We start from the raw sequence: 57553 nt of genomic DNA on the forward strand, positions 1-57553 counted from the left end.
GAACCCTCAGCCAAACCACTCAAAACCCGTAGGCTTCCTCGTGGAGAGCGGCGCTTATAACCGCTCAGTTTTTCGTGTCAACTAGTTATTTTTAAAAAGTTTTTAGAAATTCCAAAAACTCAAAAACTAACCAATCAACCCCACCAATCAGACCAAAACCTTCTCAGCGGAGCGGCGTAAGTAGTGACTACCCGGCGCCTTGTCAATCAACTTTTTAAAAGAATTTCAGAAACCGAAGTTCTTCAGAATTTTGATCGACACCCTCAGACTTTCACACTGCTTTAGGCCTTAGTTATCAGTGAGTTACCTCACCGAAGAACGTCGTCGCAAAAGCGTTTGTGTGTGTTCCCGTCGTCGGGAGGTCGGCTTCTATAGGCCCCATCCGGGGGAGTCAACGCCGGTTATGACGTTTTTATGTTTTACCCACAGACAGGGGCTAATCGCCGCCTTTTTCCTGAGTTTCAGCGCGCCTGGCCAGCACTTTGCCTCTGCCTTTGGTCAAGGCCGTCACGACACCGCGGAAAGTACGCACTTCCTGTTCAGTAAATCGCGCCCGGCCCAACGCTACGCGCAGGTTACGCACCATCGAGTCTTTCTTTTCCGGCGGAAAGAAGAAGCCGGCCTTTTCCAGCTCGTCCTCAAGCTGACCATATAAGCCGTGCACGATGCTGAGGTCGGCCGGCGCGTGCATGTTTTGCGTAAACTCCGGCCTGGGTGCATCCAGCACCTGCAAGCGCCACTCATAAAGGACGATGTTGACCGCCTGAGCCAGATTGAGCGACTGAAAATGTGGATCGACCGGAATGGTAATAATGCCCTGACAGAGTGCAATATCCGAGGTCTCAAGCCCTGCCCGCTCCGCCCCGAACAACAGGCCGGTTTTGGTATGACTTTGGGCATCCCTATATAGAGTATCGGCACAGCCGCGTGGCGTCATGATGGGAAGCTGGGTTTCACGTGGGCGGGCCGTCGTCGCATAGACGTGTTTCAGATCAGCAATCGCGTCCGCCACCGTCGCAAACACCTTCGCCTCATCCAGTGGCCAGTTGGCGCCTGACGACATCGACCAGGCCCGCTCCTGCGGCCAGCCATCGCGCGGCGCCACCAGACGCAGCTCATGCAAACCGAAATTGGCCATGACGCGCGCGACCGCCCCGATATTGTCAGCCAGTTGCGGCCGGTCAAGGATCACACACGGTGGGGTCAGGTTAGGATCGCGCTCTGGCGCAGGGCGTTTGTCTTTCATAGGCCGGCTTATACGGGACGCGGTGGAGGTCGCAAACCGGCTTTTTAATAGAGGAGCGAAAACGGGCACCGTTATTTCTTCCGAAAGCCTGTTTCTGGATAAGGACGATGTGAAATAGACCGGCATTACCGCTCCCCAACCGCTTAATTCCACAACTTATAAATTATGGCTTGGCATGGCCGGTCAAATCCCCTCTGATAAAGTCGGCTGAAAAGGGAGTTTGAGTATGGCTGAGGCCGCACACGCCGTTGACCTGTTACCTGTCGTCGCTCTGTTGGGCGCGGGCGTCATTGCCGTGCCGCTGTTTAAACGGCTGGGGCTGGGCTCGGTGCTGGGTTATCTGGCGGCGGGGATTCTGATCGGCCCGTTCGGCCTTAAAATCATTTCAGAACCGGCGACCGCCCTGCATGTCGCGGAACTGGGCGTGGTGATGTTCCTGTTTATCATCGGGCTTGAGATGCGGCCCGCGCGGTTATGGGCGCTAAGGGGGGATATCTTTGGTCTTGGCGTGGCTCAGGTCGGCCTGTGCGCCCTTTTGCTGACGGGCGTGGGCATGGCCACCGGCTTTCCGATCGCCGCGTCTTTTGTCGCCGGGGCGGGTTTTGTGCTGACCTCCACCGCTATCGTCATGCAGTTGTTGCAGGAACGCAAGACCATCAATGAACCGGCGGGCCAAAAGATGGTGTCGATCCTGTTGCTCGAAGACCTCGCCATCGTGCCGTTATTGATCCTCGTGACCTTTCTGGCGCCGGTCGTGCCGGGTAATGAGGGTGGCATAGACTGGGCGGCGATCGGGATTGGTTTAGGCTGCCTGATCGGTTTGTTTGTGGCGGGACGCTATCTGCTCAATCCGATGTTTGCCCTGCTGGCCAATGCGCAGGCCCGTGAGGTGATGACGGCCGCCGCCCTGCTGGTGGTGCTGGGATCGGCCTATGTGATGCAACTGGGCGGGCTGTCGATGGCTATGGGCGCGTTTCTGGCCGGTGTGCTGTTGTCGGAATCGCATTTCCGCCATCAGCTAGAGGCCGATATCGAACCGTTCAGGGGTATTTTGCTGGGGCTGTTTTTTCTGGCGGTCGGTATGTCGCTCGATCTCAATATCGTCGCCGCCAACTGGCAGATGATCGCGTTCTATGTCTGCGCCTACATGATCGTCAAAGGCGTGGCCATCTATGCGGTGGCGCGCCTCATGAAATCCAACCATGGTCAGGCGCTGGAGCGGGCGGTGTTTATGGCGCAGGGCGGGGAATTTGCCTTTGTGCTCTATGCCGCGGCCACCACCGCTGGAATTATTTCGGGTGAGCAGAACGCCATACTGACCGCCATCGTCATCCTGTCGATGGTGCTGACGCCGCTGACCATCATCGGCCTGAGATATATCATGCCCAAGACGTCCGAAGACACCGATGGTCTTGATGCCCCGCATGACGACGAAGGCCATGTGCTGATTATCGGCTTTGGCAGGGTCGGTCAGGTGGCCAGCCAGATGGTCATGGCCGCCGGATATAAGGTCTCGACCATCGATAACGATGTCGAAATGATCCGCAGGGCCGGTGAATACGGCTTTAAGGTCTATTATGGCGACGGGGCCCGTCTCGATATTCTGCATGCCGCGGGCGCCCATCACGCCCAGGCTATTCTGATCTGCACCGATAAGCCCGAAGATACCCTGAAGATTGTCGAACTGATCAAGGCAGAGTATCCTCTGGTGCCCGTCCTGACCCGCGCGTTTGACCGCTATCAGGCGCTGAAGCTGGTCGCCGCCGGTGTCGATCACCATGTCCGCGATACGTTTGAATCGGCGCTGGTTCTGGGCGCAAAGGCGCTGGAAACCCTGGGTGAAGATGGTGACGCCATATCCGAGATGGAGCGCACGGTGCGCGAACGCGACGAAGTCCGCTTTGAGATTGAACTGACCGGCGGGCTCGATGCCGGTAAGCGCATCTTCTACGGCGGGGCGGACTACCTTACCCGCAGCCGCAAGGCCGAGGCGGATGCGGGAATAGTATAAGGCTTGCTGGCATGGATAAATATTGGACGGCAATCAGCGATTATTACCAGCAAAATGAGCCCGTTATAAATGTGCTCATATTTATCTGCTCACTCATTTTGGCTGTAAGGTATTTCTTTTACCTAAAAGGAAAAGAAAAGATCGGGTCAAGGATCTGGGCTTTCTTTGACGTTCTGACGACATGGCTTCCGGCCAGTGATCCCGTCGAAGAGGATAAACAAGCCCGCAAAGACTCAGAAGAGGAAAGGCGTGAGTTCTTGAATAAACGAAAGGCGCGCAAGCCCGGCAATCTGACTGATGAAATGTAGGGCGGTCTGCTCAAACCATCAGTTGTCGAATCCCCCTTTCATCCCAACCCTCTTTTCGTCTATAGGGAAACCTCTACCCGCTGCGGGAATGGCCCTGTGCGCCCTCCTGCGAAGCGCCGGTCTATTTTAAGGAAACCCCTTTTAAGGAAAACTCATGGCTAAGATCAAAGTTGCAAATCCGGTCGTCGATATCGACGGCGACGAAATGACCCGCATCATCTGGCAGTGGATCAAGGACAAGCTGATCCACCCCTACCTCGACATCGACCTGCAATATTATGATCTGGGCATGGAAAACCGTGATGCCACCGACGATCAGGTCACCATCGACGCAGCCAATGCCATTGCCGCCTGCGGCGTCGGCGTCAAATGCGCCACCATCACCCCTGATGAAGCGCGCGTGAAGGAATTCAGCCTGAAGAAAATGTGGAAGTCGCCGAACGGCACCATCCGCAACATCTTAGGCGGCGTTGTGTTCCGTGAGCCGATCATCTGCAAGAACGTGCCGCGCCTCGTCCCCGGCTGGACCCAGCCGATCGTGGTTGGCCGTCACGCCTTTGGCGACCAGTATAAAGCGACTGACTTCCTCGTTCCCGGTAAGGGCACGCTGACCATGAAGTTCGTCGGCGAAGACGGTCAGGTCATTGAGCACGAAGTGTTCAAGTTCCCCGGCGCCGGCGTCGCTATGGGCATGTATAACCTCGACGAGTCGATCCGTGACTTTGCCCGTGCGTCGTTTGAATACGGCATTTCGCGCAACTATCCGGTTTACCTGTCGACCAAGAACACGATCCTCAAGGCCTATGACGGTCGCTTCAAGGACATTTTCCAGGAGATCTTCGACGCTGAATATGCGGCGAAGTTCAAGGAACTGGGCTTAACTTACGAGCACCGTCTGATCGACGACATGGTGGCATCAGCCTTGAAGTGGTCCGGCGGCTTCGTTTGGGCCTGTAAGAACTATGACGGCGACGTTCAATCCGACACGGTTGCCCAAGGTTATGGTTCGCTGGGCCTGATGACCTCGGCTCTGGTCACGCCTGACGGCAAGATCATGGAAGCCGAAGCCGCCCACGGCACCGTCACCCGTCACTACCGTCAGCACCAGAAGGGCGAAGCCACCTCGACCAACTCGATGGCCTCGATCTTTGCCTGGACCCAAGGCCTGTCGCACCGCGCCAAGCTGGACGGTAACGAGGAACTGGCCAACTTTGCCAAGACCTTGGAAAAGGTCTGCGTCGATACGGTTGAAGCCGGCTTCATGACCAAGGATCTGGCCCTGCTGGTTGGTGACAAGCAAGGCTGGCTGACAACTGAGGGTTTCCTCGACAAGATCTCCGAGAACCTGTCGAAAGCACTGGCAGCTTAATTCATGGGGGAAATGACTTTCCCCCATGCGCCCCCTTTGAAGATGAGAAGGCCGTCCGTTCTGCGGGCGGCCTTTTTACTTGGCCCGCTTGACAAGGCTGTCATGGCCGGATTGAGTGCAGCATAATTATAAGACGGGGGACGTGATGAAAAGATTTGCTGCGGTTTTCATCGGCTCAGTATTATTTTGCGCCCCCGCTCAATCCGAAAGCCTTAAAGAAGTCGACTTCGCCAAGTGGCCGGAATTAGCCTTGGATGTGAATGCAGGCGGCAGGGTTGAACTCCAGACGATTCACTATCCGATAAAAGGCGATCGCTTAATGGCAACGCCGGAATTTCATCATCAATGGCCCGCAACCTATTTTGAATCGTCTTTTAATAAGGGACGGGAAATTTACATATCTTTCTATGACCCGCCGATGAACCGATATCGCGTCATAATCGACGGCAAAACCATTGCCTTGCTGGATAAGCCCGGCACACCAACATACAAATTAACCGGTCTGTCGAATAAGGCGCATACAATTCGCGTCGAAAAAATTAACGAAAGCCAAAATAATCGGGGAACGTTCCGAGGCTTCTTCTTAAAGACCGGCGCCACGGCCTTACCCCTGACCAAGCGCGCGCGGCAGATCGAGTTTATCGGCGATTCCGATATGGTCGGTTATGCCAATACCTCAACCAAGCGCGAGTGCACCAAGGCCGAAGTGTTTGAAACCACCGACAGCCACAAGGCCTATCCGGCGCAGGTGGCGCGTACATATAATGCCGATTTCCAACTGAACGCCTATTCCGGCATCGGCATTGTCCGCAATTATGATGGTAATGAGCCTGATCGGCCCATGCCGGTGCTCTATCCGCGCGTGCTGTTCGACGATCCGACACCCTATGACCGCAAAGGCTGGGCACCGCAGGTTATCGTCATCGCCATCGGCGGCAATGATTTTTCAACGCCGCTAAAACCCGGCGAAAAATGGAAAGACCTGGCCGCCCTACGCGCCGACTGGGAAACGGTTTATGTCAATTTCCTAAGCGATATCCGCGCCCAAAACCCCCACACCTTTATTCTCATGGGGATTCAGGACGGTTTTAATGACGATTATTTCAAGGCCTCCCAATCCGTCCTCGCCACCTATAAAGCGACTGGCGATACGCGGATCGGCGCCGTCGTTTACCCTAAACTCGAATCTACTGCCTGCGACTGGCACCCGTCATTGAACGACCACAAAACCATGAAGACTATCGTCGAGACCTTTATCGATACCCACCCCGACATCTGGCAGGGAAAATGATGAAACCGATTACAACTGCATTATTGGCATCCCTGACTTTGGCGGCATCTGCACAGGCTCAGGTTTCACCGACCCCGCTTAGCGAGCACGTTGGAGGCCGCACCGTAACCGGCATCACTATGCGCCCGATCCCCGGTGCGAAACCTCAGCCGATGCGGCTGTATCCGGGGCGTTCAATTACCCCAACTCAGATGGTGGTCAGTCATACCCATCAGTGGCCAGGTATCTATACTGAGGCCACTTTTGATGGCACCGGCCTGATTGTCAGGCTGAACGATTCCGTCAACATCCTGCGCCTATACATAGATGATCAACCGCCCGTTACGCTGACCAAACCCGGCCAGATTGATTATGAGGTCAAAGAGTTGCACCCCGGCGCTCATAGGATAAGGTTGGAGAAGATTACCGAATCCCAAAGCGATACCGCAAAGTTCGAGGGCTTCTACATCGTCGGGCAAGGCCACGAACTGGATACGCCCACCCGCGCCCGTCAGATAGAGTTTATCGGCGACAGCTTTACGGTCGGATATGGCAATACCTCGCCCAAGCGAGAATGCACGACCGATGAAGTGTGGGCGACCACCGACACGTCACAAGCCTTCGGGCCGATGACCGCCAAATTCTATAATGCCGATTACCAGATCAATGCCTTTTCCGGCCGCGGCGTCGTGCGCAACTATGATGGCTTTGCAGGCGACAAGCTGCCGACCTTGCACAACTACACTCTGTTTGACGGCAAGACCGAGTATAAGGCCGAAGGTTGGCAGCCGCAGATCATCGTCATCGGCTTAGGTACCAATGATTTTTCAACTGCGCTTAAACCTGATGAAAAATGGAAAAACCGCGAAGACCTGCGCGCCGATTACCGCAAAACCTATGTGACATTCGTCAAAACCTTACGCACCAAAAACCCGACCGCGCAGTTCATCCTGATGGCGTCGGATCAATCGGACGGTGAAATCCGCGATCAGGTTTTGCAGGTCGAGAAAACGCTTGAGGCTCAGGGCGAAACGAAAGTCGATACGATCATCTTCACCGGCCTAGACTACGCAGGCTGCCACGCCCATCCGTCCGTGGCCGATGACCTGAAACTCAAAGGTCTGCTGATGGACTATATCAATGCCCGCCCGGAATTATGGCAGGGCAAATAATCAGACGGTCTTTCGGCTACACAAACTGAGCACAATATAGCCGATCACGCCCGACAGGATAGAGCCTAACAGCACGCCTATCTTGACGGCATCCTGTGCTTCCGGATGGGTTGGGAAGGCCAGCAGTCCGATAAACAGGCTCATGGTAAAGCCGATCCCACACAGCAGCGACAGGCCGTAAATCTGCGGCCAGCCTGTGTCCTTGGGCATGGGCGCCAAGCCGGTTTTGATGGCCAAAAACGCCGCCGCAAACACGCCGATTTGCTTACCCACAAACAAACCTGCGGCCACACCGAGCGGAATGGGTTGCAACAGGGATTCAAAACTGAACCCTTTCAGCGACACACCGGCATTGGCAAAACCAAAAATCGGCACGATCAGAAACGCCACCGGCTTATGCAGGGCATGCTCAAGGCGCACCAGCGGCGAATGGTGGTCATCGTGTTCGCCACGGTGCGTCGTCAGCGGGATAAACAGCGCCGTCGCCACCCCGGCCAGCGTCGCATGAACCCCCGACTTATAGACCAACCACCACAGCACCGCTCCCACCGCCAGAAACAGCCACAGAGACTTGACTTTAAACCGGTTCATCAGGAACAGCAGGGCCAGCATCGCGCCCGCCGCCCCCAGCATCTGCAGGTTCAGATCCGCTGTATAAAAAATAGCGATGATGATCACGGCCGCCAGATCATCTATGATGGCCAGCGCCGTCAGAAAGACCTTCATCGCCACCGGCACCCGCGATCCCAAGAGCGCCAGAACGCCGAGCGCAAAGGCGATATCGGTCGCGGTCGGTATAGCCCAGCCGCGTAAACTGTCAGGCGATCCGGCATTAATCCCGACATAGATCAGGGCCGGTACTATCACCCCGCCTAAAGCCGCGATACCGGGCAAGGCCCGCCGTGACCAGGTCGATAACTGCCCCGTCAGAACTTCACGCTTGATCTCAAGCCCGACCATCAGGAAAAACACGGCCATTAAGGCGTCATTGATCCAGTGCTGAAGGCTCAAACCCGCCACATAGACATGCAGAAAATGGAAATAATCCTCCGCCAGCGGGGAGTTGGCCACGATCATCGCCGCCACCGCTGCGGCCATCAGGATCATCCCCCCGGCCGCTTCACTTTGCAGGAATGCAGTCGTCATGTTTAAGGTTTTACGGATCATGGCATGCTTTTTTTGTGGTATACTCCCTGCCATCATAGGGGCATTTGCCTCTGGGTCACCTGTTTTCGGGTGCCTCTGGCTGAAAATCGGACTGCAAATCCCGCGGATCGTCTTTGAGCCGCCCATGCCAAAATTTTATATGCGGCAGGGTTTCGCCGACTGACAGCTTATGAACCGGAGATTATTCTTCAGCGCCACCCTTAAGGGAGAGTGCATCATGGCTACACACCACCACGCCCCCCATGACGTCGATACCGACGAACCCGGAAAGCCGCCGGTTACTGGTTTTCCGTGGGTTATCGTCACGGCTATTGTCCTGATTTTAGGGCTGATCATCGCGTTCACCGCTGTTGATCCGTCGAGCCCGACCAATAATGCCGCCGATGCCGCTTATCAGGATAACCATCCCGGTTCAGTTTCAGATCCGCAAACGCCACCGCCGGCCGGCGCAAATTAAACTGACTTTCGCCGCCCAACGTTACACGCTATGTTTTGCTTATGAACTCTAAGCGGAACATTCTGATTGTCGGTGGCGGCACCGCCGGATGGCTGACGGCGGCCTATCTGGCCAAATTTTTCGATATTAAGGATCAGCAACACCTCAGCATTACCGTGCTGGAATCACCGGATATTGGCATTATCGGCGTCGGCGAAGGCACATTTCCGACCATCCGCAATACGCTGAAATTTCTGGGCATCGACGAAGCTCAGTTTATGCGCCAGACCTCGGCCACCTTTAAACAGGGCATCCGCTTTGCCGACTGGGTAAAGACACCGCAAAATGGCCAGCACGAGCATTATTTTCACCCGTTCGAGGCGCCGTTCTATACCGAAGGCGCGGGCCTCCTGCCCTACTGGCTGCTACAGGATGAATTAACCCGCCTGCCGTTTGCGCAGGCCGTGACCTTTCAGAAGCGTGTGGCCGAAGCCCAGCGCGCCCCCAAGCGCTCACACGAAGGCGATTTCACCGGCCCGCTGAACTATGCTTACCACTTCGATTCCATTCGGCTGGCGCAGGTTCTGGCCGACCGCGCTGAAGCCCTGGGCGTGCGTCACCTCAAGGGCACGGTTACAGGTGTTGACCTCGACGATACCGGCGCCATTGCCCATATTCTGACCGATGCACACGGTGCGCTCACCGCTGATCTTTATATCGACTGCACCGGTTTTCGCGCTGAACTGATCGGCAAAGCGCTGGCCGCGCCGTTCCATAGCGTGCGCCAATACCTGTTTACCAATCGCGCCATCACCTGCAAAATTCCTTATGACCGGCCCGATGCCCCGCTGGAAAGCTATACGGTATCGACAGCTCACGAAGCCGGCTGGACCTGGGATATAGGCCTCGATGGCATGCGCGGCATCGGCTATGTCTATTCCAGCGACCACACCACCGATGATCGCGCCGAAGAGATTTTACGCCGTCATATCGGCCCTAAGCCCTATGAGATCAAAACGCGCGTCATCGCCTTTGAACCGGGCTATCGGCGCGAGCAATGGGTAAAAAACTGCGTCGCCGTTGGCTTGTCAGCGGGCTTTATGGAGCCGCTGGAATCGACCGGCGTAGTCCTGATCGAAGTGGCGATCAGCATGATCGCCGAAATGTTTCCATATAATGGCCCGGTCGATGCCCCGGCGGCGCGCTTTAATGATCTGATGGTTAAGCGCTATGACAACATCATCAATTTTCTGAAACTGCACTATGCCTTAAGCCAGCGTACCGAGCCGTTCTGGCGTGACAATGCCGATCCGGTCTCGATCCCTGAACGGTTGCGCGAATTGCTGGCGCAGTGGCGTTACCGGCCGCCAAACCGGTATGATTTCGTACTCGACCTCGAATCTTTCGCCTTCTTCAATTACCAGTATATTCTCTACGGTATGGGCTTTAAGACCGATCTGTCGGGCGGGCGCTCAGGCTTTCCCAATGCCGCCGAGGCCGAGCGTATCTTTGCGCGTATCACCTCGTTCGGGGAACGCGCCACTAAAGATCTGCCGTCCCACCGCGCCCTGATCCGTCAGATCTATGATCAGGGCTTCAGTGAGACAGCGGCTTAGTTTCAAGAATTAAAGTTTATATTCCAGCGCGACCCAGACCTTGGTACGTGACGCGGGCATACCTGCGCCATCGCGTTCAAAGTCAGCATATTTCAGCATCAGGCTGAGGTTTTTGGTCAGGTCGGTCGTGGCCATGGCGTCCCATTCGGTGCCGACAGCCTGCCCGGTATTTTCCGTTTCAAAATCACGGTAGATCAGGGTCAGGGCCGGATTCTTCAGGAAGGTCACCGGGCTTTTCGGCGTCAGGATCAGGCTGACATTGCGATCAACCAGACCATTGGGCAAGGTCTTATTGCCCGCCGTGCTGAACGCATCGGCCCAACCGCGGAAACCGTGATTGCTGCCGATCGGCGTAATGAAGCCACGCGCGCCATTACCCTCTAAGCTTTCATAGGCGGCTTTCACCGTTACGATCCCGCGCGACACGCCACCATCAAGGCTGTAGCTCGACAGATCGAAATCCGCAGGATTGTTACCGTGGTCTTTCTGGCTGGCATAGTTGGCGGCATAGGTTAGCTTATAGTCGGAAACGGCCTTTTCACCGCTTAAGCGCGCGCCCAGCGTATTGGTCGAATTGGCCGGAGCCCCCTCGAAATCGAGCGCATAGTCATAGACCTGAAATTTAAACGCCGGGCTATAGGCGTAGGCGACATTGATCAGGTGGCTGTCTGAATCCCAGTCGGCGGCCTCAGCCTGCGTGCGGTTGACCTTGGCCAGATAGGCGTAGGTTACCGCCCATTTGCCGTGTTTGAAGTCCCCGCGCACAGCATCAAAGGTCTGCTCGTCCTGACGCCAGCCGGAATTGCCGACATAGCGGCTGTCATCCAGCGTAATGCGCTGACGGCCGGCGATAAAGGTCGCGGCTTTGTTCGGCGTCCAGGTCAGTTGCAGGCGGTTAAGCTCCGTACCTTCGGGATCGCCCACACCGGCGAAAGTCGTCTTGCCATTGATGCCGGAATTGTAGTCGTCCTTAAGTGCGCGTACGTCTTCAAACTCGACCAGCAGCTTCAGCTTATTGAACTCGCCGCTCTGGAAACCGATACGGTTGCGCCAGGTCAGGGCTTCGGCTTTTTGTAAGCCCGCCTGATCATTGGTTTCTGACCGCAGACGGGATTCGAGAATGGGCTTTGAGGCGGCCAAGGCCTCGCTGAAGGTTTGCGCACTGGCAGGTGCATAGATTGCCGTAAAAGCGGCAGCCGTCAAAAGGAAACGACGGAACATACTGTATTCTCCTGGCACCCGACCCCGGATGCGCTTAAGCCAAAGAAAAAGCGTTTCATGCCTCCGCAAAGAGACGGTGAAACGCTTTCGTTACACAGGGCATACTATATGACGGGGGTCTTACGATTCACTTAAATCCCGTCAGTTTTTTAAAGGGACTGTATCCAATCACCGGATGCAAGTCCTTAAAATGCTTAAGTTTTAACTGGTTGCCGAGCTATCGGGCACCGCATCAAGCTCACCGCTTTCGCGCGCTTTTTTACCATAAACCGCCTCAAATAACGGGGAGGCCATGACGGTTGTGACAATCGCCATCAGCACCAGCATCGAGAACAGTGCTGGCCCGATAATACCTTTTTGCAGACCGATATTGATGATGATCAGTTCCATCAGACCGCGTGAGTTCATCAGCGCGCCGATACCCAAAGCGGTACGGTTATCCTCACCCGACAGGCGGGCAGCGGCATAGCAGGCGCCGAACTTGGCCAGAATGGATACCAACAGAATAGCCAGAGCGATCACCAGCAACTGCACGCTGTTGACCATATCGAGACGCGTGTTCAGGCCCGAATAGGTAAAGAACATCGGCAGCAGCATGATAACGGCCAGCGGCTCGACCTTCTTTTTCAGTTCCTCGGCAAACTTGCCGCGCGGCATGACCACGCCCATGATGAAGCCACCAAAGATGGCGTGAATACCCACAGCATCCATAATAAAGGCTGAGATACAGAACGCCATCAGGGTGATGGCCAGAACCGTATAACTCATCTCACCGTCACGTTCGACCATGCGGCCCAGCGGCGCCAGCATACGCTTACCAATAGTAACAACGAACAGGGTCCACGCGATACCGCCCACAACCGCCAGAACGGCCACACCGGGTCCGCCGCCAAAGGTCGCCAGCACCACCGCCAGCACACACCACGACACCGCATCGTCAAACGCACCCGCCGTCAGGGTCAGGGTGCCCAGCGATGAATTGGCAAGGCCCCGTTCATTGATAATCCGCGCCAGCATCGGAAACGCGGTCAGCGCAATACAGGCACCCATGAACAGGGTGGCATTGAACTGCGAAATACCTTCGGCGAACAGGCCCGGCACTGTCATCAGCCACGGCGTGATCAGAATCGCCAGCAGGAACGGCACGGTTATGCCGGACAGGGATACCGCAAACGCGCTTTTGCCCTTTTTGGCAAAATGATCGGCCCGGAAGGTCGTACCGACCAGAAACATATAAAGCCCGACGCCCAATTGCGCCCCGACATAGAGCACGTTCTTGGTTTCCTTGGGGAAGATGGTGCCCTGAATTTCCGGCAGCAGCAGCCCCAGAAGCGATGGGCCTAAAATAACACCGGCGATCATTTCACCGACAACCTGCGGCTGGCCCAGGAATTTCTGGCCCAGAAAGCCGACGACGCGGCAGGCCAGAATGATGAGACATAGCTGAAGGAAAAAATGGACGCTGAAATCGGTCGGCGTAAACGCCCCACCGGGCCCGTGACCCGAAAGCGTCGTCGTGATGACTTCTATGGTGTGCGCCCAGATATCAGGCGATGCAGGCTGTACAGACATAACGGTTTGCCGTTCCCTTTGATTTTTAATTTACGGAAAGCCTTTGCGGCCTCCTCCCGAAGCGCTCAGGGTTTGCACATTTAAAAATCGACGCAATCTTTTTATTTTAAAAATGACGCTCAAATACCATTTTGTTTTCGTTGAAGAAATTTCTGTTGCCAAATCGCCACGACGTAGTAACGTTACTACATGACAACGCCGTCAATATAACTACGTAGCTACGGATTTCAGCCTGATGGCCACCCTCACCAGCCGCGAATTCAATCAGGATGTCGGCCGCGCCAAACGTGAAGCCCGCCTTGAACCGGTCTATATTACCGATCGCGGGCGGCCTACGCACGTGCTGATGAGCTTTGAAGCCTTTCGGCAAATAACCGGAAAAACTGAAACCATAGTCGACCTTTTGGCCATGCCGGAAACAACCGTTACGGTCATGGCTGATGATTCGGGCGCAGGCTGGGATATGGCCGGATCATCAGCGGCCAGATTTTAATGTACCTGCTCGACACCCATATCATTCTGGAGCTGCGTAAGGCCAAGTCCGGCCAGACCGATAAGGGTCTGACCCGATGGGCGGGCGGCGTGGCACGTCAGAACCTGTTTATATCGGCCCTCAGCCTTATCGAGCTTGAAACCCATGTCACCCAGTTGGCCACCCGTGATAAGGTGGCCGGCGCCGCCCTGCGCGGGTGGCTGGATCATCAGGTGATGACGGCCTTTGAAGGCCACATCCTGTCGGTCGATGCGGCAGTCGCCAAAAGGCGCGCACATCTGCCGATCAGCGACAGCCGTGATGCCCTGATGGCCGCAACCGCCTCTGTGCACGGTCTTGTTCTGGTGACCCGCAACGGGGCCGCCTATAAGGCCGGACGCATCAAAACCTTCAATCCGTGGGGCTTCACCCCCGAAATCACCCCAGAGACCAGCGAAGACAGTGGCGACTGGCGCCAGATGGCCCGGACCGGCCCGATGTGGTTCAGAAACCTGTTTTTGCGGTTTTAACTTTCCTGAGGGTACACACCCTTGAGCACATCCTCGAAATGGGCGCGCACCAGATAGTTGCATCCGCATGACAACCCTTCCAGTTCCTCAAGGCCCTTGATGCGCAAACGCCCGCGCGTAGGCCGGCAGGCGGCCCTGACTGACGATGCCGCCGACCGCCCCGAAGACCGGATCATCGTTCAGGTCAGCGCCGATGTTGAGGTGATTTTAGGTGTATCTGCACCGGATGTGCTCGGCACATCGCTTGATGATCTGATGGGTAAAAGCCAGGTTGACTATCTGCTGAAAGTGGCCCGTGATGGTGAACTTCAGCCCATGCGCTGGGCGATGCGGCTCAAAAATGCTTCGACATGGGCATGGATGGTTATATCGCCAAACCCTTCAGCCTTGATGACTTCGAAGAGATCGTCGCCAAATTCATTCTGTGAGCCGAAACTATCATGATCTGGCTTGAGACCTTACGCGCCGCTACACGCGATACCCATGATGGACTGCATCACCATCCCCTGCTTGCCCCCCTGTCGACGCAGGGCCTGACGCGCGAACGCCTGGGCATAATCCTTCAGGGATTCGAGGTCTATTACCGCGCCAGTGAAGCCGCCATTTCAATAAGCCCGCCCGCAGACCTGCCCCATGCGCCGGTGCGCGACTGGCTGGCGCAGGATATGGTCGCGCTCAAACTTGCCCCGCTTGAATGTCGTTGAACGTGCCGTCGATCGATACACGGTCGCGCCTGATCGGCTATCTTTACACCAAGCAGGGCTCGACCCTGGGCGGACGGGTGATCAGCAAACATATCGAGCGGCAACTGGGACTGCGGCCTCTGATTGATCAGCGCTTCTTTGCCGGCTACGGGCCGGACAATGGCCCTCAGTGGAAAACGTTTGTCGCATGGGTCAACGATCATCAGGCGGAACTTGATCAGGATCAGGTTATAACCGCCGCCTGTGACGCGTTTGACGGCATAGGCCGGGCCTGCGATCAGGTGTTTACGCGACTATCTGAGCCGACATCCGCTTCTCATTAATCAGCGCCAGTAAACCCGCGGCGGCCTGAGCGTCATTGAGCGCCCGATGGTGCCCGCGCAGGTCTATGCCGAACTCCCGCGACAGGGGCGCAAGGCCATAAGCCGACAAGCCGGGATAATGCTTTCGCATCGACGCAACGGTGCACAGCTTGGGAAATTTGAACTCCCGACCGATGCGCCGGTGTTCCGCTGAGATAAAGCCGTAGTCGAAATTGACATTGTGGGCGACAAAGATCGCGCCCTCCATAAACGCCGCAAAGTCATCGGCCAACTGATCAAAGGTCGGCGCGTCACGCACCATGTCATGGGTGATGCCGGTAAGCTCAGTGATAAAGGCCGGTATCGGCCGCTTAGGGTTGATCAGACTTTGCCAGGTATCGATGACCTCTCCGCCGCGCACCTTGACCGCGCCAATTTCGGTAACGCGGTCATAGATGCTGCGCCCGCCGGTCGTTTCCACATCGACCACCACATAGGTTTGCTGCGGATCAACGCGATAGCTGAGGCGCACAATGTCTACGTCAAAACCCGCCGATTTCAAAAGATTGAGCCGCGCCAACTGGTTGCGCCGGATCTGGTCGCCCTCGGCCTTTATCTCAACAAAGCGCACTTCGTCGCCTCTGATCAGCACCAGATCGGGAAAGCCGTCACGCAGGCCATAATAATTGCACGACAACGCCTCCAGCACCGTGGCCACGGCGTACGGAGGGGCGCTGGCCACAAACGCGTCGATCACCTCATCCCACAGGTGCCCATCTTCCTGATCCGGCGGGACGGCGGGCGTCAAAATGTCAGCGATATGCCCGTCCCGAACGGCTGCCAATTTCACCGCCACGGTATCAGCATAGTCGAGATGAAACCGCCCCTCGCGCAGGCATTTCGGCACCGGATCAAAATCATTGCACACAGGGGCCATGCTCAGTTCGTCATGAAACACCCGCCAGAACAGGGCTGGCCACAGGGCGTTTTCGACATGATAGCCGCGCCAGCCTTCGGCATTAAGCGCCTGTATCGCCCCCGCCTCCGGATAGCCACGATAAAGATCATCGACCACCACCGTCCGGCCTGAGCGCAGTAAATCGCTCAGCACCCCCGTGCGTTTCCCGCCGAATTTGCGGTTATAGAAATCGTCGGCAAAAATATAGGCTTCGTCATGGGCCGGGTTGGCCATGATGTCATCCAGCAGCGCCTTGACCTCATCAACCGCCCCCTGGGCATACAGCAGCCGGATACGCCGTTCCTGGCTATCAAAGCCTTGCGCGCGGCCATAGAGATCAAGCGCCCGCCCATAGTCTTTGCGCGCCTCAAAACCCTGCCCCAACCGGTGCAGCAGACGATCACGCAAACCCTGACTATGATCGCTCAGGGCCGCCGGAAACGTCTCAATCTGCGCCGCCAAAGGATGCAGATCTATGGCTTTGGCCTTGAGCTCGCTTAGGCGTTGGCGGTAGAAATAACCGGCCCGCGCATCGTCTACGCTGTCAAACCGCGCGGCGTGGGTTTCACGCGCCTTAACCGACAAAATGCCCAGATCGCGCAGCGTAAAATCGATCAGATTGTCACCCAGTTTGCCAAAATAGAGATAGAGCAAAAAGCCGACCTGCTCGCGATGGTGCGGTACAAAACAGGCGCTAATGTCCTCGGTCTCGGCAAAATCGTCATAGCTCAACAGGTCATGGACATAGGCGACCATATCGCCCTTAGACCAGTGGCTGCGCATATCAGGCAGGCCCGCAGCTTTGGCCAGCCGCACCAGATCAGGCTTGGTCATCCCCTCCAGACAGGCGCGGTAATCCTCAGGTTCCAGACCGCGCACAAAGCCCTGACCACTCAATGTGTCCATCGCGGCAGAAATATCGCCTATTTCCGGATAGTTCAGGTCACGCATCCGGAAAATCTGCGTCTTGCGATTGACCATGCGGATATAAAGGCACTGCGCCGCCTCATCCAGCCGCTCAAAACGCGCCATAAACTCGCGCTCATCCAAGCCCAGCCCGTCACCGTATAAACCGGTGACAAACGCCATCATCTCCCGGAAATGGGTGTGGTAATAGGTCGGCGGTAAAAGGACTTGTACAGGTCGCATGATCGGGATATGCGTTCTATATATGTTCTACGCACATAATGCAAATGTGGATGTTTGATGTTGAATTTGCGTATACGGCTTTATGAGGGTGCTCTGGTCGAACTGGAAGGCCATCGCGGGCCGTTAACAGCAGTACAGTGCCCGCAACATCCCGCACAGTTTGAGATTTCAGGCTACCTCTATGACGTCTGCGGCCGATCAAAGCTGCCAAGGTCGAAGGCCCCCAAAATTCTGATGGTCTATTCCCCAGGCTGCCGTTTGCTAAAAACGGCCTGAAAAATAAAGCCTCTTTATTATCGGCAAGGCCAAACCACATTGCCCGCTTATCAGGTCGTCGCCAGTCTCGGTAATATGAGGGTGGGGCCGGTTTAATCATCAGTTGGTAAGCGCCCATGTCCGATCAAATGCCGCCCTCGTCTCCGCCCAACATGCCCCAAAACTGTCCGCGCGAATATCAGGACGACTATATCGGCCAGCAATCCCCGAAACTGGGCGCGCCTCTGGTCATCGCTCTGATGATCGCCGGTATTATCGGCGCGGCCTATGCGGTGATGTATTTCGGCTAGACACAGAACGGAACACGGTTGCCGCCTTTAGCGCAACCTTCCCGTCATGACGCCCCTGAGCCTTGCGTCTCCAGCGCCTGAGACAGATTTTGCAGAATACGGCGCAACGTCGCCATATCATCCGCCCCGATCAATTCGGCGCAATTAACCTCGGCGGCCAGACTCAGCTCAATCAGGGTCGTCCATACCGCTTGCCCGCGCGTGGTCAGCATCACCCGCTTGGCACGGCCGTCATCAGGGTCCGGTACGACCGTGACATAACCCAGCCCCTCCAGATCGCCCACCAGATAGGCCATACTCTGCTTGGTGATCTGCGCCCGTTCCGCCAGATCGACCACGCGCGACCCTTCGGGCCGGATATAACGCAGCAAGCTGGAATGGGCCGGCCTAATATCGGGAAAACCGCGTGCAGACAGCTCGCCATAGACCTTTGCCTGCAAATATTCGTAAGGGCGGCGCAACAGCGAACCAAGGGTCGCCTTAGTCCCAGGAATCGTCTGGGCACCAGGGAAGGATACATTACTCATAATTCATGAACTAGCATATTGACAGACAAACTGTCTATATATAAATGGACAGATAGTCTGTCTAAATAAGGAAATTTACATGCCGCTTGATCTAACGGATCATTATACCCACTCACAACCCAAAGCGCCCTTCATGACCCGCGACCTGACTGAACAAAATCTGGCGATTGTTGATGCCCACATCAAAGGCGAAGGCCGCGATCCGGCCTCGGTCATGTCGCTCTATACCGACGATATCGTGCTCGACATGCCGACCCGCGGTATAACCCTGATGGGCAAGGCGGCCATTGAGGCCAATTACCGGCGCATGTTCGGGGCAATGGAACTGATTTCGATGACCCCGATCGAACGCTTTGCCACCTTTGACCGCGTGGTCGATGACTGCATCGCCCGTTTTAAGCTGGTGCGCGAAGGTTTTGACAATGCGCCCTATCCGATAGGTTCCACAATCGAGTTACGTCTGTTACACTTGTTTCAGATGAGGGACGGGAAAATCGCACGCGAAACCGTCTTTGAGGGTTGGACACGCATCAACTAAGGAGGGGAGTTCCATGATTGCATCGTGGTTTTTGCGCAGTGCTATTGTTTTCGGCCTTATCGGCATGAGCCTGGGTATTTTCATGGCCGCCAGCCATGATCATACCCTGTCGCCGGTACACGCCCACATCAACCTGATTGGTTGGGTCGGGCTGTTTCTGGCCGGTATGTTTTATAAAACCCATCCGTCTGCTGTGGGAAAGCTGGCCACGGTTCATTTTTTTGTCGCGATCATTGGCCTTATCATTATTGCGCCCGGTATTGCCGGTGCCATTCTGGCCCTGCCGTGGGGCGCACCGGTGGCGGGGATAGGCTCGATCATTACCCTGATCGCGTTCATCCTGTTTGCGATTGGCGTCTTCCGCCACAGCGGTAAAATTACCGCCACAGCTTGACCGCGACCACCAGACGGCGTCATCCTCCGGTCAAAACACCGGAGGATAGCCCATGTGGCGCGCAGCACTCATTTCAACCGTTTTACTAGCAGCGGGCTCAGCGCAGGCTGAGACCAAACCGGAAGCGCCGATTAAGGTGCTGATCGTCACCGGCGGCTGTTGTCATAACTATCCTGAGCAGCGTCAGATTCTGGAAACCGGCCTGAAAGCCCGCCTCAATGTCACGGTCAGCCACCTCTATTACGACCCCAAACCGGGCGAGGCGGCCACCCGCCCCAAGTTACCGATCTATGATGATCCGAACTACGGCGAGGGTTACGATGTCATTGTGCATAACGAATGCGCCGCCGATGAGAGCGATCCCGCGATTATCGAAACTGTACTGGCCCCGCACAAAAAAGGCATAGCCGGTGTCAATCTGCACTGCGCCATGCACTCCTACCGCTCAGAGACTTTTCGTGCGCCGGTCACAGCGGGTGAGCCCGCCGCACGCTGGTTTGAATATACCGGCATCCAGTCATCCGGCCACGGCCCGCAGTCGCCGATTACCCTGACGATCGCACCAGAGGCCCATCCGATCACTGAGGGTTTAAGCGGTTGGACCACCACCAAGGATGAGCTTTACAACAACCTGACCACCTTCAAGGTCACGCCACTGATCTATGGCATCCAGCCGGAATCGTCTGTGGCCGCCGACCGCGACAAGACCTTCACCGTGGCGTGGACGCACACCTATGGCCCGCAAAATGCGCGGGTATTTTCCACGACGCTGGCCCACAATGAGGCCAATATGCGCGAAGACGCCTATCTTGATCTGGTCGCAGGCGGCGTCGCCTGGGCCAGCGGTCGGTTGAAATAACCTATTATTTTTAAGGGTAACACATAAAACTCCCCCCTAATTTTAGGGGGGATACCGCCTGTTTAGGCGGAGGGGGGTTAAAACCGCCGCGAATTACCCCCCCCCCTTTCAGGGGTATCCTCCCCTAAAATTAGGGGAGGTTCTGTAGGGGGGTATCTTACGGGCAGTTGCCATCGCCTTCGACCGCCATAAGCTTGATGGTCGTATAGGTCAGGTCGAGCGCCTTTTCCGAAGATATCGCAAACGGCACGCCGATCTGCTTCATATCGGCACCGGCATCGCGGAAACAGCCCAGCTTGATCTTCAGCGTCTTGAACTGACCACCCGTCGGGGCCAGCGCCTTCGACACATCGACACGGCCCATGATGAACGGATCGCGACCAACACCGATGGTCACCGGGCCTTCGGCGGCCTTATCCATCTTATAGGTGATCGACAGGGCCAGTTCACCGGTCGTCTGACGGCTAAGGTCAACCAGCGGCCCCTGGAACAGCGCGGCCCCAAGGCCCTGACCATTGAACACCAGACGGCGGCCGGCTTCCTGAGCCCCGGCATCGACGATGGTCTGGCTGGCGATCCCCTTCGGGCTCTTGACATTGCCATCGCCTTCGGCGGCTCCACTCAGATCAGCCAGATAGAACTTCCACGGCGCGCGCGCACGACCGGCGGTGAAGTAGTTATCGACATTGACCACATCGGCATCGCTCAGGCCCGACACTTCGGGCAGTTGCGCCAGATCGCCCTTATCGGCATAGGTCAGGCCAAAGCCATAGGCAAACAGCGGATCATAGCCGGTCATGCCGACATTGAGCGGCTGCTGCACGGCGGTTTTCGGCCACGAGAATGAAAGCTTGCCCTTAAAGTCGTGACGCGCCTTACCCGCCGCATCCCCGATGATCAGGTCGGCGATCCCGCCGCCTTCGGTACCCGGCAGCCATGCGGCCACAAAGGCGTTCGAGGCGTTGAGTTCCGGGTTCACCCACATCGGACGGCCCGACAGGAAGACGGTCACCACCGGAATACCGGCCTTTTGCAGCTTTTTGATCAGCTCCAGATCCTTGGGCTCACCGGGCTGGTAATCAAGGTTCGGGCGGTCGCCCTGAAACTCGGCATAGGGGTCTTCGCCGATGACGACAATGGCCACATCCGGCTTTTTACCCTTGAAGGATCCATCAACGCTCAGGGTCGCCTTGCCACCCGCCGCGGTCGCCGCCTCCTTGATGCCGCCAAAGATCGACTGGCCATGCGGGAAATCGGCATTGGTGTTGCCGGTGCCCTGCCACGAAATGGTCCAGCCGCCGGATTGTTTCCCGATATCATCAGCCCCGTTACCGGCGACAAGGATATTGGCCTTGCCCTTAATGGGCAGCAGAGAGCCATTGTTTTTCAGCAGAACCAGCGATTCACGCACCGCCTGACGGGCCACGGCGCGGTGTTCCGGACGGCTCAGGTTTTCCCATTTGCCGGTGATGGCGCGATCTTTCGGCGCGCCAAACTCAAACAGGCCGCCCTTGATCTTGGCGCGCAAAATACGGCGCACGGCGTCATCCAGACGGGCCTGTGAAATCTCGCCCGATTTAGCTTGAGCGAGCGTGTTCTCATAGATGCCCTTCCACGAATCAGGGGCCATGAACATGTCGATACCGGCGTTGAACGCCTGCGGACACGACAGGTTGGTGCAGCCCGGCACCTGACCTTGCGCGTTCCAGTCCGACACTACAAAACCGTCAAAGCCCATCCGGCCTTTCAGCACGTCAGTCAGCAGATATTTGTTGCCGGTCAGCTTCTCACCGTTCCAGCTTGAGAACGACGCCATGACCGACAACACACCGGCTTCGATCGACGGCGGATAACCGGCATTGTGGATATTGGCCAGTTCTTCCTCACTGATCACGGCATCGCCCTGATCCTTGCCGCCTAAGGTGCCGCCATCGCCCAGATAGTGCTTGGCCGACGACATGATGCGCCCCAGCTTAATGCCCTCATCGCCACCCTTATCGCCTTGCAGGCCCTCAACGACCTTTCCGGCATAGGCGGCGACATCGGCCGGATTTTCAGAATAGGATTCGTAAGCACGGCCCCAGCGCTTATCGCGGGATACGGCAACCGTCGGCGCAAAGGTCCAGTCGACCCCGGCCAGCGCCATTTCATAGGCGGTGACTTCGGCGATCTTTTTCATCAGGTCAGGATTGCGGGTCGCGCCCAAACCGACATTGTGCGGGAAGATGATCGCGCCGACCAGATTGGAGTGACCATGAACCGCGTCAATCCCGAACAACAGCGGGATCTTGGCCTTGGACGGATATTCCAGCGACGAACGCCAGTAGGCGTCGGCCAGATCGAGCCATTCCTGCGGCGTGGCGCGCTCATTGCCATTTGGCGATGACGACCCGCCTGCCAGAATGGAGCCGAGCGGATAGGTTTTCAGGTCGGCAGGCTTGATTGAAGCGATATCGGCCTGAACAGTTTGACCGACTTTTTCCTCAATCGTCATCTGCGCCATCAGGGCGTCGATTTTAGCTTCGACATCGGCATCAACCAGACCGGCATCCTTAAGCTCCGGCCAGACCGGATTGACAGGGGCAAACGCCGGAGCCTGCGGCACAGGGGCGGCCGGCACCGCAGGAACCGGAGCCGCATCCGTATCCGCGCCGCTAAAGGTCGCGCAGGCGCTTAAGCCCGTAACGCCCAGCGCCAGCGCTGCGGCCGAACTCATCTTAAGCCATGCCTTGAACGGCGACGATTTGGTATGTGCAGATTTCATCTCAGCTTCCCATCTTGGCCCGATACCTGTGATCCATACGGTAATACGGGTGTTTTTATATGTCTGTCTTATTCGGCAAGGGAACTGTCGAAAAGCGTCACACTAAATTTTTGACAACCCTGCCAAAAATTCAGCCATCATGACGACCCAAAAGCGTCAATACCCCTGCACTGGCAAACCTTGGGATAAGTCGGATATACCCCCGGCTCTTTGCCCCTTTAATGACAGCGCTATCAACTCACGTCAAGGCTTGATCCGTTCGCATTCGCAAAACAATGGTTTAGAAGCGTGAAACTCCACCAGATCGTTTATCTATACTTTTCATGTGGTTAATAGTTTTAAGCTCACCAAGAGCAGAGACATCATCCGCGTAATTTCGCTTTTTTATCAAATTTTCAAAAATCCGTTTGACAGCGCTGTCAAAAAGACATACTTATAAGATCCGTTGTTGCCGTGTGCATTCTGGCCGTCGGGTCGATTGCATAATCTGAGTTTAAAGCCGGACTTTGGTGGAGGTCTTTCCCTTTTTCACCTTCATCGTCTGGGTTCGGTTTTAAATACCTTCTGGAATTTGGCATTTTCGAAGGTAATGGCCTTTAGATCCCGGTGACTTTTGTCACCGGGACTTTTTTGGCTTTATTTTTAGTCCCTCGCCGGGCGGTGGCTCCGCCACCTTGGCCGCCGCCGCAATGGCGGCCTGAGCGAATATTCGTTCGCTCTACTATTTTTTAGTCCCTCGCCGGGCGGTGGCTCCGCCACCTTGGCCGCGCCGCGGGTGGCGGCCTGAGCGAAATTAATCAGCCCTTAGCTTCAGATAGCCCTGACCGAATTGCGTTTGATCAGCTCAAATGGCAGCAAGCGGTCGGTATCGCGTTTTTCGCCATCCTCGCCCTCATCCCTGGCCAGCAGCACTTCGGCGGCGGCATAGGCGATATCTTCGACCGGCTGGCGGATCGTGGTCACATGCGGCCAGATCAGGATCGAGCCTGGCGCGTCGTCAAATCCACAGATCGAGACATCTTCGGGGATGCGGATGCCCATCTGCTGGGCGACGCCCATAATACCAAAGGCCATATAGTCGTTGCTGGAAAAGATCGCGGTTGGACGCGACTTACCTGCCTCAAAGAACGCTTTGCCCGCGTCGACGCCGGATTCGTAAGAGAAAAAGCCCTGCTTGACCCAATCGGGACGCGGCGTAATCCCTGCCTCGCTCAGAGCCTTGGTGAAGCCCTGATAACGCAGATGCGCACCGCCATGTTCCGGATGCCCCAGCACAAAACCGATATCACGGTGGCCCATCTCGATCAGGTGTTGCGTCATCTCATAGGCGGCGCGGGCCTCATCCATGCGCACGGTCGGCGACCGCCCCGGATTGAGGAAGGGGGAAATCCGCACATAGGGCACACCCGCCGCCTCTACCGCGTGCAGCACCACCGCCATATCACACAAAGGCGGCGTCAGGATCACGCCATCCAGACGAATAGTCGCCAGAAGACCGGCAATATTGCGTTCAAGATCGGGCGAATGGGCATCCTGAGGCTCGATCAGAAGGTGATAGCCGTTTTCACGACAGCGGCGGATGACACCGTTCTGCACCGAATTGATATAGCTGGGGTTGGGGTTATCGTAGAAAATCCCGATCAGAAAACTGCGCGCGCCTGCCAATGACCGTGCCAGAAGATTGGGCCGGTAATGCAGCAGATTGGCAGCTTCCTGAACCTTGGTGCGGGTCTCGGCCCGGACATTGGGTTCGTTATTCATGACACGGGAGACGGTCTTGATCGACACGCCGGCCAGACGGGCCACATCATTGATGGTCGACACAGTGCCGCTCGCCGGTAAATTAACACCGGCCTTAAGCTCCCCAGAAGCCTTGATATCCACCAATAAAGTCCCTCTCGCGTCCGTATTCAGATCAGTCCGCTAACGCATTGCGGGCATGTCGTTTTGATTATTATACGATTTTAGGACTTCAAATTGTCTTAAGCGCACAATTTGTCAATCAGCGATCGGGAATTGTCCGCTTTTTTTGACAGCGCTGGCAAGACAAACCTGCCAGCGCCGGAGAGCTTTGGCCTTGGATGGCTCAGGCTTTCGAAAATGTCGCCACGGCCTCTGCCGTAAGACGCGTGATCTCGGCCCAGTTGCCGTCCTGCATGGCCTTGGCCGGTGCGACCCACGACCCGCCCACGCACAGGACGTTATCCAGCGCCAGGAAATCGGCGGCATTTTTCACATCAATCCCGCCGGTCGGGCAGAACTTGACCTGAGGCAGCGGCCCGCCAATGCCTTTCAGCATCGGAATGCCACCCGCCGGCACGGCGGGGAAGAATTTCAGATGGGTGAAGTTCCACTCCAGCGCCTGCATGACTTCGGATGCGGTTTGAACCCCCGGCAACAGTGGCAAACTGTCCTGCTTGGCCAGTTCCTTGGTAAGCCCCGGAGAGACGAGGAATTTGGCCCCGGCCTTGGCGGCCTTTTCAGCGTCATGGGGCGTCAGCACCGTACCGGCACCAACAATGGCGTCGGGGCGTTCTTTGGCAATGAGCTTAATGGCATCCAGCGCGCAATCGGTGCGCAGGGTAATCTCCAGCACCGTGATCCCGCCCGCAATCAGGGCATCGGCCAACGGCAGGGCCTGATCGAGGCTGGGGATGACCATGACCGGCAGAACCGGCCCTGTGGTCATGAATGTCGGGACATCGGGGTGCGTACCGGGATATTTGCTCATCGGGAGATTTCCTTTTTCGTTCAAACGCGCCGCTTATACGGCTTCTTATAGGCCTATTCAGCCCGTGATCTCGGCGTCCGTCAAGGCATGGGCCGAACCCAGCAAAGCCGCGCACGGGTGAGTGATGATGTGACTGGGGATTGCGGCCACCAGATCGGCCAGAGGCGCCTTGGCTTCCATACGCGCCCGGAAGCGGCCTTCGTCGATAAACCGGAGCAGACGCGGCGCAATGCCACCGGCGATAAACATACCCGCCGTCGCCCCGTGACAGAGCGCCAGATCACCACACACCGAAGCTAAGATATCGAGGAAGGTTTCGACCGTATAACGGCAGCCCTGCCCATCAGGCCCCTCAATATTGGTGATCTGTGCCGGGGTCAGCTCCAGCGCTTTTTCACCGCGCACAAAGGATACGGCCTGATACAGATTGACCAGACCGGGGCCCGACAGCAGGTTCTCGATCGTCACCCGCCCGAGTTTTTTGCGCAAAAAGCGATGAATGTCGGCTTCAAAATCATTAACCGGCGCCCACGACGCATGGCCACTCTCGGTCGACAGGCAATAGGGCCCGTAAGCCCCGCCGACCAGAACCGACGCCCCAAAGCCGGTCCCAGCCCCCATGACCGCATGGACATCGCCAAACCCCTTGGTCACCGGCCCCAGCGTCTTGATATCATCACCATCCATATAGGGCAGCGCATAGGCCAGAGCCGCATAATCATTGATCAGGCGCGATTTCCTGGCCCCTGACGATTTAGCCAGTTCAGCTTCCGTCACCAGCCAGTCAAGGTTGGTGAACTTGATCTGACCGTTCTTGACCGGCCCTGCGACCGCCAGCACGGCATAGTCAAGCTCAGGCCGGCCACCCTCACTTCCGGCCAGATCACGGAAATAGTCCGCGATAACGGCATAGATATTAGGATAGCCGTGCGTCTCGAACGACTTGAAATTAAGCAGCTTCGTCTTGCCGTGATCGCGCTCAGCAATGGCAAAACGCGCATTGGTGCCGCCGATATCACCGACTAAACCACGAAAGGTAATGGACGCCGCAGACGACGTTGTGGGGGACTCAAAATGGGCTGTCATCTAACCTTACCAGAAGACCGCGCCGCCCTCATCCGCAGCGCCTACGACGCGCCGGAACGGGGCGAACAGCTCGCGTCCGAGACCATCAACTTCGGTCTCTTTCACAGCCGGTTCGCGGGCCAAGAATGACGCTTCATTACCTATGAAGCTTAAGGTCCCATTTTCACAATCTACCCGCAACACATCCCCTGACCGTAGTTTTGAGATCGGTCCGCCATCCTTGGCTTCTGGAGTGAGATGAATCGCTGAGGCTACCTTACCCGATGCACCCGACATCCGTCCATCGCTAACCAGCGCGACCTTACGGCCCTGATCCAGCAAGCTTGACAAAGATGGCGTAAGCGAATGCAACTCAGGCATACCATTGGCCTTTGGCCCCTGGAATCTGACGACGCAAATAAAATCCCCATCGGGGATGTTACCGGCCTTAAAAGCCGCCAGGAAATCATCCTGATCGTCGAAAACCGCGCACGGGCCTTCGATAAACTGATGCTCCGGCTTGACGGCGGAAATCTTGGAAACGGCAATACCGAGATTGCCCTTCATTTCGCGCAGGCCCCCTTCCGGGCTGAACGGATTGGAGACGGGGCGCAGCACAGCCTCATCGCCCGACGCCTGCGGCAGATCGCGCCAGATCAGCGCCCCGTCCTGAAGGAACGGCTCTTTGGCATAGGCCGACAGGCCGTGGCCCCAGATGGTGTCAACATCTTCGTGCAGCAAACCGACACTCAGCAATTCACGGATCACAAAGCCAATCCCGCCCGCGGCATGGAAGTGGTTGGTATCAGCCGAGCCGTTCGGATAGACCCGCGCCAGCAGCGGCACGATGCGTGAAATGTCGTTCAGATCTTCGGGCGTCAGGATGATGCCCGCTGCGCGCGCCATAGCCGGCAAATGCAGGGCGTGGTTGGTCGACCCGCCGGTGGCCATCAGGCCGACAACGCCGTTTACAAAGGCTTTGACGGTGAGCACATCGCCCAGACAGGCCGGTTGCTTGCCGTTCGCGGCGGTCAGGGCGGCGCGTTCGACTGCGGCGGCGGTCAGGGCCTCACGCAGTTCCGTGTGCGGATGGATAAAGGCCGAGCCCGGCACATGCAGGCCCATCATTTCCATCAGCATCTGATTGGAATTGGCAGTGCCATAAAAGGTGCAGGTGCCAACCCCGTGGTAAGATGCCATTTCGGCGGCCAGCAGCGCATCGCGGCCCACTTCGCCTCTGGCATACTGGGTGCGCACCTTGGCTTTTTCAGGATTGGGCAAGCCCGACGACATCGGCCCTGCGGGCACAAAAATCACCGGAAGATGGGCAAACGACAGGGCACCGATGACCAGACCCGGCACGATCTTATCGCAAATGCCCAGCATCAGGGCGGCATCAAAAGCATCGTGGCTGAGGGCAATGGCGGCTGACATAGCAATCACATCGCGCGAAAACAGCGATAGTTCCATACCGCCTCGGCCTTGGGTGACACCATCGCACATGGCGGGCACGCCACCGGCGACCTGCGACGTGGCCCCGACCTTACGGGCCGCTTTCAGGATCTTTTCGGGGTAGTTGTGATAGGGCTGATGGGCCGACAGCATGTCATTATAGGCGGTGACCACGCCAATATTGGGCACGGTATCGAGTGCTGCCTGAAGCTTATCATTTTCCGATGACGCCGCCACGACGTGGGCATAGTTGGCGCAACTCAGCTTTTTGCGGCGCGGCTCGGCTGTCTTATAGCGCTCAGTGCGCGCCTCGAACCTGGCGCGCAAATCCTTTGAGCGATCAGCGATACGTTGGGTGATGGCGTCAAGCGCGGGATTGAGGGTCATATTAAATACTCACTACGCCGCCCAGACCACTTCGACCGGCACAGGCGACTGCGCGATGAAAGTACCGATGGGGGATGTATAGGGATCGTCGGATAAAATTGCGCTGCGTAAAACCTCAAGCTTTTCAGTGCCGGTAATCAGCAGCAGGATGCGTTTTGAGCGGTTAAGCGCGGGCACGGTCAGGGTGATGCGCGGCAGTTTGGGCTCAACATCTGAGCCTGACGGGGCGACCGGCAGAACCAAAGCCGTCGTGTCATAAACCTCGGCATTAATCGCATGGCCCGGAAAGATCGAGGCGTAATGCGCATCCGCCCCCATACCGAGCAGGGTCAGGTCAAAGATCGGTTTGTCGTCCGCAACCTCAATCCCTTCAATAGAGCGAATTGCTGCCTCAGCCTTTTTGGCGCACGCGCCCGCATCATCCAGATCCTGAATCAGCGTCACGAAATTCAGGCCCGACTCTATCGCGGGTCTCAGCGCTGTCGCCATCATCAGGGTGTTGGATGAAGCATTATCGAGCGGCACAAAGCGCTCATCGACCTGAGTGATCGTGATGTTTGGCCAGTCGAGATTAAGCCCGCTCAAACCCTCATAGACGGCCTTGGGTGTCGATCCACCAGCACCTGTGATCAGGGCATGGCCTTTGGACGCGACTTCGGATTTCAGTACGCCTGCGACTTGCGCAATCACATAGGCGACCGCATCGGCCACCGCATCAAACGCGTGCACCGTCACCGGGCCTTTGAGGCCCTCAAGCATCAGGGTGTGTTCAGTCATTCCAGCTACGCCCGTCGCGGTCGAGCAGGGTATAGGCCGACACCGGCCCGTAAGACCCCGCCGGATAGGATTGCGGCCGCGGGTAAACCTTGGCCCAGCCGTCTTCGATACCGTCAACCCACGCCCAGGCGGCTTCGACCTCATCGCGGCGGACAAAGGCGGCGTTATTGCCATTGAGCGCATCAAGGATCAGCCGCTCATAGGCAATGCGGCGGCGCGGCGGCTTATTACCATTGGAATCGAACGCGTTGGTCAGGGACAGGGACAAAGCGAGGGGCTGCAAATCCATGCCGCCCGCCGCCGAGAGACCCGGCGCCTTATTCATCACGGTCAGCGAAATATCTTCTTCCGGCTGCAGACGGATCACCAGACGGTTGGCCAGAACGGCTCCGCCAAAGATCGAGTGCGGTACGGCCTTGAACTGCACGACAATCTCGGTGGCGCGGGTCGGCAGGTGCTTACCCGTGCGCAGGTAAAACGGCGTGCCAGCCCAGCGCCAGTTGGCGATTTCGGCCTTTAAAGCCACATAGGTTTCGGTGCCGGACGGTGAACCTTTTTCAGCCTCATAGCCCGCCACGGGCTTGCCCTCGGCAAAGCCCGGGCCATATTGACCGCGCGCGGTGTGGGTCAGGACATTGTGCTCATTGATCGGTTTCAGGCTTTTGAGGACCTTGACCTTTTCATCACGCAGGGCATCGGCATTGATACCCGACGGCGGCTCCATCGCCAGCAGACACAAAAGCTGCAACAGGTGGTTTTGCAGCATGTCGCGCAGGGCGCCGTATTCGTCATAATAACCGAGACGCTCACCCACCCCGACGGTTTCGGCCACCGTAATCTGAACATGATCAATGCTTTGCGCATTCCACAGCGGTTCAAACACCGTATTGGCAAAGCGCAGCGCAATCAGGTTCTGCACCGTTTCCTTGCCCAGATAGTGGTCGATGCGGAAGACCCGCGCTTCGTCAAAGGCAACCGCCACCGAGTCATTGATGACCTTGGAGGAGGCCAGATCGCGCCCCAGCGGCTTTTCGATAATGACGCGGTTCGGCGCGACATTGAGACCGGCATTCAGCAGGTGCTCACAGATCGGCTTGAACAGCGACGGCGACACCGACAGGAAGAACACGATATCGAGATTGTCTGTCGCGCCCAGTTCGGCCTTAAGCTTCGGTCCCCATTCGGCATCCCCGACATCCAGCGACAAATGGCTGATGCGGGCGGCAAACTTATCGATTGTCCCGTCTTCGAGATCAGCCCCGGCGCGCTTGGTCACCGCCGCCTTGACGCGTTCAACAAATTCATCGCGGCCCACCGCTTCGCGTGCCACCGACACCAGTCGCACATCATCGGCCAGAAACCCATCCTGATCGAGCATGGCCAGTGACGGCCACAGCATACGCAGCGCCAGATCGCCTGTGCCGCCCACCAGAACAAACACACGCTGGCGCGAAGAGGTTGCTTGGGATGAAGATAATCCGTTCAAAGACATAAAGCTTATCGTTCCTGGGCCGAAAACCACGGCCCCTTCTTGAGTGAGAGCCTGCGGGTGCGGTTGATCCTGCGTGTCCTATCGACCAAAATCGATGACAGCGCTGTCATACAGGCTATTCCGGACAGGGTCAAGCCGCAGACTGACCGCATCGGTGGATTATGCCGCATTCATACATCCATAAAACCAAAAACTTCGTGAACACAATTGGTTATGTTCCTAAAATTTTCTACATGACCGTCAATTGTCCGCCAACTGACGGCCTCAACCTGTATTCCTGAGCGCGCTGGCCGTACCATTGACAGTCAGTTGCAGGGCCAGCTTGACCAGCTTGTGCTGATTGCCGTGACGGCGCTGGGTCATCAGTTCGACCTGCATCCGGTTGAGCGTATCGAGCACCGGCTTTGACCGCTCAATCGAGCCGCGCAGGTGTTCATGGGTCGACAGCAGAGTCTTGGCCCCGCGGATACGCAGGATCAAGGCAATCGTATCCTCGAACTCGAACTTGATCTTATCGAAAATCCGCTGAGCCTGCGCCTTATCCTGTGCCAGATGATCGACATAGAGACCGGCAATATCCATATCGGCCTTGGCCAGCGCCATTTCCATATTGGCGAGGAACACGTCGAAGAAATCCCAGGTCTGCACCATGTCGGTAAGCACTGAATCTTCGACGCCAGTGTCCCTCACCGCCGCCGCAAAGCCATACCAGCCCGGCAGAACAAAGCGCGACTGCGACCACGAAAACACCCACGGAATGGCCCGCAGATCCTCGATCTGACCGCTGGTGGTCCGCGAGGCCGGACGCGAGCCGATTTTGAGATCCGTGATCTCCGAGATCGGCGTCACATTGCGGAAAAAGGCCAGAAAATGCTCATCCTCATAGACCAGATCGCGATAAGCCTTGAACGAGGCGTCGCAGATCTTATCCATCACCGGCCCGAATTTGGCTTCGGCTTTCGCTTCTTTAGTATCTTTATCGACCTTGGGCTTGACCGAGGCGAGGAATACCGCCGCCGCAAAGCTGTCGAGCGTCTTGCCTGCCGTGGTGGCATTGCCGAATTTGCGGGCGATCATTTCGCCCTGCTCGGTCACCTTGATATGGCCACCGACCGTACCCGCGGGTTGCGCCAGAATGGCGTTAAACGATGGTCCGCCACCGCGTCCGACCGATCCGCCACGACCGTGGAACAGTCGTAAAGCTACGCCGTAATGCTCACACACCGCCTTGACGGCCGAGGACGCCTTATGCAGCGACCAGCGCGAGGCCGTATAGCCGCCGTCCTTGTTGGAGTCCGAATAACCGAGCATGACTTCCTGCACCGCCGGACGCCCCAAGAGGGAGCGCATGGCGGGCAGGCCCAGCCACCGCTTCATGATATCGGGCGCGGCCTCAAGGTCACCGATGGTTTCAAACAGAGGTGCCACCTTGATCATGGTGTGCGGTTGCGGCCCGCCGTAAACGAGGCCTGCCTGTTTCAGCAGCACCAGCGGCTCAAGGATATCCGACACCGACTTACCCATCGAAATGACATAGGCGCCGATAGCCGATGGCCCATAGGTCTTGATGACCTCGGCGGCCGCATCTATGATTTTCAATTCGCGCCGCGTTTCGGCTGAGTATTTGGCGAACGGCCAGCGCAGCAGCCGGTCATTGGTCAGTTCCGCCACCAGCGCCGACACCCGCTCATTTTCCGACAGCGACATGTAGTCGAGCAGCTCCGACGACTGCGCGAACAGTTCCGCCACCACCCGCTCATGGACAGAGGAATTCTGACGCAGATCCAGCGCCATCAGGTGGAAACCGCAACTGCGCGCAATCTGGATCGTGGCCTTGAGCGTGCGCCCGATCAGACGCTTGCCACCATTGGCGATCAGGCTGTCGCGGATGATTTTCAGGTCACGGACAAATTCATCGACCGTCTCATAAGGGGTGGCGATTTCCTGCGGCACATAGCCGGAACCCAAACCGCGCTGTTCGCCAATTATCACCTGAGCGGTCTTGGCCAGACGGGCCTTAAGGTAAGACAGGGCGCGCCGGTACGGCTCATCGACGCGGTGGACATTGGTGTCAGAAGACTTGCGCGACAGCTCCATCAGGGCGTCGGACACCTTGGTCAGTTCTTCCGAAACGGTTAGCTCGGTATCGAGCTTATTGATCTGGTCGAAGTAGAACCGGAAAATGGTGCGGGCCTGTTCACGGAAGGCATAGCGCAGGGTGGTTTCATCGACATGGGGGTGGCCGTCGCGGTCACCACCGATCCATGAGCCCAGTTTCAGCAGCTTGGGCAGGGTCTCGTCCAGCGCGATATCACGATCCCACTGGGTATAGAGATTAACCAGCGCCGGCAGGATCGAGCGGCGCACGACCCCCAGCGAGTTTTCGATCTCATCAAAAACCGTAATGCGCTCAGGGCGGTGCAGGCGCGTGTTCCACAACAGTGCCACAGCGCGGTACAGGTCTTCTTCGATCGCGCGGCGTTCCGAGGCCGAATTGCAGGTCTCATAACGCGACAAAAGCTGGGTGATTTCATATTCGCGCTCAACGACACTGGCGCGGCGCATTTCGGTCGGGTGGGCCGTAAACACGGGAGAGGCGTGGATGTTTTGCAGGGTCTTTTCGATCTGAGACTGATCAATGCCCTCTTTGCGGGCGGAGGCAACCGCATTGGCCAGGCTGATGGTCTGAACCGAACCATCCGAGGCCTCAAATGTATCCTCGCGGCCCAGATTGGCCACGTCTTCGGAGATGACGCTCAAAGTCGACAGACAGGTCAGGACGCGGGCGGCATGGGCGGCATCCGACTCTGAAAAACCTGACAGATCAAACGTCCCGCCTTTGAGCGTATTGAGCTTTGACAACACCTCACCGCGGCCAAAATCAGTAATAGCTTCGTTCAGAAACCCTTCCAGCATGGCGGTATTTTGTTTGACGTGGTCGATGACGGGATCGGTCATGGTCTGCCCCTGCACAAAAAAACAGGCCCGTTAAGACATAATGCGCCGTAAGGATTGTGCCGGCGTTCTTCTTTGGGAGCGAGAACTTACAAGCGCAAAATGGCAGCAGATATGGTTATTCAGGCGGAATTTACCCTCTTCACGGTCACTATTAGCGCCAAATTTGTGCGTCGCAAGGTAACAATCGGCAACAATCCGCCAACAATCCGTGAGCTGAAAAATTTACCAAACAAACTCAATAGGTTGGAAAATATCCTATTTGAAAAAATTTTATCCTAATTTTTGCGGTAGCGCTAACATTTTTACCGCACCGGCGAACGGGTTACGATTGCAACAATTTATCCGGCAATTTCAGCGAGTTATAGTCTGACAATTGCCGGACTTAGAACCTCCCCTCTTGGAGGGGAGGGGGACCGCCGCGATTTATCGCGGGGGTGGTAGGGTAAAATTACCCCCTCTTTGCGTACATCTGTGATGTCCGCAAAACTCCCCCTGCAACAGGGGGAGTTCTTTAAATTACCCCTCACCCCTTGCTCATAAACTCCGGCTTAAAGAACAGCGCCGCCTGAAACGACTGACCGATGCGGTACGCTTTTTCGCGCAGGATTTCCGCCCGAAGCGCATCAAACCGCTCACCGGTCGTGGCTACCCATAGCTCCAGCCAGCGCTCGAACATAGCGGGGTTGAGATCCAGCGGAAAATGCTTGGCCATCGGGCGGCCTTTATAGGCCGGAATGTCGGGATGGGCGCCATTGGTAATGGTCATCCAAAACAAGGTCAGATTATCGAAATGCTCCGGCCAGTCATGAACCGCCCCCTCAAACACCGGCCCGATGAGATCATCCAGACGCACCCGGCCGTAGAAATCTTCGACCAGCCCGCGCACCTCATCCATTTTGAACAGTAGTTCCGCCATGACAAATCCCGAAGCCTTAATACCCGTTAAACATAAGCCGACACCAAATCCTAAGCCTTGCCGGTTAACCTTGCCTATTTAGGCCCGACTGCGCCCGATTGCCATGCGGCAATTGGTCATGCGCCTTCGGGTATGGTCTGCAAACCAGAGGTAACTATGGCCAAGGCGATTTTCCACCGCCGGCAACGCGTGTGGGTCGAGCCCGTCGGCACCTGGGCCTTGATCGATAAGGTCAACCCCATTTGGGCCAAAGGGTTCGACGAACCCATCCGCGTCACCTATGACTGCGGGCTTGGCCGTGAATTTCGCGCCGAGGAATTGAAATCCGAAAGCGATGTCGAGCAGGCCCGTGATGTCGGCCAGTGGCGGATGATGCGCGCCCGCAACAAGTGGCACACCCCCGAAGACGCCAGCCACCACCCCTTCCCCGGCACCTATCCGGTTGTGGTCACCGATCCCAATGACTGGGGCGGCTGGCGCGTGCCGGGTGCGGAATATGACCGCGATCCAGCCTTGATCGAAATGCAGGCCCGCCTGATCACGCTGTCGCCCAAACTGCTGAAGCTGGCCAAGGATTTGGTCACATACGTGCGTCAGGAAACCGAAGACCTGCCTGATGAGGTGATGGAGCTGGCCAAGCGCGCCGAAAATCTGCGCCATCTGGTCGAATCCGAAGCGCCCGAAGCCAATACGCAAAAGGTTCAGCCTGCCGATCCAATAGCTAAATAACTAAAGATTACCGGCCTCCAGCCAGTCAACAGCCTCATCAAAGCTATCAAAGCCCCGGAATATCTCATCTGGAAACAGCGGCGCAATCGTCGATACCCGTGCCAGATCCAGCGGCGATTTCGACACGATCGCTGTGCGCCCCTTATGGATCACGTCGCGGGTCAGAAACTGCCAGCGACGCGCCAGGTGCTCGATGTCCTCAAATTCAATGAACCCGCTGAAATCGCGCAGATCAATCAGCCGGCGCCACGCCCAGGGCCGGTCAAGCTTACGCGCCGCACTGAAGATCTGATCAACGAGGTGAGTGCTTTTCATATTGCCGATGATGCGCACAATGACCAGCCTGCGCTTAGGGTCAAGGCGAACCCTGAACCGGTAGCGTGTTGACTCAGGACGACGTGAAGACTGGGGCATTTTTGGTTTTACCGATGATACCCGATTTCATAGCGCCCCTACGTCAACTTGGGAATGAGGTGACATCTACGACACCCAAATTTACCTAAAATTATCCCAAATTTTCTGAATATTACGCCTGAACGGGGAAATGATGGGCTAAAATTCGCGGGTTACGCACCCACTACATGGCGGTAATTTGAATTGCCTTGGGCGATCAGGTTTGAAACAGTAGAATCACAGTTTTTAATAGACACCTTGAGTCAAAGCCATGCGCACTGAAATCGCCCGCCCGATCCGCCTCACCGACTATAGGGCACCGGCTTACCGCGTCAGTGCGACAGACCTCACCTTCCGGCTCGATCCGACCGAGACGCGGGTCACCACCCGCCTGAGCTTTGAGCGCCTCGGGGAATCCCCCGCCCCGCTGGTTCTGCTGGGAGAACGGGTTAAGCTGATCAGCATCAAACTGGATGGCGCTGACCTGTCGCCCGACACCTATGAGATTACACCGGAAACCCTCACCCTTCGTGACGTACCCGCGCAGTTTGTTCTGGAAACCGAGGTCGAGATCAACCCGCAGGACAATAAAACGCTGGAAGGCCTCTATATGTCGTCGGGCCGCTACTGCACCCAGTGCGAGGCCGAAGGTTTCCGCAAAATCACCTATTTCCCCGACCGGCCCGATGTCCTGTCGAAATATACGGTTCGCGTCGAAGCCCCCAAGATTGGGTTCCCGCACCTTTTGTCCAATGGCAATCTGATCGAATATGGCGACTTAGACGACACCCACCACTATGCCGTCTGGCAGGATCCGTTTAATAAGCCGTCCTATCTGTTTGCACTGGTCGCCGGTGAACTGGATGTACTTGAGGACACATTCACCACCTCATCAGGGCGGACGGTCGATCTGAAAATCTATGTCGATACCGGCATGAGCGCGCGGGCCGCCTATGCGATGGACGCCCTGAAACGCTCAATGGCTTGGGATGAAAGCGCCTATGGCCGCGAATACGACCTTGACCTGTTCATGATCGTGGCGGTGCGCGATTTCAACTTCGGCGCCATGGAAAACAAGGGCCTGAATATCTTCAACGCCTCACTGCTGCTGGCCGATCCGACCACGGCCACGGATGCCGATTATGAGCGGATCGAAAGCGTCATCGCCCACGAATATTTCCATAACTGGTCGGGCAACCGCGTCACCTGCCGCGACTGGTTCCAGCTTTGTCTCAAGGAAGGCCTGACCGTCTTCCGCGATCAGGGCTTCTCGTCCGATCAGCGCGGCCACGCCGTTCAGCGCATCAAGGACGTCAAGGCCCTGCGCGCCCGTCAATTCCCCGAAGACGCCGGCCCGCTGGCCCATCCGGTGCGCCCGTCATCCTATCTCAAGATCGACAATTTTTACACCGCCACCATCTATGAAAAGGGCGCGGAAATCGTCGGTATGCTGAAAACCGTAATGGGGCCGAAAGTCTACCGCACCGCCCTGGACCACTATTTCGCCACCCATGACGGGACGGCAGCCACGCTGGAAGACTTCCTGAAAAGCTTTGAAGCCGTCACGGGTAATGATGTCTCAAACTGGCTGAACTGGTACACTCAGGCCGGTACGCCGCGCCTGAAGATCACCCAGACCTATGACGCCGCGGCAAAGTCCCTGACCTTGAGCCTTAGCCAATCGACCGCGCCTACCCCATCTCAGCCGACCAAGGCAGCAGTACCGATCCCGGTGCGTCTGGGGATTTTAAGCGAAGACGGCACCCCGCAGAGCTTTGGCTTTGAAGGCCAGAGCCAAATCGAAATCACCTATGTGCTGGATCAGCCGTTCGCCGCCATCACCCTGACCGATGTGGCCGCCGCTCCCGTCCTGTCAGCCCTTCGCCATTTCTCCGCGCCCGTGATCCTTGAGGTCGAAGAACCGCAATCGCATCTTTTCGCCCGCTTCAAAGGCGACACCGACCCGTTCAACCGCTGGGAAGCGGCGCAGAAACTGGCCCAAAATCTGATCCTGACCGGCGGCGATGTGGCCCCCTATGCCGAGGCACTAAAAGCGACTTTGCTTGATGACGCCCTAGAGCCCGCGTTCAAGGCCCTGATCATGGCCCTGCCGACCGAGCAGGGGCTGGCCCAAGAGATGTCTCCGGTCGATCCGGCCGCCATCCACACCCGTCGCAAGGCCGTCAAGGCAGAATTATCGCGCGCGCTCTATCCAACCTTGCGCGACCTTTACGATGCCATTCAACCGCCCACGACCTTCTCACCGGATGCCCAGAGTGCAGGGGGGCGGGCCCTGCGCAACGCCCTGCTCGATCTGATCATGGCGGGCTACGGCACGGCTGATGCGGCCCACCAATCGGAACTGTCGGCACTCGCCAGCGCCCATTATGCCCGCGCGGATAACATGACCGACATGATCGCAGCCCTTACGGCATTGATGTCCGTGCATGGTGAGCCTTATGAGGCCGCCCTTGATGCCTTTTATGCCCGCTTCAAAGACGAGCCTCTGGTCATCGACAAATGGTTCGCCCTTCAGGCTGCCTGTCCGCACCCGGAGACGCTGGCGCGCATTGAGCGCTTAAGCCGCCACCCCGACTTTGACCCGAAGGTGCCCAATCGCTGGCGCGCTCTGGTGCAAAATCTGGCCTCTAATAATCCGGCTGTGTTCCACGGCGTATTCGCGTCCGATAGCTATGGTTACGGCTTTGTGGTTGATCAGATTCTGACGGTCGATGAATTCAACCCGATGACGGCGGCGCGACTGGTCGAATCCTTAAGCGGTTATAAGCGCTATGCTTCGCCGTACCGTGAAGCGATGAAGGCTGCCTTGGAGAGCATCATGGCAACACCTAAGCTGTCAAAAAACGTCGCTGAACTGACCGCTAAAGCGCTGGATCAAAAATAAACGCCACGCCCGCTCCGCCTTAAATCAGGCTTAAACATAACAGGTTATATTCCGCTTACAGATATAAAGTAGGCGTAACCAGAGGGATGTGTCTTGGGCTTAGAGCGCGTAAGATTCCTGATCGTTGATGATAACAGCCATATGATCGGCATCGTCAAAACCATCTTGCGCGGCTTTGGGGCCGTGCATGTGTTTGAAGCCAAAGACGCCACCGATGCGTTTTATCGGCTGAAAAATGACGCCATCGATATCTGCGTGGTCGATTATCAGATGGACGTGCTGGACGGCGTTGAATTTGTGCAGATGGTGCGCAATTCGTCCGACAGTCCCAATCGCTATGTGCCGATCATCATGCTGACCGCTCATTCGGAGCGCTCGCGCGTTACCTCGGCCCGTGACGCCGGGGTCAACGAGTTTTGCGCCAAACCCGTGACCGCCACAGAACTGCACCGTAAAATCGCAGCTATCATCAATCATCCGCGGCCGTTCATCAAAACCTCAACCTATTTCGGGCCCGACCGTCGTCGCCGCAATGACCCGCAGTATCGCGGCCCCGACCGCCGTCAAAGCGGCGGAGCGGGATAGCCGCCATTGCGGCGGCGGCCAAGGTGGCGGAGCCACCGCCCGGCGAGGGACTTAAGATAGGACTACACGAAAAAAGCGCCCCACCGGATGAGGGCGCTTTTGGTCTGGGGGGGCCGATTACTTCAGGCGATATTCACGCCCGCACGTACCACATCAGATCACTCGGACAGTTTTCTCGTTAGAAAAAATCGACCGCAGCCTTACGCCGCCTGACGATGCCAGACGGCCTGATCGACCTTAGCGGCATTGAGCGCGCCGGAGACCTGCTCCTGGTACATCATGCCCATCACCATTTCATTAAGCGCCTTGAAGCTGGCGTCGATATCCTCGACCCGTCCCTGATTGGACATAGCAAAGAACTGCGCGGCATTGACCCGCGGCATTTTAAGCTGAATGAGGTAGGCCAGACGGCGCGCGCGCTCAGGGTTCTGGCGGTGAGCCTGCGGGTCTTGCGCGAACATTTCCTTGCCCAGTTGAGCGATGTAATCAAGGCTCAGGGCCTCGAACCGTTCGGCCTCCAGCGGGTGCATCATGCGCGAAGGGTCAAGTTCCAGGACCAGATCGTTCAACAGGAAATACAACAGATGACACCCTTCGTATTATGCGTTACTGAACTCACAATACACCCAAGGGTTTGATATCCCGTTGAAGAAGAGGGTTTATAAATCCTCAACTTTCTCGGTTAAGAAATGGCGCCCCTCACGGTCCTCAATCTCAACCACCCACAAATCCGGGTCGAATTTCATCTGCTTTTGCAGATAGTTATCGATTTCGAGTTCATCATCGGTCTTGATGGGGCGCATCCACACGGCCCCATCTTGCGTCTGGGCCTCACGCAGCAGATAGCCTTGCCGCGTCATCAGATTAATGACCTTGATGATCACGCCGCCGGCTTTGGCATCGCCTTTTTGCGCAATATAACCAAAGCCACCGCCCTGCTCGATGCGCCGCAACAGGGCACCGACCCAAAAATCCGTCGATAATAACACGCTGTTTACCTTCTTTGGAAACGGGGCCTAAAGGCTGATGCGCTTATAGTCCCCTTATTAATCGGGTTAGGTGGACTTTCGTGGCAATCCATAAAGTAAAGCGCATTCCGAAAAGTGTGAAGCGGTTTTCGGAACCCAATGCGCGGCAGATTAAAAACCTGCTCCTCGCTGTGATGGTAGCATCAGGCATAACGTCTGGTGCGGCCTTGGCTGACGCTCGCAGCGATGCGATTGAGACCCTGACGCGCCGCCAGTTCATACTGACGGCGGATAAACGTTGCCATTTGCTCGATGCCCCGGCCGTGACCGCCCTGAATGCCGGCCTGATCCAGTCACGCAATCAGTTGGTACGCGCGGGCATTTCCGCCAGTAACATGCGTATGGTGTTAAACCGCGCCCGTGAGGCCGGTGAACGCGTCGACTGCGCCTCCTCTGCCCTGCAATCTGAAGCCGAAACCGTACGCGGCGCCTACCGCGCGTTTGTCGCCCAGCCACGTCTTGACCTGCCGTCGGGCCGCACAAGCTGGCAGGCCACACGCAGCCACGGCGATGATGTGATGTGGCGCCTGGTGCAGCATCAGAACAGTCGCGATGGCCATCTGGCGCTGGGGCTTTACGGCACCCTGACCGGCTTTGATTTAACCGTCATGGCGCAGTTCAAGGGGGATGAGCGCCCATATGCGGCCCGCCTGATGATGCGCGACCCGCGGATGAACAGCACAGGCGTCATCTCGCGCGATACATATACCCTGAGCACCCGTCTGCCGGCTGGATTTAACGAAGCCTACAGCCGCACCTTCATGGCCTCAAACCGGCGCGATCTTCAGATCGCTTTGGGGGGCGGACGCAAGGTTAATCTGGCGGGCTTTGATGTCACCGGGCAATATGTCGGCACGACGGAACCCAAACCCACAGTGCGCTTTGATTTTCCACGGTCTGCTATGATGGCAATGGCCGGGCTTGATCCGCGCGAAGACATGATCGTTGCTTTTGAGTTTCGTGACGGCCCCCGCTATGCCCGCTTTGAAGTCGGTGACTTCATCACGGGCGCAGGATTCATCGCCTTGCCATCCCCGTATGGGCAATAGGCCGCTACTGACCCACATCCAGAATGGTTTCAAACCCGCCATAAACACGGCGTTTCTGGCCATCGGCCGGGAGTGCGGCCGGATCATCTTCGAAACGAGGGTCGCTCATCAGATTGCCCCAGGCCGCATCACGCACGGCCCGTGATGGCCATTCGATCCAGTTATAGGTGACAACCTCACCCTCATTTAGCTTCACCGCCCCCTTATAGTCGGTCACTTTACCATCGGGCACATCATCCCCCCAGGCACCCACCACGCGCAAAGCCCCCTGCTCGATAAAGGCCTTGGCCTGTTGCGTGGAGATGGCGCGATAAGCCTCCCGGCTGCTGGCGGGCACCGGCAGCAATGAGCCGTCGACATAGCCAGGTTTGCCGCCCCCAGTCTTGGCATCCCCAGTCTTGGCATCCCCCTCATCGATAATCACCTCGAAACCGGCATAGATCATGCGCTTACCGTCAAAGGGCATGTCCTTCATCATGTCGTCCATGCGCGGATCGGCCATCATTTTTTCACCCGCTGCGTCTCTGACCGCCCGATCGGGATATTCAAACCACGACAACAGCACCACTTCATCCGGCGTAGATTTGACCGCGCGTTTGAAATCGGTCAGTTCGCCGTCCGGCACCTGATCGCCCCAGCTTTCAAACATGCGCGTCGCCCCGAACTCTTTCATAAACGCCCACGCCTTTTCGGCATGCTCGATATAGATATCCTTATTGGCCGCCGGCACTGCGGTTACAAATCCGTCGATATAGGCCATGATGGTCGTCTCCGTGTTCTGATGATTTTGAATACGCACCCGCTTGACAATTTATGTTGATATCAACATATTACAGTTATGTCAAACCTGAATATCGAGTCGGGCGCCATCGTCCTGCCGTTTGCGGCGACCCTGCATGTGCGCGACCACTGCCTGTGTCTGGCGGCGCAACGGGCGGCGCGCGCGCTGGCACGCCGGTTTGATGACGCCTTACGGCCGCACGGTTTGACCAACGGGCAGTTTTCGCTGCTGATGGCGCTGAACCGTCCTGAGGCGGTCTCTATGGGGCCATTGGCGGCATTTCTGGCGATGGATCGCACGACCCTGACCGCCGCCCTCAAGCCACTGGAGCGTCAGGGCTTGATTACGATTTCGCCCGATCCAAATGACCGGCGCGGCCGCAAAATTACCCTTACCTCTGAGGGGCATGCCCGCCTGATCGCCGCCCTGCCCGTCTGGCAATCGACCCACGCTGAGATCGATGCCCGGCTGACCCTATCGCCCGCCGATCTGCGCACAGGTTTGCGTGAACTCGTTTAAACAAAGGAAACGACCATGAATAAGAACACAATCTGCCTGTGGTACACTGACGATGCTGAAAACGCGGCCCGCTTTTACGTCAGCGTTTTTCCGGACAGTGCGGTCACCGCCGTGCATCACGCACCGTCTGATTTTCCGGGCGGCAAAGCCGGTCAGGTACTGACCGTTGAGTTTAGCGTCTGCGGCATACCGTGCCTGGGGCTTAACGGCGGCGACGTGTTCAAGCAAACAGAGGCGTTTTCCTTCCAGATCGCCACCGAAGATCAGGCAGAGACCGATCGCTACTGGAATGCCATTGTGGGTAATGGCGGCGCGGAAAGCGCCTGCGGCTGGTGCAAGGACAGATGGGGCCTGTCATGGCAGATCACGCCGCGCGTTCTGACCGAGGCTATGGCTCAGGGCGGAGATGTGGCCAAACGCGCCTTTGAAGCCATGATGACTATGGGCAAGATCGACGTGGCCGCCATTGAAGCTGCGGTAAAGGGTGCCTGATGGCCCGCACGGGCGCGATAACGGATGTGTGATCTTGCCTTTTTTCGGTCGTTTTTCTATTCTTTATGGTTAAGGCAAGACTGGGTTCGGGGAGACATAACGACCAGAGAGATTAATATATGAAACACTTTAAGCCTGTCGCCGCTCTTATTGCGCTCCCGTTGATGCTCAGCCTCACGGCCTGCGCCAGCCATAAGTATGTCGACGAAAAGATCGGTGCAGCCAACAGCCGCATGGATCAGCAAGACTCCCGCCTCACCCAGCTTGATGCCACCACTCAGGACGCGCTCAGCCGCGCTACGGCCGCGGGCAAACTGGCTGAGGGAAAGTTTGTCTATTCGGTGGTTTTGACCGACGATTCGGTAAAGTTTGACACCGGTAAGGCGGTTCTGTCCGATCAGGCCAAGGCGACCCTGACCCAACTGGCCGACCGCCTAAAGGCCGACAACAAGAACGTCTATCTTGAGATCCAGGGCTATACCGACTCGACCGGCACCGACGCGATCAATGATAAGCTGGGCGCTGACCGCGCCGACAGCGTGCGCCGCTTCCTGAACCAGCAAGGCGTAGCGCTTAATCGTATGTCGTCGATCTCCTACGGTTCCGCCCAGCCTGTGGCCGGAAACGATACGTCTGCGGGCCGCTCCGCCAACCGCCGCGTGGTGATTGTGGTTCTGTCGTAGGGCTCTAAAGCCAATACATAAAAAGCCTGCGTCCGGTTAGCATCGGACGCGGGCTTTTTTGCGTTGAGAAGCTTTACTTAAGAACTCCCCCTGAGGCAGGGGGAGCTTGAAATTAAACCATGTTTAATTTCAAGAGGGGGTTAATACAACGTTCCCCCTAAGACCGTGGCGGGCGGATGATAAAGTCGGAAAACCCGCCGGGATCGGCAATGTCGGCACGGGGGGCTTCGGACAGGGCGGAAAACCCTGAAGCGCGCGTCTGGGCAATGCGGGTATCAAGCGATGACCCATCACCATGATCGCCCGCGCTGACCGGGGCCGAGACGGCACTGATGTCAAGCTCACCGCGGGTTTGCGAAATGACCGGCAGGATAACGCTGACGCTGGTGCCGACACCGGGGCTGCTCTCAATCGTCATCGCCCCGCCGTGAAGGTGGGCCAGCGCCTTGACCAGCGACAGCCCAAGCCCGGTACCGCCCGCCTGCTGCGCGCTGGAGCCGCCCTGCTCATAGGGCTGGCCCAGACGGGTCAGATCCGCCGCAGATATACCGGTGCCGGTGTCAGTGATATTGATTTCAAGCTTATCGCTCCCGATCACATTCAGCATCAGGGTCACCTGCCCGCCGGACGGCGTAAAGCGCACGGCATTGGACAGGAGGTTAAGACATATCTGTTTCAAGGCGCGCTTATCGGCCTGAACCTCAATCGGCGTATGGGGCAGTACCGACTTGATGCGCACCCCGCCGCTATCGTCAGCAGACCCCGGTTGCAGCATATTCTGGGCCTGAGCCCTGACTATGCGCAGGGCCGCCGACACCGGTTCACGCGCGTCGAAATCCTCAAGCTTTAAGGTATATTTCTGAGCCTCGATCTTGGAGACATCGAGCACGTCATTGATCAGGTCGAGCACATGCTGACCTGATTCAAAGATCAATTGCGCATATTCGGCATATTTGGCCGACAGTGGCCCGAACATCTTCTGGCGCATGATATCGGAAAAGCCGATGACGGCATTGAGCGGCGTGCGCAGTTCATGGCTCATGCCCGCCAGAAAATCTGACTTGGATTGATTAAAGCCCTCAGCCTCAGTCTTGGCCTGCTCCAGCGCCACTTCGCGGCCATGCTGCAATGAGGCATCGCTCATGACCCCGTAGAGCCGCCCGTCCGGTCCGCGCCTCAGGCTCAGGTGCAGATAATGATCCAGCATGGCATGGGGGGTAAAGCCCACCTCAGACCGGCCAAGGCTTGAGGCCTGCTCCACCGCCAGGGCCACCGCCACCCGATCCGGCACATGAGCACACGCCGTCAGGCCAAGCTCCATCATGGTGCGAATATCAAGGCCTGCGGGTGCTTCGCCGTAAGCTGACAGCACCCGCCCGCCTTCGTCGAAACTCAGGATCAGGCACGGCTGTTCGGTCAGTTGGGTCAGCAGACGCTCATTGGCATCTTCGGCGTCCTGCGCCCGCTCGACCCGCGCGCGCAAGGCGGGCATCAGGGCCAGCGACAGGCCGACGCAAACGCTGAGCAGCGATAAAAACGATAGCCAGAACCCTTCCTGATCATCGGGGATGCGCACAGTCTGCGACACACTGATGAAGGTGGCGATCAGCAAACACATGAACGACAGACTGGCGCCGAGCGAGATCAGCACCCGCTGATTAAGCGCTACCGCCGCCGCCAGAGGCGCCACCATCCACACCGCCAACGGCCCGGCCACACCACCGGTCAGGCCCACCGCGATCAGGCTGCACAGGCTCCATATCCACAGCAGAACCTGACGGCGGCGGATGCTGTCGTGCGATAACAGAAAGATCGAACACAACCCCGGAATAGCGCCTGCGACCATTGCGCCGACCACGAACGAGGTGGCGGGCAGGAACAGCATCCCCGCCAGCCCCATGAGCGCCAGCGCCGACCAGCTCAGGTGCCACAGCACCACGCTCATGCGCAGGCCCCCTCGTCCGGAGGCGGCGGCGGTCACAGGTGGCGCAGGTTTCGACACATCAGGCATGGAGTTAAGCACATCACAGAATCTTGGGCATGACTACCGCCCATTAAGATTAACGGCGGGCATGTACCTTATTTTTCAACACCTGTGACATTAGCTAACAAACATACGCACAGCTAAACCTATCACTTATTAGGCGAAGCTTAAGCATGACGTGCTAAGGTCGGGCCATGTCCACGCCTTTGCGACACATTCTGGCTCACCAGACCGACGACAGCGCGCCTGTTGCCGATAGCGCCCAACGTACCCTGCCCGGCGATGATCCGGCTGATGGCGGGCGCGCATTCCTGCGCATGGTCAGCCATGAACTGAGGACGCCGCTGAATTCGATCATCGGCTTTTCCGAAGTGCTGCGTCACGAACATTTTGGCCCCTTAGGCTCGCCGCAATACCATGAATATGCCGGCATTATTCACGACAGCGGCCGCCGGCTTCTGGGGCTGTTTGATGATGTGCTGGAGATTGTGCGCCTGCAAGGCGGTAATGCTGACGTGATTTGCAGCCCCCAACAGGTTCTGCTGTGTCTGGAAGATGCCCTGCTGAGCCACGCCGGACGGGCCGAAGCGCGCAATATCCGCTTCAGCCTGCGCCTCAAGGACGAAAATTTAAGCGGTTATTTCGATGTCCGCGCGGTCGGCATCTGTCTCGATCACCTGATCGATAATGCCTTAAGCCACGCGCCCGAAGGCTCGCTGATCGAGGTCTCGGCCAAGGCGGTCGGTGACGATATCGACATCTGGGTGTTCAATGTCGGGGCAGCCCCCACAGCGGAAGAGATCGACCGGCTGATGCGGCCGTTTGAAATCGGCCCCAGGGCCCCCGGCCGCAGTCAGCCCGGCGCAGGCCTCGGCTGGGCGATCGTGAAACTCTATTGTCAGGCTATGGGCGGCGATTTTAAGGTCACGACCTCCCCCGGACTGGGCCTTAAGGCCATTTTGCGCTTGAAATCCCAGGCCTGAAGGGTCACATCCGGGGAAAGTATATAGGTTCCCTGCATATGTCTGAATTTACGTCACGTCTTGATGACCTGTTTGAAGAGTTTGAACTCTTCGACGACTGGGAAGAGCGCTACAAATACATTATCGATCTGGGCAAGGACATGGCCCCGCTTGAGCTTAACGAAAAGACCGAGGCCAATAAGGTGCGTGGTTGCGCCTCTCAGGTCTGGCTGGTGATTGATGAGGCGCCAGCCGGCATTTTAAAGTTTCGCGGCGATTCCGATGCCTTTATCGTTAAGGGCCTGATCGCGTTGCTGTCGCGACTGCTGAACGGTCTGGCGCATGAAGAGATTCAGGATTTTTCGATCCGCGACACCCTGAATAAACTCGGCCTGAATGAGGCCCTGTCGTCGCAGCGCACCAACGGACTGATGTCGATGGTCGAGCGTCTGAAGCACGCAACGGCATAGAACCTTTAAATACCGTAATAGATCGCCAGCCGCTCCAGCGCCTCACGTACCGCCAGCTTACCGTGTCCACGCGGCAAGCCGTAGTCGCGCTCCAGCACCGGCAGGGTAAGCCCCTCCTGCATCAGACGGCGGATCATGTCGCCCGCCGGATGCCCCAGATGACAGAGCGCCCCTTCATAGGCCGCCCTTGCCTTCAGGCGGAACATCGGCTCATCAATCCGTAACCGCGCCACATTGCTATCGGCGCCAAAGGCGTGCCAGTTGGTGCGTACATGATCGGTGCCATACCCGGCCAGATAGTCATGATGTAGCTTTTCAAAGGCCGACTTATGGCGGGGGGTTAAAAAGGCCGCACCGTTTTCGGCTTTCAGTCGGTTGAGGCTGGCTAATGGGTGGGCGCGACGTTCAGTATCGGCCCCTTTAGCCTCGTCCGGCACCTCTGATGAATGGGTACGATTTGCGGCGAACCCTTGCCAGAACTTCAACATGATTACCCCCAAAACCTGAAACCCGCTAAGGGTGCGCAACAGATAGCGATCTGCCCAACCATAGACGCTTATGGGTTAATTTTTTCAGAGCGCATAACCACCCATCAGCACATTATGGCCAGAGGTTCCGGGGCATTTTTCAGACACGCTTCCATCCTGTCCAGTTCGCGATCAATGACGCGGTCATCGCGCAAATCCTCAATCAGCCGACAGGCATGGCCCGCCGTCGTCCGGTCGCGCCTGAACGCCGTACCGATACGTGCCAGCGGCCACTGATAGGTAATATAGGTCAGATACATCGCCATCTGACGCGCCCGCGCAGCCCTGGCATTATTACGTGAGGCGGACATGATGTCGGCAGGCAGAATGCCCGTGGCATGAGATACAACATCAATCACAAACAGGGCCTTGGCATGATCCCTCATCGCCTGCATCTCAGGCTGCGTCAGCCGCATACCCGCAATACGAGCGGGCGCCCCTGATTTATCCCCTTTGGTTTCCAGAAATAACGGCACAGTCATAATCACACCATCTTTGTTGCCGCAGCCCCGTGCCGCAGTGAAGCCTCAAGCATAGGCAGGTCCAAAGATAGGAGGATAACTTTCCTATTTAAAGAAAAAAATAGGTAAATTTACCTAAAATAATTACAGCTAAAAAGTGTCAAATGACTCATTTTCATAACAAAACAATTAATAGGGGAATAATTTTAGGCATTAAGTCCTAATTGCATACGTAGCATATTCAGCCGACACAGGCACAGCGATTCGGTGGCAACCTTGTTAATTGCAGATATCAGGCGGCCCGGATCCCAGAGGCCACAGCGTCCGGTCGGCCAATCATGACGTCATGGCCCAGAATCATGTCGACCTTAACCCCGTCGCTGGCCAGTGGCAGGCGCAACCAAAACAGGCTTAAGGTCCGCGCCCCGCGCCACGCCATAGAATGCAGCCCGACATTGGGTTTGCGGGTTGTGGCGACCAGCGACAATTCCTCAGCCCAGTACATGGCTTCATTTATCGCATATATTTCATCGAAGGTTTTACCGGTGATCTCAGTGCCGTAGGCGCTGAACAATTCCGTTCCGGCCAGCCGCTGACGGAAGGCTTCCGGCGGGAGAATATGCCGGTCATCCGCCGGATAACTGCCGGAAACATCAATCAGGCTGATGGTCGGCAAGAGCTTGCGCAAGGCACACGGATCTATATCGGCCCGTGCGGGCAGCCGTCCCGGCTTACGAAGGCCCTTCCAGTAACGGAAGATGTCTTCGTGGCCGCGTAAAGCCGATGCCATTTCAGCCGCTATACCCGCCATAACAAAACGCGCCACTGCCCCTTTTGCACGGACAATACTCACTGTCCGTCAACCTGCCCCGAATCGCACGAATCACCAGTATCCGCGCACGATCAAAACGAATCACCTGAATTTACCTTCTCTTAAGGGGTGATTCTTTGGCAAGCAAAAAAGGGTTAACGCGACCTCTCTGATGGTAAAAAGACACAAAAAAGACGCCTTAATCTCAGTTAAGGCGTCTTTGGCATTAATTATCGATAGGAAGATACTGAGCCGGGCCCTACTTTGCAGCGCGGGTTTTGCGGGCCACCTGACGGCCGCCCTGACCCAGGCCCATCTTTTTGGCCAGATCCGAACGGGCCTTGGCATAGTTTGGTGCCACCATCGGATAATCCTTCGGCAGGCCCCACTTGGCGCGGTATTCTTCGGGCGACATATTATACTTGGTGCGCAGGTGGCGTTTCAGGGATTTGAACTTACGGCCATCTTCAAGACAAACGATATGATCAGAAGAAATAGATTTCTTTACCGAAACCGCGGGCTCTTTCGGCGCTTCGATCTTCGTTTCTTCGCCACTGGAAATGCTGTTGAGCGCGGCATATACATTCTGAATAAGTGACGGCAACTCACTGGCCGGTACAGAATTATTGCCAACATAGGCCGAAACGATGTCTGCCGTCATATCAATGGTGTCTGTCTTGCTGTCCATTACACAAATCCTGTGGCTTTGCCAAAACAATATAAATCTAAGGTTGGCTTTAACTAAGCCATGACTTTTGATTATTCAAGTGTTCGCCAGAAAAAATATTCACATCATGGTGAATGTGAACAGACATTACTTATGAAATCCTGTGCGTCCTAAGGTCACATCAGTGATGGCCTGAAAATTTTCAAGTTTTCATGTCCTGTGCAAAAGCCAGCATAGCCGCACGTTCCGGGACACTTAAGGCCTCAAGCTCAACATCTTCGCCTTTGCTCAGAGCCCTGATGATTGTAGCACTCAACGCTGAAGACAAAGACCAGTTCCAGTAACGCAATACGGTTTGCGCCCGATCGGTCGCCAGCATGTCGTAGGTCAAAAGCACGTGCTCAAGCTCCGGATGATCCGCCCCATCCGCCATCTGTGCGGGCCGACGCAGGGCCTTCCACAGGGCGCGCAGGGATGATTTGGGCAGGCCTGTTGCCTTACACAGCACCGCCAGCGGCTCTCCGCCCCGGTCACGCAGAATTTTGGCACCGGTTGAAGGTTTGATGCCGGCAAGGTAAGATATCTCTTCGGCCAGATGGCGGGTCATGCCCTTACGCGCAGCCTCATCAATGGCCGCATCCAGGCTGTCGAACGGGCTGCGCGCCAGAGCCGCCCGGTTGCGCTGACGTCGCTCAATGAACTGAAGCGCCTTCCGCGACAGGGCATCCTGCCAGCCTTCATCGGCAGCCATAGCAAACACGTCGGAGGCCGCGTCCTGCATCACCTCGCGGTTGACGGCAAAGCGGCTCAGGATCACACGACGCACGTCGGCGTCCGCCCACCAGAACATGACATAGGCCGAACTGGGCCGCATTTCCGAACGCTTGATAACCAGCGGGATCAGTTGCGGCTGGGATTGACTTAAGACCACCACCGCCTCAACGGCCATTTGCGATAAGGTGGCGCGGGTGTTTTTCAAAATGACTTCTATGACCCGCACATCCTGCTGTTCAATCAGGATTTCGCTCAGGATGGGCGCCAGATTCTTGCGCGCCGCCAGCATCATCCGGTGCGCATGACTGCCATTACGAGCACAATAACTGAGATCAGAGTCGTTTAAGGTCTCGCACTCTTCGATCAGGGCGCGGGCGACGTGCACATCATCAACAATCAGGCGGCGCACCAGTGAGTTCGGCACCTCGGTCAGATGGGACAGGCGACGCGCGACGCGGGCGCGGTCTTCGATGCCAGCCTCACTGAGCATTTCGACCAGCAAATCGGCCGTCACCGCCCGCTCAAAGGCATTTATCCGACTTTCCGGCAGACAGACTACATCCGCCAGCCGCTTAAGCAGGGTCTGACGCGACGGGCTCACAGGTATTGGCACGCCGGCCGCTTGCGCATCCAGATCTTCGATGTAACGGGACTGAGACTCAGACATGCGCCATCATGCCCCGTCAGGCGTTAATCTTTTGTTATGGAGGGTAAACGCTTCTGATTAATCGTAGAGCGAAGCCAGAGATGTTACCCCCCTCTTCTGTTTAAGCCGACTTAAACAGAAGCTCCCCCTGCATCAGGGGGAGTTCTCAGAGGGACACCCTTTACAATCCGTCAACTCGTAAATCGTGAGATTTGACCGGGCGGCCGGAGCCGACAAGTGCCAGGCGTCGAGCGCCGCAGGTACACTTAGTACCTGCAAGCGATGACAACGCCGCAATTGTCCAAAGACCGCGATTTACAGGCCGTCAAAGAGGGCGGTGGAGAGGTATCTCTCGGCAAACGACGGGATAATCGCTACGATCGTCTTGCCGGCATATTCATCGCGTGCCGCCAGGCGGAAGGCGACCTCTAACGCGGCACCGGACGAAATACCAACCGGCAGGCCTTCGGTGGCGGCAGCTTTGCGGGCCATCGCAAAAGCGGCATCGTTGGAGACCGTTTCCACCCCATCAATCACACCGCGATCAAGGATACCCGGCACAAAACCGGCGCCAATGCCCTGAATCTTGTGCGGGCCAGGCTCACCACCCGACAGGATGGGCGAGGCTTCGGGTTCAACGGCGATCATCTTAACCGAGGCCTTTTTCTCTTTCAGGGCCTGACCGATACCGGTGATCGAGCCGCCGGTGCCGACGCCGGAGATGACCGCATCGACCGCACCATTGGTGTCATTCCAGATTTCCTGAGCTGTGGAAATGCGGTGAATATAGGGGTTGGCGTCATTTTCAAACTGCTGCGGCATGACCGAGCCGGGTGTCGTTTCCAGAATCTCCAGCGCCTTGGCAATCGCACCGCGCATGCCTTTTTCGGCCGGGGTCAGTTCAAGCTGCGCACCCAACAGCGCCAGCATCTTACGGCGCTCCAGCGACATCGATTCCGGCATACACAGGATCAGCTTATAGCCCTTGGCCGCCGCCACAAACGCCAGCGCGATGCCGGTATTGCCCGACGTCGGCTCAACGATGGTGGCCCCCGGCTTCAGCTTACCCGAAGCTTCCAGCGCCTCGATCATCGAAATGCCGATACGGTCTTTGACGGATGACAGCGGATTGAAGAACTCAAGCTTGGCCAGCACATCGGCCTTAGCGCCATATTCCTTCGACAGGCGCGGCAGGCGCACCAGCGGCGTATCGCCCATGGTGTCGAGGATGGAATCGAAAATCTTACCGCGGCCAGAACGCGACAGTGTGGATTCGGACATGGAATGAACCTCCGGTGGTCTTTAATTTGGTAATTCGGTTGTGATGTGATTACCGCACAAACCCAAACGGGTAAATGCAAATCGGGGTGAAACAGGCCTGTTACCGGGGAGCGCGTGCTGTTACCGAGACAAACCAAACTGAATTTTGACCACCTTATCGCTTAAAATGTTTGCTGATAAGGCAAATCACCTCACATATGGCGTCAAAGAATCTAAACTAAGGATATGGGCATGACCTTCCCTGAAGCCACCGTAGCCGACACAATTGATGCCGCCGAGGCCGAGACCGCGCCACCTAACGCGCTGCCCAATCCTCATGAACTGGCGACCCAGTTGATCGCCAAACTGTGTCACGATTTTATATCGCCTACGGGTGCGATTGTGTCCGGCCTTGACCTGCTTGAGGACCCGTCCGCGCAGGACATGAAGGAAGATGCGATCAACCTAATCAAGGCGTCGTCGAAAAAGCTGGTGTCGATCGTATATTTCGCCCGCGTGGCCTTTGGCGCGGCAACCACTGCCGAAGCCTTTTCCATTAAGGAACTGCGCAAAATTCTGGATGATATCTTCGCCTCCATGCGCGCCACGCTCGACCTCAGTATCGATGATGAGATCGTACTGGAAAAGCCGGTGGCCCGCGCTCTGGTCAATCTGGCCTATATCGCCGGCGGGGCCTTGCCGCTGGGCGGGACGGCCAAAATCGAGATGGAAACTGACGGCGACGCCATAAGCTTTACCGCCGTGTCCACCGGCAAAAAGGCCCGCCTGAAACCCGAAGCGGTTGAAGGCTTAAGCGGTGATCCGCTCGGTGACGGCCTGTCGGGGCAATGGATTCAGCCCTTCTGGCTCAACAGCGTAGTCAAGGAAGCGGGCGGCACCCTCACATTCACGGCCGAAGAAGACCGGCTTGAGATCGTTGTGAAGATGTAAAGCACCCACTCGCGGGGATTTGACTCTTCGGCAACCTGCGGTATCGTCCGGCTGATAAGGTTCGGGGGACAGAGTTCATGTTTTGCTTAAAAAAAATCGCCACCCTTGGGCTGATCTTTGCTGCGACGGCGCTGACAGGATGTGGCGGCGGAGGTGGCGGTGGTGGCGGCACGACAGGTGGAGGATCTGTTCCTCAGCCCGCGGGTTGGGTATCGGGCGTATTCTCCGCCGCCAGCACCTTTAAGAACCAGTGCCAGACCGTTCGTACCGGCGTTGACATAGAGGGCAATGCCTATCCCGACCGGGCGGGCACGGAATTGGCCGAAAAAAACTGGCTCAGGTCGTGGACGCGCGAAACCTATCTGTGGAATACCGAAGTCACCGACACTAACCCCGCAAACGGCGGCACGCGCACCGAATATTTCGCCACGTTGAAAACCTTAGCGCTTACGGCGTCCGGTGCGCCCAAGGATCAGTTCCATTTCAGTGAACCGACCACCGAATATCTGGCGCGGCGCAATGCGGTGGCCAGTGCCAGTTACGGGGCGGAATTTGCCATTTTATCGGGCAGCGTCCCGCGCGATGTGCGCGTGCTTTATACCGACCCGAACTCCCCGGCCGAAGAGATGGCGGGCGGCCAGAAAAAGCTCATTCGCGGCACGCAAATCCTGCGCGTCAACGGCATTGATCTGGTCAACGGGGGCAGCACTGAGGCGGAAATTAACATACTGAATAACGGCCTGTTCCCCCCTGCAACAGGTGTGACGACGACGATGGAGGTGCGCGATCCCGGCACAACCACCACCCGCACTATTACCCTGACCGCCCAGAACCTTAGCGCCAAGGCCGTCAACCGCACCCGCGTCCTGCCTGATGGGGCGGGCGGCAAGATCGGCTATGTGTTGTTCAATACTTTTAGTCCGAATGCCAGCGAAGCCGAACTGGCAGGGGCCATGACGACCATGCGCAACGAAGGGGTGCGTGATATGGTGCTTGACCTGCGCTATAATGGCGGCGGGTTATTAGCCGTGGCCTCGCAACTCAGCTACATGGTCGCCGGTGATGCGCGTACCACCAACCGCAATTTTGAGAGCCTGCGTTTTAATGCCCTGGCCGGAAGCCGAAATCCGGTCACGGGGCAGGCCAATAATCCGGTGCCGTTTTACACTACCGGCCTAGGGTTCAGTCTGGCGCAAGGCACGGCCCTGCCGACGCTGAACCTGCCGCGGGTGTTTGTGCTGACGACCGATGCGACCTGTAGCGCCAGCGAAGCGGTCATCAACGGCCTGCGCGGCATTGGGGTTGAGGTGGTGCAGATCGGCGGGCGCACCTGCGGCAAGCCCTATGGTTTCTACCCGCAGGACAATTGCGGGGAGACCTATTACACCATTCAGTTTCAGGGCGTGAACCATGCCGGTTTCGGTGATTATGCCGATGGCTTTGTGCCGGCTAATGCCGCAACCTCCACCGGCGTTAAGATCGCAGGCTGTTCAGCCAATGACGACCTGACGCGCGAACTGGGCGACAGCACCGAAGGGCTGCTTAGGGCCGCGATCGGTTATGCCACAACGGGTGCGTGCCCGACCCCGCCGCCGGTCGCGACCTCTGCGATCCAGAGTGGTGCGTTCAGCAGCCGTAATGCGGGCGGGTCGCTAAGGCTCGAAGCGCCGGAAAAAGGGATCATGGACACCAACCGCGACATGACGATGAGATAATTTCGTTTAACGCGATATTATAGACACTTTTCGGCATATCGCTTGAGGGAGACGAATGATGAGGCTCACAAAACTGGCTTTGGCGGCCTTGGCGTTGGGATTGAGCGCGTGCCAGACAAATGCCGGACAATCGGCTGCCGATCAGCCCGCAAGCGTTGATCTGAGTGTCGCTGAAACACGCGCGGCGCTGAGTGTCGCTCTGGCCAAGGCCCTCAATCGCGGACGGATTGAACTTGGGGTCACGGCGACGGATCAGACCTCAACCGTCACCGTTCTGCCCCCGCCGCTGGGGCCGCATGAAACTCACTCGACCGCTGTGCCGATCCGCTTTGATATCATCCGCCGTAAGGGGAAATGCCTCGCCCTGCGCGCCGATGATGGCTCGGTTCACACCATGTCAGGGGTAAGGTGCGAGACGGTAAAATAGTTGATGGGCTGCCGGTAGCCTCACCTCATCCCCATGCAACTGGCATAGTAGCTGACCGTGGCGGGCCAGTCGCTGAAGACGCCGGTCACACCGACATCCTGAGCCAGCACATGAAGTACCGTGTAATAATCCCCGCTGGTACGGATAGCTTTTGACACGCTTTGGAAATACCAGCCGCCGCCATCGGTCAGCGGGCCGGAGCGTTCCAGCGTCCAGGCGATGATCTTGATATCGGCGGCCTTAAGGGCCTTGGCCAGCCGCGACGGCACAATCCGGCCAGTCTCATCGACGGTCAGCAAAAAACTGATGGCAGGGGCGACATAGTTGATACCCTCGGCCTTAAGCGCCACCGGATCAAAGCCCCAGCTTTGCGGGTTCATGCCGTCCAGCCCCGGAATGGAACCGTCATCAATCAAATAGACCGCCTGCGCCCCAAATTGCGGCTCACGGGCAATCCAGTAGCGGATATCGGCAATATCAAAACTCTGCGGCCAGACGTCCTTCGGGGGAATGCCCGCCGCCTTATAGTCATCAATCAGTTTTTGGGCATAGGCCTCTCGCGAAAAACCATCGAACGGCATGGCCACGACCGGGGTTTTCAGCTCAGGCGTAAATTTGGCCCCCAGCGACCGGAACAGGGCAATCGATTCTCTGTGAGTCATCGTCTGTGCCGGTTCAGTCGCATAAAGATCCGTGCGCCAACCGGGCGTGCCGGCCAGATAGGCCTCAACCGTCTTAGCGGTCGGATCGGCGCCGTCCATCTTGGGCGTCAGACTTTGAAATTCGGCGAGTGTCAGATCAGACGTACGGCATTCGGCGCGCGCGGGCGTCTGGCCTGATGCAGGGACGAACGGTTGAGTGCATTTGGCCGCCAGATGGGTCACAAGGATGTTGGTCGTCGTGTGCAGATCATCATGCGCATGGCGGCAAACCAGCGCTTTATCCTTGGTGAAGGCCACATCACATTCCAGAATCCCCGCCCCCTGCCAGGCTGCAGCCCGGTTGGATTCGACCGTATGCTCCGGAAACATCAGCGGCGCGCCGCGGTGACCGATAGAAAAAAGTGTACGGTGCACCGGCTTGCCAATGCAGTCTTTGAGTTTTTCTTTAAGCGGCCCTTCGGGCAGTTTGTCGATAAGGTAAAGAGGCCGTACCCCGACTTCGACCGGGATATCGTCCGCCACCGCGGGGATGGCAACCATCAGGGTCAGCGCTAAGCCCGCGCTCGAAAGCTTTAAAAGCGACATCCGTATCCCCTTGATTAAAATTTTGATGTAGCAAGTGCAGATGACGCCGCAATGACGCCGTCTGCAGACCTTTTAAAAGAGTATTCACACCTCATTAATCTTTTGCCAACGGTCTCTTAACCAAACCCTGTCTATACAGTTTATCCGGGGCCAAGGTGCGTCTGAGTAGGACGTGCGGCTTAAAGAGTAACCTGACGGGGTATGCTGTGGACGATTTGATTGCTGAATTCCTGACCGAGACCGCCGAAAGCCTTGAGGTGGTCGATAGTGAACTGGTCAAGTTCGAAGCCAACCCGAATGAGCGCAAGACGCTCGATAATATTTTCCGGCTGGTGCACACCATTAAGGGCACCTGCGGGTTCTTAGGGCTGGGGCGCCTCGAAGCGGTCGCCCACGCCGGTGAAACCCTGCTGGGCCGTTTCCGCGATGGCAAGCTGGAGGTTACCTCCGATGCCGTAACGCTGGTGCTGCATTCGATCGACCGCATCAAGTTCATCCTGTCGGGTCTGGAATCGACCGGCAATGAACCGGACGGCGACGATCACGACCTGATTTCGC

At 57.1% G+C, this 57553-nt stretch carries 58 protein-coding genes (1 of these 58 cut by a window edge); 31 read left to right on the forward strand and 27 right to left on the reverse strand.

Features of this window, described 5'->3' with window-relative positions; genetic code table 11:
- Nucleotides 1-436 precede the first annotated feature (436 nt).
- Nucleotides 437-1246, reverse strand: a complete 810-nt coding sequence (locus PQU98_RS08470) for an RNA methyltransferase (protein ID WP_272744512.1) — start codon at nt 1244-1246, stop codon at nt 437-439.
- A 226-nt stretch (nt 1247-1472) separates the two neighbouring features.
- On the opposite strand from PQU98_RS08470, the gene PQU98_RS08475 reads away from it, so the two are divergent.
- From PQU98_RS08475 to PQU98_RS08495, 5 genes are all read left to right on the forward strand, one after another.
- Nucleotides 1473-3257, forward strand: coding sequence for a monovalent cation:proton antiporter-2 (CPA2) family protein (locus PQU98_RS08475; protein ID WP_272744513.1), 1785 nt, complete (start codon nt 1473-1475; stop codon nt 3255-3257).
- 11 nt (nt 3258-3268) lie between these two features.
- Nucleotides 3269-3565: a hypothetical protein gene (locus tag PQU98_RS08480; RefSeq protein ID WP_272744514.1), complete on the forward strand. Its 297-nt coding sequence runs from the start codon at nt 3269-3271 to the stop codon at nt 3563-3565.
- A 154-nt stretch (nt 3566-3719) separates the two neighbouring features.
- On the forward strand, nt 3720-4934 hold the full coding sequence (locus tag PQU98_RS08485; RefSeq protein WP_272744515.1) for an NADP-dependent isocitrate dehydrogenase: 1215 nt from the start codon (nt 3720-3722) through the stop codon (nt 4932-4934).
- A gap of 319 nt (nt 4935-5253) precedes the next feature.
- Nucleotides 5254-6225, forward strand: a complete 972-nt coding sequence (locus tag PQU98_RS08490; protein ID WP_272745480.1) for an SGNH/GDSL hydrolase family protein — start codon at nt 5254-5256, stop codon at nt 6223-6225.
- Entirely contained in the window at nt 6222-7376 is a 1155-nt protein-coding gene (locus PQU98_RS08495; protein ID WP_272744516.1) for an SGNH/GDSL hydrolase family protein, read from the forward strand. Before PQU98_RS08490 ends, PQU98_RS08495 begins: the two co-directional genes overlap by 4 nt.
- Here the strand turns inward: PQU98_RS08495 and nhaA are convergent, their stop codons facing one another.
- On the reverse strand, nt 7377-8543 hold the full coding sequence (gene nhaA, locus PQU98_RS08500) for a Na+/H+ antiporter NhaA (protein ID WP_272744517.1): 1167 nt from the start codon (nt 8541-8543) through the stop codon (nt 7377-7379).
- 217 nt (nt 8544-8760) lie between these two features.
- Here nhaA and PQU98_RS08505 point away from each other — a divergent pair, with 217 nt between their 5' ends.
- Nucleotides 8761-9000, forward strand: coding sequence for a hypothetical protein (locus PQU98_RS08505; RefSeq protein ID WP_272744518.1), 240 nt, complete (start codon nt 8761-8763; stop codon nt 8998-9000).
- 41 nt (nt 9001-9041) lie between these two features.
- Nucleotides 9042-10595 carry a tryptophan halogenase family protein gene (locus PQU98_RS08510; RefSeq protein WP_272744519.1) on the forward strand — a complete coding sequence of 518 codons (1554 nt, stop codon included), beginning with the start codon at nt 9042-9044 and terminating at the stop codon, nt 10593-10595.
- A 9-nt stretch (nt 10596-10604) separates the two neighbouring features.
- On the opposite strand, the gene PQU98_RS08515 is transcribed toward PQU98_RS08510, so the two are convergent.
- Both PQU98_RS08515 and PQU98_RS08520 read right to left on the reverse strand, forming a co-directional pair.
- Nucleotides 10605-11816, reverse strand: a complete 1212-nt coding sequence (locus tag PQU98_RS08515) for an alginate export family protein (RefSeq protein ID WP_272744520.1) — start codon at nt 11814-11816, stop codon at nt 10605-10607.
- 201 nt (nt 11817-12017) lie between these two features.
- The gene (locus PQU98_RS08520) at nt 12018-13388 is read right to left on the reverse strand and encodes a cation:proton antiporter (RefSeq protein ID WP_272744521.1); all 1371 of its coding nucleotides are present in this window, start codon (nt 13386-13388) and stop codon (nt 12018-12020) included.
- A 235-nt stretch (nt 13389-13623) separates the two neighbouring features.
- Here PQU98_RS08520 and PQU98_RS08525 point away from each other — a divergent pair, with 235 nt between their 5' ends.
- From PQU98_RS08525 to PQU98_RS08545, 5 genes are all read left to right on the forward strand, one after another.
- Nucleotides 13624-13881, forward strand: coding sequence for a type II toxin-antitoxin system Phd/YefM family antitoxin (locus PQU98_RS08525; RefSeq protein ID WP_272744522.1), 258 nt, complete (start codon nt 13624-13626; stop codon nt 13879-13881).
- On the forward strand, nt 13881-14390 hold the full coding sequence (locus tag PQU98_RS08530; protein WP_272744523.1) for a PIN domain-containing protein: 510 nt from the start codon (nt 13881-13883) through the stop codon (nt 14388-14390). Before PQU98_RS08525 ends, PQU98_RS08530 begins: the two co-directional genes overlap by 1 nt.
- 99 nt (nt 14391-14489) lie before the next feature.
- Nucleotides 14490-14834 (forward strand): hypothetical protein, encoded by a 345-nt coding sequence (locus PQU98_RS08535; RefSeq protein ID WP_272744524.1) that lies wholly within the window; start codon nt 14490-14492, stop codon nt 14832-14834.
- On the forward strand, nt 14831-15094 hold the full coding sequence (locus PQU98_RS08540; protein ID WP_272744525.1) for a heme oxygenase-like domain-containing protein: 264 nt from the start codon (nt 14831-14833) through the stop codon (nt 15092-15094). Before PQU98_RS08535 ends, PQU98_RS08540 begins: the two co-directional genes overlap by 4 nt.
- Nucleotides 15085-15417, forward strand: coding sequence for a biliverdin-producing heme oxygenase (locus tag PQU98_RS08545; RefSeq protein ID WP_272744526.1), 333 nt, complete (start codon nt 15085-15087; stop codon nt 15415-15417). The genes PQU98_RS08540 and PQU98_RS08545 overlap by 10 nt, the downstream gene beginning before the upstream one ends.
- Here the strand turns inward: PQU98_RS08545 and PQU98_RS08550 are convergent.
- Nucleotides 15380-17503 (reverse strand): exonuclease domain-containing protein, encoded by a 2124-nt coding sequence (locus PQU98_RS08550; protein WP_272744527.1) that lies wholly within the window; start codon nt 17501-17503, stop codon nt 15380-15382. The genes PQU98_RS08545 and PQU98_RS08550 overlap by 38 nt on opposite strands.
- Nucleotides 17504-17560: 57 nt before the next feature.
- Here PQU98_RS08550 and PQU98_RS08555 point away from each other — a divergent pair, with 57 nt between their 5' ends.
- Together PQU98_RS08555 and PQU98_RS08560 are read left to right on the forward strand one after the other, a co-directional pair.
- Nucleotides 17561-17779, forward strand: coding sequence for a hypothetical protein (locus PQU98_RS08555; protein WP_272744528.1), 219 nt, complete (start codon nt 17561-17563; stop codon nt 17777-17779).
- Between the two features lie 116 nt (nt 17780-17895).
- A complete protein-coding gene (locus tag PQU98_RS08560) occupies nt 17896-18069 on the forward strand; it encodes a hypothetical protein (protein ID WP_272744529.1) in 174 nt (57 codons plus the stop codon).
- A 44-nt stretch (nt 18070-18113) separates the two neighbouring features.
- Here PQU98_RS08560 and PQU98_RS08565 read toward each other — a convergent pair whose 3' ends face one another.
- Entirely contained in the window at nt 18114-18596 is a 483-nt protein-coding gene (locus PQU98_RS08565) for a MarR family winged helix-turn-helix transcriptional regulator (RefSeq protein ID WP_272744530.1), read from the reverse strand.
- 79 nt (nt 18597-18675) lie between these two features.
- Between PQU98_RS08565 and PQU98_RS08570 the strand changes: the two genes are divergently transcribed.
- The 3 genes from PQU98_RS08570 to PQU98_RS08580 are packed head-to-tail and all read left to right on the forward strand — an operon-like array spanning nt 18676 to nt 20387.
- Complete coding sequence (locus PQU98_RS08570) at nt 18676-19134, forward strand: nuclear transport factor 2 family protein (RefSeq protein WP_272744531.1); 459 nt, start codon at nt 18676-18678, stop codon at nt 19132-19134.
- Between the two features lie 13 nt (nt 19135-19147).
- On the forward strand, nt 19148-19528 hold the full coding sequence (locus PQU98_RS08575) for a hypothetical protein (RefSeq protein WP_272744532.1): 381 nt from the start codon (nt 19148-19150) through the stop codon (nt 19526-19528).
- 52 nt (nt 19529-19580) lie between these two features.
- Nucleotides 19581-20387 carry a ThuA domain-containing protein gene (locus PQU98_RS08580; RefSeq protein WP_272744533.1) on the forward strand — a complete coding sequence of 269 codons (807 nt, stop codon included), beginning with the start codon at nt 19581-19583 and terminating at the stop codon, nt 20385-20387.
- A 157-nt stretch (nt 20388-20544) separates the two neighbouring features.
- On the opposite strand, the gene PQU98_RS08585 is transcribed toward PQU98_RS08580, so the two are convergent.
- The 8 genes from PQU98_RS08585 to ppc form a co-directional block, all read right to left on the reverse strand.
- Nucleotides 20545-23151: a glycoside hydrolase family 3 protein gene (locus tag PQU98_RS08585; protein WP_272744534.1), complete on the reverse strand. Its 2607-nt coding sequence runs from the start codon at nt 23149-23151 to the stop codon at nt 20545-20547.
- Between the two features lie 810 nt (nt 23152-23961).
- A complete protein-coding gene (locus PQU98_RS08590; protein WP_272745481.1) occupies nt 23962-25029 on the reverse strand; it encodes a LacI family DNA-binding transcriptional regulator in 1068 nt (355 codons plus the stop codon).
- Nucleotides 25030-25237: 208 nt separating this feature from the next.
- Nucleotides 25238-25882, reverse strand: a complete 645-nt coding sequence (locus PQU98_RS08595; RefSeq protein ID WP_272744535.1) for a bifunctional 4-hydroxy-2-oxoglutarate aldolase/2-dehydro-3-deoxy-phosphogluconate aldolase — start codon at nt 25880-25882, stop codon at nt 25238-25240.
- A gap of 57 nt (nt 25883-25939) precedes the next feature.
- The gene (locus PQU98_RS08600; protein WP_272744536.1) at nt 25940-26968 is read right to left on the reverse strand and encodes a glucokinase; all 1029 of its coding nucleotides are present in this window, start codon (nt 26966-26968) and stop codon (nt 25940-25942) included.
- Between the two features lie 6 nt (nt 26969-26974).
- Nucleotides 26975-28786 (reverse strand): phosphogluconate dehydratase, encoded by a 1812-nt coding sequence (gene edd / locus PQU98_RS08605; protein WP_272744537.1) that lies wholly within the window; start codon nt 28784-28786, stop codon nt 26975-26977.
- 12 nt (nt 28787-28798) lie between these two features.
- Nucleotides 28799-29563, reverse strand: coding sequence for a 6-phosphogluconolactonase (gene pgl / locus PQU98_RS08610; protein WP_272744538.1), 765 nt, complete (start codon nt 29561-29563; stop codon nt 28799-28801).
- On the reverse strand, nt 29556-31055 hold the full coding sequence (gene zwf / locus PQU98_RS08615) for a glucose-6-phosphate dehydrogenase (protein WP_272744539.1): 1500 nt from the start codon (nt 31053-31055) through the stop codon (nt 29556-29558). Before zwf ends, pgl begins: the two co-directional genes overlap by 8 nt.
- A gap of 264 nt (nt 31056-31319) precedes the next feature.
- Entirely contained in the window at nt 31320-34013 is a 2694-nt protein-coding gene (ppc, locus tag PQU98_RS08620; protein WP_272744540.1) for a phosphoenolpyruvate carboxylase, read from the reverse strand.
- 99 nt (nt 34014-34112) lie between these two features.
- Between ppc and PQU98_RS08625 the strand changes: the two genes are divergently transcribed.
- Nucleotides 34113-34292: a hypothetical protein gene (locus PQU98_RS08625; RefSeq protein WP_272744541.1), complete on the forward strand. Its 180-nt coding sequence runs from the start codon at nt 34113-34115 to the stop codon at nt 34290-34292.
- Nucleotides 34293-34536: 244 nt separating this feature from the next.
- On the opposite strand, the gene PQU98_RS08630 is transcribed toward PQU98_RS08625, so the two are convergent.
- Complete coding sequence (locus tag PQU98_RS08630) at nt 34537-34929, reverse strand: group III truncated hemoglobin (protein ID WP_272744542.1); 393 nt, start codon at nt 34927-34929, stop codon at nt 34537-34539.
- Nucleotides 34930-35085: 156 nt separating this feature from the next.
- Here PQU98_RS08630 and PQU98_RS08635 point away from each other — a divergent pair, with 156 nt between their 5' ends.
- Nucleotides 35086-35658, forward strand: a complete 573-nt coding sequence (locus PQU98_RS08635) for a hypothetical protein (protein ID WP_272744543.1) — start codon at nt 35086-35088, stop codon at nt 35656-35658.
- Here PQU98_RS08635 and PQU98_RS08640 read toward each other — a convergent pair whose 3' ends face one another.
- Nucleotides 35659-36072: a hypothetical protein gene (locus tag PQU98_RS08640; RefSeq protein ID WP_272744544.1), complete on the reverse strand. Its 414-nt coding sequence runs from the start codon at nt 36070-36072 to the stop codon at nt 35659-35661. It lies immediately after the preceding gene.
- A 250-nt stretch (nt 36073-36322) separates the two neighbouring features.
- Between PQU98_RS08640 and pepN the strand changes: the two genes are divergently transcribed.
- Nucleotides 36323-38956: an aminopeptidase N gene (gene pepN / locus PQU98_RS08645; protein ID WP_272744545.1), complete on the forward strand. Its 2634-nt coding sequence runs from the start codon at nt 36323-36325 to the stop codon at nt 38954-38956.
- A 93-nt stretch (nt 38957-39049) separates the two neighbouring features.
- Nucleotides 39050-39541 (forward strand): response regulator, encoded by a 492-nt coding sequence (locus PQU98_RS08650; protein WP_272744546.1) that lies wholly within the window; start codon nt 39050-39052, stop codon nt 39539-39541.
- Nucleotides 39542-39741: 200 nt separating this feature from the next.
- Here PQU98_RS08650 and PQU98_RS08655 read toward each other — a convergent pair whose 3' ends face one another.
- Entirely contained in the window at nt 39742-40110 is a 369-nt protein-coding gene (locus PQU98_RS08655; RefSeq protein WP_272744547.1) for a hypothetical protein, read from the reverse strand.
- A 90-nt stretch (nt 40111-40200) separates the two neighbouring features.
- Nucleotides 40201-40530, reverse strand: coding sequence for a DUF1491 family protein (locus PQU98_RS08660; protein WP_272744548.1), 330 nt, complete (start codon nt 40528-40530; stop codon nt 40201-40203).
- 80 nt (nt 40531-40610) lie between these two features.
- On the opposite strand from PQU98_RS08660, the gene PQU98_RS08665 reads away from it, so the two are divergent.
- The gene (locus tag PQU98_RS08665; protein ID WP_272744549.1) at nt 40611-41618 is read left to right on the forward strand and encodes a hypothetical protein; all 1008 of its coding nucleotides are present in this window, start codon (nt 40611-40613) and stop codon (nt 41616-41618) included.
- Nucleotides 41619-41622: 4 nt separating this feature from the next.
- Here the strand turns inward: PQU98_RS08665 and PQU98_RS17130 are convergent, their stop codons facing one another.
- Nucleotides 41623-42378, reverse strand: a complete 756-nt coding sequence (locus PQU98_RS17130) for a DUF1428 domain-containing protein (protein WP_438263870.1) — start codon at nt 42376-42378, stop codon at nt 41623-41625.
- 78 nt (nt 42379-42456) lie between these two features.
- On the opposite strand from PQU98_RS17130, the gene PQU98_RS08680 reads away from it, so the two are divergent.
- The 3 genes from PQU98_RS08680 (at nt 42457) to PQU98_RS08690 (ending at nt 44093) form a co-directional block, all read left to right on the forward strand.
- Complete coding sequence (locus tag PQU98_RS08680; RefSeq protein WP_272744550.1) at nt 42457-42918, forward strand: MarR family winged helix-turn-helix transcriptional regulator; 462 nt, start codon at nt 42457-42459, stop codon at nt 42916-42918.
- Between the two features lie 15 nt (nt 42919-42933).
- Nucleotides 42934-43410: a VOC family protein gene (locus PQU98_RS08685; RefSeq protein ID WP_272744551.1), complete on the forward strand. Its 477-nt coding sequence runs from the start codon at nt 42934-42936 to the stop codon at nt 43408-43410.
- 119 nt (nt 43411-43529) lie between these two features.
- A complete protein-coding gene (locus PQU98_RS08690) occupies nt 43530-44093 on the forward strand; it encodes an OmpA family protein (RefSeq protein ID WP_272744552.1) in 564 nt (187 codons plus the stop codon).
- A gap of 157 nt (nt 44094-44250) precedes the next feature.
- Here PQU98_RS08690 and PQU98_RS08695 read toward each other — a convergent pair whose 3' ends face one another.
- Entirely contained in the window at nt 44251-46116 is a 1866-nt protein-coding gene (locus PQU98_RS08695) for a sensor histidine kinase (RefSeq protein WP_272744553.1), read from the reverse strand.
- Nucleotides 46117-46271: 155 nt separating this feature from the next.
- Between PQU98_RS08695 and PQU98_RS08700 the strand changes: the two genes are divergently transcribed.
- Both PQU98_RS08700 and PQU98_RS08705 read left to right on the forward strand, forming a co-directional pair.
- A complete protein-coding gene (locus PQU98_RS08700; RefSeq protein WP_272744554.1) occupies nt 46272-47060 on the forward strand; it encodes a sensor histidine kinase in 789 nt (262 codons plus the stop codon).
- Between the two features lie 38 nt (nt 47061-47098).
- A complete protein-coding gene (locus tag PQU98_RS08705) occupies nt 47099-47509 on the forward strand; it encodes a SufE family protein (protein WP_272744555.1) in 411 nt (136 codons plus the stop codon).
- A 5-nt stretch (nt 47510-47514) separates the two neighbouring features.
- Here PQU98_RS08705 and PQU98_RS08710 read toward each other — a convergent pair whose 3' ends face one another.
- From PQU98_RS08710 to cysK, 6 genes are all read right to left on the reverse strand, one after another.
- Nucleotides 47515-47997 carry a DUF6456 domain-containing protein gene (locus PQU98_RS08710; RefSeq protein WP_272744556.1) on the reverse strand — a complete coding sequence of 161 codons (483 nt, stop codon included), beginning with the start codon at nt 47995-47997 and terminating at the stop codon, nt 47515-47517.
- A gap of 104 nt (nt 47998-48101) precedes the next feature.
- A complete protein-coding gene (locus PQU98_RS08715) occupies nt 48102-48518 on the reverse strand; it encodes a helix-turn-helix domain-containing protein (RefSeq protein ID WP_272744557.1) in 417 nt (138 codons plus the stop codon).
- Between the two features lie 271 nt (nt 48519-48789).
- Entirely contained in the window at nt 48790-49350 is a 561-nt protein-coding gene (gene mopJ / locus PQU98_RS08720) for a motility/cell cycle regulatory protein MopJ (RefSeq protein WP_368408151.1), read from the reverse strand.
- Between the two features lie 217 nt (nt 49351-49567).
- Nucleotides 49568-49996, reverse strand: a complete 429-nt coding sequence (locus PQU98_RS08725) for a Ros/MucR family transcriptional regulator (protein WP_272744558.1) — start codon at nt 49994-49996, stop codon at nt 49568-49570.
- A 181-nt stretch (nt 49997-50177) separates the two neighbouring features.
- Nucleotides 50178-51416 carry a DUF2336 domain-containing protein gene (locus PQU98_RS08730; RefSeq protein WP_272744559.1) on the reverse strand — a complete coding sequence of 413 codons (1239 nt, stop codon included), beginning with the start codon at nt 51414-51416 and terminating at the stop codon, nt 50178-50180.
- Between the two features lie 294 nt (nt 51417-51710).
- Complete coding sequence (gene cysK / locus PQU98_RS08735) at nt 51711-52676, reverse strand: cysteine synthase A (protein WP_272744560.1); 966 nt, start codon at nt 52674-52676, stop codon at nt 51711-51713.
- Nucleotides 52677-52907: 231 nt separating this feature from the next.
- Here cysK and chpT point away from each other — a divergent pair, with 231 nt between their 5' ends.
- From chpT to PQU98_RS08750, 3 genes are all read left to right on the forward strand, one after another.
- On the forward strand, nt 52908-53606 hold the full coding sequence (gene chpT, locus PQU98_RS08740; RefSeq protein ID WP_272744561.1) for a histidine phosphotransferase ChpT: 699 nt from the start codon (nt 52908-52910) through the stop codon (nt 53604-53606).
- Between the two features lie 77 nt (nt 53607-53683).
- On the forward strand, nt 53684-55321 hold the full coding sequence (locus tag PQU98_RS08745; protein WP_272744562.1) for a S41 family peptidase: 1638 nt from the start codon (nt 53684-53686) through the stop codon (nt 55319-55321).
- Nucleotides 55322-55379: 58 nt separating this feature from the next.
- Nucleotides 55380-55748 carry a hypothetical protein gene (locus PQU98_RS08750; protein WP_272744563.1) on the forward strand — a complete coding sequence of 123 codons (369 nt, stop codon included), beginning with the start codon at nt 55380-55382 and terminating at the stop codon, nt 55746-55748.
- 20 nt (nt 55749-55768) lie between these two features.
- Here PQU98_RS08750 and PQU98_RS08755 read toward each other — a convergent pair whose 3' ends face one another.
- Nucleotides 55769-56995 carry a glycerophosphodiester phosphodiesterase family protein gene (locus PQU98_RS08755; RefSeq protein ID WP_272744564.1) on the reverse strand — a complete coding sequence of 409 codons (1227 nt, stop codon included), beginning with the start codon at nt 56993-56995 and terminating at the stop codon, nt 55769-55771.
- A 206-nt stretch (nt 56996-57201) separates the two neighbouring features.
- Here PQU98_RS08755 and PQU98_RS08760 point away from each other — a divergent pair, with 206 nt between their 5' ends.
- Nucleotides 57202-57553: the 5' end (the start) of a chemotaxis protein CheA gene (locus PQU98_RS08760; protein ID WP_272744565.1), read on the forward strand. 2078 nt of this gene lie beyond the right edge of the window; only the first 352 of its 2430 coding nucleotides appear in the window; it begins with the start codon at nt 57202-57204; its stop codon lies off the right edge, out of view.

It is taken from the genome of Asticcacaulis machinosus (genome assembly GCF_028550435.1).
In the GTDB taxonomy this organism is placed as follows: Bacteria; Pseudomonadota; Alphaproteobacteria; order Caulobacterales; family Caulobacteraceae; genus Asticcacaulis; species Asticcacaulis machinosus.

Bases quoted from the DNA above. Each gene is read 5' to 3' on its own strand.
- cysK (WP_272744560.1), bottom strand. From the start codon at position 52,676: ATGTCCGAATCCACACTGTCGCGTTCTGGCCGCGGTAAGATTTTCGAT.
- PQU98_RS08580 (WP_272744533.1), top strand. From the start codon at position 19,581: ATGTGGCGCGCAGCACTCATTTCAACCGTTTTACTAGCAGCGGGCTCA.
- PQU98_RS08480 (WP_272744514.1), top strand. From the start codon at position 3,269: ATGGATAAATATTGGACGGCAATCAGCGATTATTACCAGCAAAATGAG.
- chpT (WP_272744561.1), top strand. From the start codon at position 52,908: ATGACCTTCCCTGAAGCCACCGTAGCCGACACAATTGATGCCGCCGAG.
- PQU98_RS08530 (WP_272744523.1), top strand. From the start codon at position 13,881: ATGTACCTGCTCGACACCCATATCATTCTGGAGCTGCGTAAGGCCAAG.
- PQU98_RS08575 (WP_272744532.1), top strand. From the start codon at position 19,148: ATGATTGCATCGTGGTTTTTGCGCAGTGCTATTGTTTTCGGCCTTATC.
- PQU98_RS08495 (WP_272744516.1), top strand. From the start codon at position 6,222: ATGATGAAACCGATTACAACTGCATTATTGGCATCCCTGACTTTGGCG.
- PQU98_RS08635 (WP_272744543.1), top strand. From the start codon at position 35,086: ATGGCCAAGGCGATTTTCCACCGCCGGCAACGCGTGTGGGTCGAGCCC.
- PQU98_RS08705 (WP_272744555.1), top strand. From the start codon at position 47,099: ATGTCTGAATTTACGTCACGTCTTGATGACCTGTTTGAAGAGTTTGAA.
- PQU98_RS08690 (WP_272744552.1), top strand. From the start codon at position 43,530: ATGAAACACTTTAAGCCTGTCGCCGCTCTTATTGCGCTCCCGTTGATG.
- PQU98_RS08525 (WP_272744522.1), top strand. From the start codon at position 13,624: ATGGCCACCCTCACCAGCCGCGAATTCAATCAGGATGTCGGCCGCGCC.
- PQU98_RS08565 (WP_272744530.1), bottom strand. From the start codon at position 18,596: ATGAGTAATGTATCCTTCCCTGGTGCCCAGACGATTCCTGGGACTAAG.
- PQU98_RS08545 (WP_272744526.1), top strand. From the start codon at position 15,085: ATGTCGTTGAACGTGCCGTCGATCGATACACGGTCGCGCCTGATCGGC.
- edd (WP_272744537.1), bottom strand. From the start codon at position 28,786: ATGACCCTCAATCCCGCGCTTGACGCCATCACCCAACGTATCGCTGAT.
- PQU98_RS08710 (WP_272744556.1), bottom strand. From the start codon at position 47,997: ATGTTGAAGTTCTGGCAAGGGTTCGCCGCAAATCGTACCCATTCATCA.
- PQU98_RS08560 (WP_272744529.1), top strand. From the start codon at position 17,896: ATGTCCGATCAAATGCCGCCCTCGTCTCCGCCCAACATGCCCCAAAAC.
- PQU98_RS08700 (WP_272744554.1), top strand. From the start codon at position 46,272: ATGTCCACGCCTTTGCGACACATTCTGGCTCACCAGACCGACGACAGC.
- nhaA (WP_272744517.1), bottom strand. From the start codon at position 8,543: ATGATCCGTAAAACCTTAAACATGACGACTGCATTCCTGCAAAGTGAA.
- PQU98_RS08570 (WP_272744531.1), top strand. From the start codon at position 18,676: ATGCCGCTTGATCTAACGGATCATTATACCCACTCACAACCCAAAGCG.
- zwf (WP_272744539.1), bottom strand. From the start codon at position 31,055: ATGTCTTTGAACGGATTATCTTCATCCCAAGCAACCTCTTCGCGCCAG.
- PQU98_RS08755 (WP_272744564.1), bottom strand. From the start codon at position 56,995: ATGTCGCTTTTAAAGCTTTCGAGCGCGGGCTTAGCGCTGACCCTGATG.
- PQU98_RS08750 (WP_272744563.1), top strand. From the start codon at position 55,380: ATGAGGCTCACAAAACTGGCTTTGGCGGCCTTGGCGTTGGGATTGAGC.
- PQU98_RS08630 (WP_272744542.1), bottom strand. From the start codon at position 34,929: ATGGCGGAACTACTGTTCAAAATGGATGAGGTGCGCGGGCTGGTCGAA.
- PQU98_RS08730 (WP_272744559.1), bottom strand. From the start codon at position 51,416: ATGTCTGAGTCTCAGTCCCGTTACATCGAAGATCTGGATGCGCAAGCG.
- PQU98_RS08520 (WP_272744521.1), bottom strand. From the start codon at position 13,388: ATGTCTGTACAGCCTGCATCGCCTGATATCTGGGCGCACACCATAGAA.
- PQU98_RS08555 (WP_272744528.1), top strand. From the start codon at position 17,561: ATGTTGAATTTGCGTATACGGCTTTATGAGGGTGCTCTGGTCGAACTG.
- PQU98_RS08490 (WP_272745480.1), top strand. From the start codon at position 5,254: ATGGCAACGCCGGAATTTCATCATCAATGGCCCGCAACCTATTTTGAA.
- PQU98_RS08550 (WP_272744527.1), bottom strand. From the start codon at position 17,503: ATGCGACCTGTACAAGTCCTTTTACCGCCGACCTATTACCACACCCAT.
- PQU98_RS08475 (WP_272744513.1), top strand. From the start codon at position 1,473: ATGGCTGAGGCCGCACACGCCGTTGACCTGTTACCTGTCGTCGCTCTG.
- pepN (WP_272744545.1), top strand. From the start codon at position 36,323: ATGCGCACTGAAATCGCCCGCCCGATCCGCCTCACCGACTATAGGGCA.
- ppc (WP_272744540.1), bottom strand. From the start codon at position 34,013: ATGACCGATCCCGTCATCGACCACGTCAAACAAAATACCGCCATGCTG.
- PQU98_RS08595 (WP_272744535.1), bottom strand. From the start codon at position 25,882: ATGAGCAAATATCCCGGTACGCACCCCGATGTCCCGACATTCATGACC.
- PQU98_RS08505 (WP_272744518.1), top strand. From the start codon at position 8,761: ATGGCTACACACCACCACGCCCCCCATGACGTCGATACCGACGAACCC.
- PQU98_RS08715 (WP_272744557.1), bottom strand. From the start codon at position 48,518: ATGACTGTGCCGTTATTTCTGGAAACCAAAGGGGATAAATCAGGGGCG.
- PQU98_RS08625 (WP_272744541.1), top strand. From the start codon at position 34,113: ATGGCAGCAGATATGGTTATTCAGGCGGAATTTACCCTCTTCACGGTC.
- PQU98_RS08685 (WP_272744551.1), top strand. From the start codon at position 42,934: ATGAATAAGAACACAATCTGCCTGTGGTACACTGACGATGCTGAAAAC.
- PQU98_RS08640 (WP_272744544.1), bottom strand. From the start codon at position 36,072: ATGCCCCAGTCTTCACGTCGTCCTGAGTCAACACGCTACCGGTTCAGG.
- PQU98_RS08680 (WP_272744550.1), top strand. From the start codon at position 42,457: ATGTCAAACCTGAATATCGAGTCGGGCGCCATCGTCCTGCCGTTTGCG.
- PQU98_RS08745 (WP_272744562.1), top strand. From the start codon at position 53,684: ATGTTTTGCTTAAAAAAAATCGCCACCCTTGGGCTGATCTTTGCTGCG.
- PQU98_RS17130 (WP_438263870.1), bottom strand. From the start codon at position 42,378: ATGGCCTATATCGACGGATTTGTAACCGCAGTGCCGGCGGCCAATAAG.
- pgl (WP_272744538.1), bottom strand. From the start codon at position 29,563: ATGACTGAACACACCCTGATGCTTGAGGGCCTCAAAGGCCCGGTGACG.
- PQU98_RS08535 (WP_272744524.1), top strand. From the start codon at position 14,490: ATGCGCAAACGCCCGCGCGTAGGCCGGCAGGCGGCCCTGACTGACGAT.
- PQU98_RS08485 (WP_272744515.1), top strand. From the start codon at position 3,720: ATGGCTAAGATCAAAGTTGCAAATCCGGTCGTCGATATCGACGGCGAC.
- PQU98_RS08515 (WP_272744520.1), bottom strand. From the start codon at position 11,816: ATGTTCCGTCGTTTCCTTTTGACGGCTGCCGCTTTTACGGCAATCTAT.
- PQU98_RS08510 (WP_272744519.1), top strand. From the start codon at position 9,042: ATGAACTCTAAGCGGAACATTCTGATTGTCGGTGGCGGCACCGCCGGA.
- PQU98_RS08600 (WP_272744536.1), bottom strand. From the start codon at position 26,968: ATGACAGCCCATTTTGAGTCCCCCACAACGTCGTCTGCGGCGTCCATT.
- PQU98_RS08725 (WP_272744558.1), bottom strand. From the start codon at position 49,996: ATGGACAGCAAGACAGACACCATTGATATGACGGCAGACATCGTTTCG.
- PQU98_RS08585 (WP_272744534.1), bottom strand. From the start codon at position 23,151: ATGAAATCTGCACATACCAAATCGTCGCCGTTCAAGGCATGGCTTAAG.
- PQU98_RS08540 (WP_272744525.1), top strand. From the start codon at position 14,831: ATGATCTGGCTTGAGACCTTACGCGCCGCTACACGCGATACCCATGAT.
- PQU98_RS08470 (WP_272744512.1), bottom strand. From the start codon at position 1,246: ATGAAAGACAAACGCCCTGCGCCAGAGCGCGATCCTAACCTGACCCCA.